Here is a 43,239-nt window from a genome sequence, read left to right on the forward strand (position 1 = left end):
GGATCATCCTGGCCCTCCTGCTGCGCCTGTCCGACGCCGCCCGGCGGCCGGCCACCCACGCGCCGCGGATCATCGACACCGCCGAGCTGCCGCTGTCCCTGCGCCGTCGGGTCCAGGACGCAGGGGCCGAGGAGTCGATGGCCCAGGCCGCCGATGACGCACCCGCTGGAGGCTCACCGGCCGACGCCGGGGGCTACGCCTCCCCGTCGGCCGCACCCGGCTTCGGCAGCCTGGAGGATGACGCTCGGCCCGCCGTCGCCGTCAGTCCGGAGGCGCCGCCTCCGCCGCACACCGCACCGGACGGGGCGACCCTGCGCTCATCGCGGGCCCCGGGCTTCACTGAGGACACTGACAGGAGGCAGCTGCCATGAACCGACAGATCCGTCAGGTCGCCTTCCTGGTGCTGGTCATGTTCGCCACGCTGGCCCTGTCCGTCACCAGCGTCCAGGGCCTGGCCCGCCCCTCCGTGTGGGAGTCGTGGTCGGCCAACGGGGCCCTCAACTCCGACCCGCGCAACCGCCGCACCGTCAGCCGCAACTTTGACACCGAGCGGGGCCCGATCCTCCTGGCCGGCGGCACCACGATCGCCAGCACCCAGAAGTCCGACGACGGCCAGGGCTCTGAGGACTATCAGCGCGTCTACGCCAACGGGCCGCTCTACGCCCCGGTGACCGGGTACTTCTCTCCCGCCTTCGCCTCCATGACCGGCATGGAGAAGGAGGGCAACTCTGTGCTCAACGGGGATGACCCCTCCCTGTTCTCCTCCCGGATCAAGACCCTCATCACCGGTGACTCCCAGCGGGGCGGGGCCGTGGAGCTGACCATCAAGCCCGAGATCCAGCAGGCCGCCTACGACGCCCTGGCCGGGCGCGAGGGCGCCGTCGTCGCCCTGGACCCCAAGACCGGGGCCATCCTGGCGCTGGTCTCCACCCCCTCCTACGACCCCTCGGCCTTCGCGACCCGCAACGGGAACGCCGCCAATGAGGCCGCGACCCTCAGCCAGGACTCCTCCCGTCCCCTGGACAACCGGGCCATCGCCGGCAACCGCTACCCGCCGGGGTCGACCTTCAAGATCATCACCACGGCGGCGGCACTGCGCACCGGCAAGATCAAGCCCGATCAGGAGGTCGACGCCCCCGACACCATCACCCTGCCGGGCACCAGCCACTCCCTGGAGAACTACGGCGGGGAGTCCTGCGGCGGTGGTCGGACCACCTTCTCCAAAGCCTTCGCCGAGTCCTGCAACACTCCCTTCGCGCAGCTGGCCATCAACGTCGGCGAGGAGGAGCTCTCCAAGGAGGCGAAGAACTGGGGCTTCGACTCCGACTTGTCCATCCCGCTGAAGGTCACGCCGTCGACCTACCCGCACAACGACTCCCAGGCGCAGACCGCGATGGCCGGCATCGGTCAGGCCTCGGTGCAGGCGACCCCGCTCATGATGGCGATGGTGGCCGCCACCGTGGCCAACAAGGGCGAGCAGATGACCCCCTACCTGGTCTCGCGCACCCTGGACCCCGACCTCAACGAGGTCAGCTCCACCTCCACGAAGGTGGCCCGCACTCCGATCGACTCGGCCACCGCCTCCTCCCTGTCCTCCCTCATGCAGACCGCCGTCGCCGAGGGCACGGGCACCAGCGCCCAGGTCTCCGGGGTCCAGGTGGCCGGCAAGACCGGTACCGCCGAGACCGGCACGGACAGCGGCCCCACCACCTGGTTCGTCGGCTTCGCCGGCACCGACATCGACAAGCCTGAGATCGCCCTGGCCGTCGTGCTCGACGGCAATGCGGAGACCGAGGACGGCGCCACCGGCGGCAAGATCGCCGGACCCGTCGCCGCCCAGGTCATCGATGCGGCGGTGAACCAGTGAAACCTGTTGCCGGGCTCCAGCTCCAGGGCCGCTACGAGCTGGTCGAGCAGATCGCTCTGGGCGGCATGGGCCAGGTGTGGCGCGCCACCGACCTGCGTTCGGGTCGGGCCGTGGCCGCCAAGATCCTGCGCCCCGAGCTGACCGGTGACGAGATCTTCCTGTCCCGCCTGCGTGCGGAGGCCAAGAACTCCAAGGGGCTGCGCCACCCGAACCTCGCCGTCGTCCTGGACTCCGGGGAGAAGGACGGGACCGGCTGGCTCATCATGGAGCTCGTCCAGGGGCGCGCCCTGTCCGACATCATCGCCGAGAAGGGGACCCTGTCACCCGCCGAGATCCTGCCGGTCCTGGCGCAGGTCGCCCGCGCCCTCCAGGTCGTCCACGACTCCGGCGTCGTCCACCGGGACGTCAAGCCCTCCAACATCCTCATCAACCGCGAGGGCCTGGCCAAGCTCACCGACTTCGGCATCTCCACCGGCATCAACCAGCGCCCACTGACGGCCTCCGGCATGGTGATGGGCACCGCCCAGTACCTCGCCCCCGAGCAGGCCATGGGGAACATGGCCACCCCGGCCGGCGACCTCTACGGGCTGGGCATCATCGCCTACGAGGCCCTGGTGGGGCGGCGCCCCTTCAGCGGAGCCACCCAGGTCGATATCGCCTTCGCCCACGTCAACGAGGAGGTGCCCGCCCTCCCCGACGCCGTCCCGCCCCAGGTCCAGGCCATCATCCTCAAGCTGCTCGCCAAGAAGCCCTCCGACCGGCCGCACTCCGCCCGCGAGGTGGCCCGCGCCCTGGACCGGGCGGTGGTGAACCTGCCCACGGACGCGTGGGATCCCCGTGAGGCGCTCAGCTGGGAGTCCACTGGCCGCCGCGGTCCGCAGACCCGCGAGCTGCCCCGGCCCGCCGCCGTGCGTCCCGGTCGTCACGCGGCCGAGGAGCCGACGCCGTCACGCACCGCCCGGCACGCCTCAGGACGCTCCTTCCTCGGCCTCAACCTGCTGACGCTCAGGGCCCTCATCCCGGCGCTCTCGCTCATCACCCTGCACAGCACGGGTACGCTTGCCCATGCGCATCAGGTCGTGCCAGCCTTGATGCTGAGCATCCCTGTCAAGGAGGTACTGTGACCAGTCAGTTCCCCCAGGTCCTCGCGGGCCGTTACGAGATCCGCGACCTCATCGGACGTGGTGGTATGGCAGAGGTGCACCTCGGCTACGACACTCGCCTGTCGCGGGTCGTGGCCATCAAGCTGCTGCGTTCGGACATCGCCGGCGACCCCACCTTCCAGGCCCGCTTCCGCCGGGAGGCCCAGTCCGCGGCGGCGCTCAACCACCCCGCCGTCGTCGCCGTCTATGACTCCGGTGAGGAGGAGCTCCTCCAGCCCGGTGGCGCCAGCCGCACCGTTCCCTACATCGTCATGGAGTACATCGAGGGGCACACGGTGCGTGAGCTCCTCAGCGAGGGTGAGGCCGTCCCGATCGCGGAGGCCGCGGAGATCGTCTCCGGGGTCCTGGACGCCCTGGAGTACTCCCACCGGGTCGGGATCGTCCACCGTGACATCAAGCCCGGAAACATCATGCTGACCTCCACCGGCGCCGTGAAGGTCATGGACTTCGGCATCGCGCGGGCCATTGAGGACTCCGCCTCCACGGTCACCCAGACCCACACGGTGGTGGGCACCGCCCAGTACCTCTCCCCGGAGCAGGCCCGCGGCGAGTCCGTGGACGCCCGCTCGGACCTGTACTCCACCGGGTGTCTCCTTTACGAGCTGCTCACCGGCCAGCCGCCCTTCCAGGGCGACTCCGCCGTGGCCATCGCCTACCAGCACGTGCGGGAGATTCCCAAGCGTCCCTCCTCGCTGGCGGCCGATGTGCCCGAGTCCCTGGACCGGGTGATTCTCAAGTCCCTGGCCAAGAGCCGTGAGGACCGCTACCAGGACGCCGCCCACATGCGCGCCGACCTGCAGGCGGCCGCCCGAGGCCTGTCTGTGGCCGCGCCGGCCGCTGACTCCTGGTCCCCGGCCACCTCGGTCATGGCCTCACCGGCCGCCGAACCAGTTCAGCCCACCTCCTCCTTCGCCCAGGTGCCCTCCGGGGCCTCTCCGATGCAGGCGGCCAAAGAGGCCGAAGAGCCCGAGGAGAAGCCCAAGAGCCACGCCTGGGTCTGGATCCTCATGTTCCTGCTGTTCATGACCCTAGCCGTCGTCGCCGGGCTGTGGGCCGCCGGGGGCTTCGACAACCAGCCCACCCCGACGCCGAGTCCGACCATCAGCAAGGTGGAAGTCCCCGACACCTCCGGTCAGGACGAGGAATCGGCCAAGAAGACCATTGAGGACGCCGGCCTGAAGTTCGCCAAGGACGAGGTCGCCAACGAGGAGGTCGGTGCAGGACTGGCTGTCTCCTCCGACCCGGGCAAGGGCACGAAGGTCGAGCCGGGCTCCACCGTCACCGTGCACTTCTCCACCGGATCGGCGATGGTCAAGGTTCCCGACCTGTCCGGCAAGACTCAGGAGGACGCCCGCAAGGCCCTCAAGGAGGCCGGGCTCGAGGGCGGAAACACCTCCCAGGAGGACTCCGCCACGGTCGCCAAGGACCGGGTCATCTACACCAACCCGCAGGCGGGGAACTCCGTTGCACGCGGCACCACGGTGGACCTGGTGCTCTCCACCGGGAACACCTCCGTCCCCGACGTCTCCGGCCAGGACGAGGCCACGGCGAAGAAGTCCATCGAGGATGCCGGCCTGCAGTTCAAGAAGGGCGACGACGTGGCCTCTGCTGAGGTCGAGCGCGGCAAGGCCGTCTCCTCCAACCCGGCCGCGGGCACCAGCGTCTCCGCGGGAGACACGATCACCGTGAGCTTCTCCAGCGGCGCGGCCAAAGTGACGATTCCCAGTAACCTCAACGGAAAGACCGTCGAGGAAGCAACTGCCGATCTGCAGAAGCTCGGACTCAACGTCACCGTCATCACCAAGACCTCTGACAAGGTGGACGCAAATAAGGTCATCGGCACGAGCCCGAAGGCCGGCGAACAGGTGAGCGCCGGTTCGACCGTCACCCTCACGGTCTCCTCCGGTAAAGACAGTGACAACAACAACAATAACAACAACAACCAGCAGCAGCCGCAGCCGGGTAATCCCAATCCCGGCGGTGGGAACGCCAATAACGGCGGCTGAGCGCCTGACGGTCCATGGCGCCGCGCGAGGGGTGTCCTCTTCGCTCAGGTGACTGGTGTTCCAGGCTTTCCTGGCCTGGGACACCAGTCACGTCTTTTGATGGGGCCGTGTTGTGACGATCACCGTCAGCCCCGGATGTACGGCCGGTCCTGCTCGCCGGGATGCACCTCGCCGGTCCTCTGGCATTCCGTCTGTGCGGACAGCTGCCCCAGGTTTCCGTCGCGGAAGTACCCTGCCGTCCTCCTGCTCCGTACGCGCGGACAACCGAGCCCGCACGTCGTCGAGAACGCACCTGAGGCCACGAGCATGGCCCCCTGCGGGTACAGACCGCGAGCCTTCAGGTGCGTCCTCCGGCTCTGGGCACCTGCATCCAGCTGGCCATCGCCTACGACGGGGACATTCCACGTGGCCGGGTGCGTGTCCTTCCGGGCGGGGGCATTCGACGCCGTCGGGGACAGCATTCCCGTCCCCGGGCGCGCAGGACGTCCCCGGCCGCACAGAATGTCCCCGCACGCGCAGGATGTCCCCAGCCAAGGCGCCTGAGTGCGGGGCGCCCTTGGCAGCCCGAGTCACTGGTACAGCGAGTGCGCCGGCGCCGACGTCGAACCACGACCTCCGGGCCCCACACAGGCGCCAGAAGCGGCCAAGCAGGGAAGGCGCGACCGGCTCCAGGAGAGGAAGCTCCCAGACCTGAGGTGGAGGCTCCCAGCTGTGGAGTGAGAGTGCCCGGCCCTCACCGGTCGGGGTGGCTCATCCCTATCCCAGCAGCCCGGCGCGTTCGGCGAGGACCGCCAGGTGCACCCGGTTACGGGCACCGACCCGCTCCTGCGCACTGCGCAGGTGGGCCTTGACGGTTGAGACCGAGATGTACAGCCGGTTCGCGATCTCCTCAGTGGTCAGTCCCTCGGCGGCCGCGGCGATGACCTCGAGCTCGCGCCGGCTGAGCCCCGCTGCTGCCTGCTGAGCCTGGGCCACGGCGTGCTGACGCTCCTGAGAGCGAAGGTCATAGGCCGTCATCGTCGGGGCCGTCGGCTGGGAACGCACATATCGCAGCAGCTCGGCAAGCGCCCCCGGCGAGAGCACCGACTCGCCCGCCATGACCCGACGCAGCCCGGCCTGGAGCTCCTCGGAGGCGGAGTACTTGAGCAGGTAGCCCACCGCACCGGCCTCAATGACGCGCACGACGGCGTCGTCGACGTCCCAGGTGGTCAGCGCCACGACGTGGGGGTGGCGCGGTGCGGCACAGATCTGGCGGGTGGCCTCGATCCCGTCCATGACGGGCATGCCCAGGTCCATGAGCACGATATCGGCCTCGATCCGGCCCACCACGTCGATCGCCTCACGGCCGTCACCGGCCTCGGCGACGACGATGTAGTCCTGGCTCGGCCGCAGGAGCGGCTTGATGGCGGCGCGGGTCAGTGGGTCGTCGTCGACGAGGATGACACGGACCGGGCGGACCGGTGCGGGGGACGCGGACCAGGAGGCCGAGGAGGCCGGGGCGGCGGAGGGATCGGGCACGGGACCAGCCTAGGTGCGTGCGCCGACACAATCACCATCCCAACGGCCCAGGCCCCGGATGGTGCCTCCCCGTGAGCTGCGCGCAGACCGGTATCTCCGATCTCGGGCTGTTCAGATACTGGTTGGCGGCCGCTCAGCGATCGGTGCGGGGTGACTCCGCCGAGCGCCAGGGCAGGTGCGCGCTCACGACGAACCTGCCCTGGCCGTCGGGGCCGGCGTGGAACGTGCCGCCGCAGATCGCCGCCCGTTGGGCCATGCCGCGCAGGCCCGAGCCGCCCTGGGGGTCGCCGACGACGACTCCAGGTCCTAACGCTGCGCCTCGGTCAGCGCCCGCGGCCTGAGGCGCCTCACCGGCCTCTGCCTCGGGAGCCTCCGCATTGTGAGCCTCCGGCTCGGTCCGAGAGATCCGGTTGGAGCAGGTGATGTCGATGCCGGTGTCCGGACCGCCCTCGACACGCAGTTGCACATTCGTACCGGGCGAGTGCTTGCGGGCGTTGGTCAGGGACTCCTGGACGATCCGGTAGACGGCTCGCGAGAGCACCTCGTCGGCCTGCGCAGCGCGGTCCAGGTAGATCGAGGAGCTCAGCGGCTGGCGGGCGGCAAGGACCCCGTCCACCACCTCTCTGAGATCCTCCAGGCGCGGGGCGGGCTCGACCGCCCCCACCGGCTCGCGCAGCACGGCGAGCAGGGAACGCAGGTCCCGCATGGCACCCTGGGCCTCCTGTCGCACACGCTGGGCGGCGGCCCGTGGATCATCCTCGCCGACGGCGCCGGCTGAGTCCGGAGCCTGCGAGCCCTCTGGGGCATTCGAGCTCTCCGACGTCTCCAGGACGCCTTGCTCCAGGGCGGCGGCGTGGAGGGCGAGCAGCGACAGGCGGTGGCCGAGTCCGTCATGGACCTCGCGAGCCACCCGCTCACGCTCGGCCTGCAGGCTGACAGTGTCCGCCAACCGGGTGGAGGTCCGGGTCTGCTCCTGGGCGGCGCGCTCGGCCTGGGCTGAGGCATCGGCCGCCTCCTGGGCGCGACGTCGGGCCTTCCTCTCCCCGTCACGCGCGCGCAGCCACAGTCCGACGGCGACCGGCAGGGACATGGCCACGACCGCGAGGAACAGCACCTGCAGCACCGACACATGGGTCACGGCATGAGGGTCGGGGGAGGATGAGTTGAAGGCACCAATCATCGAGCTCCCGGTGGCTCCGTAGCTCGCGTCCCGGAAGAGCGCCGTCAGGGTGCCGACGGCGAGCAGCGCGCCCGTGGCCCACGGGACAGGGTCACGCAGGGACCGGGACCGGCGCACCACGGTGGTGAAAGCGATGAGTCCCACGGTGGTGTCCAGGTAGACCCCGATGCCCGCGAGCGCCGAGGCGACCGTGATGGGCACCGGCCAGCGCCGACGCAGGAAGAACGCAACGAGAAGCCCCAGTCCCGTGAGGATTCCAGCGGCTTCGAGCACTGGGTGATGGCTCTCCTTGAGAACCTGTTCATGGTTGAAACGTGTTCCCAGCGCGATAAGGAACCCCATGGCGCACAGGGCAAACAGGCCCAGGGATCGCAGGATCGTCAGAGTGACGTGCAGGGCACGACGTTGCGACGGGGACAGGGACTCCGTGAACGACCGAGCCGGTCTTACAGGCGTGTACGGCGCAGGGGTGGAGGGAACCGCAGTCATCGGGGGGCGGAGGCGCGGGTCCGACGCCGCAGGAGTACCGGGAGCAGCGGAAGGAGCGGGGTATGAGGGATGCGGGGCGAGTCCCGCGTACCCCTGGTACCCCGGATATCCCGGATAGGCGGGATAGGGGTAGGCCGGTGGGGTCGACGGGTATGGCAGGGCACGCGCCCCGACGGTGGGCGCAGTGGGCTCAGTCCGACCGCCCCCAGGGCTACCGCTCCAGCCCGACACGGGTGGGGTGCCGGGTCCAGGAGTGGGCGGGTAGGTGGGGACTGACATGTGCTCACTGTAGAACCGGGCACTGACACGCATGATCGCCCGATAGGACACGATTCGGGCGCTAGAGCGCGGGAGGCATCGTCCTTTTGGTCAGTCGCGATGAGTGCCCTTTCGGACGGCCGCCTCGGACTCATCGGTCGATGTGCGCGCCGCACGGCCGGGGCCATCGTTGTTCCCGTCAGCTGATCCCGTCAGCTCCGGTGACGACACACCGTGATGGGCACTGCCGCATCCCGCTCAGTGCCTCACCTCCCGCATCTCGAAGGACCCATCATGACCAGCCCCGTCAACCCAGTCCCTTCCTCACCCGCCGGTGTCCCCTCCGGTGTCCCCGCCGCAGGCTTCCCCGCCCCGGCCGCAGGCATGGGTGTGCCCGCTCCCGAGCCGAAGCGCTCCTGGTTCGCCCGCCACAAGATCCTCACCGGTATCGGCGCCTTCATCGCCGTCGGCATGATCGCCTCCGCACTCAACGGTGGTGGGGGCTCGGGGAACTCGAGCACTACCGCCGCCACCCCGCCGTCCATCCAGTCGATGGCCAGCGCGCCCGCTCAAGCAACCGCCGGTCAGGACTCCGCAGCCGCACCCAGCCCTCAGCAGCAGGAGTCGGCAAAGGATGCCGAGACGTCGGACTCCGCACTGAGCTTCCCCGGGAAGCAGAGCGACGACGTCGTCGGAAACGCCGGTGACACGATCGACGACGACGGCATCAAGGTCAGCGCCACGCCTGTGGCCGCGGGCGACGCCACCCTGGGCCCCACCGCCTGCTCGACCATCACGATCACCAACGGCTCCAAGAACACCCTGGACGTCAATGCCCTGGACTTCACGTTGCAGAACCCGGCCGGGGCGATCAGCAACAGCGGCTTCCTGGGGTCGAGCAACCACCTGTCCTCATCCACGCTCATCGCGGGTGGCTCGGTCAGCGGCGATGTCTGCTTCGATGCCGACGTGTCGGCCGGAGGGCAGTACGTGCTCCTCTACAAGCCCACACTCTCGCTGTTCGGGCACCGCCGGGCCTGGATCAACAACCTCTGACATCCCACGGGGTCCGCAGGTGCATGTGGCACGTGCGGACCCCGACGGTCGGGGACGTTCCACGCGGCCGGGTGCGTCTCGTTGCAGTCAGGGACCTCCTGCGCGTCGGGGGACAGGAATCCGGTCCCCGACGGCGTCGAACGCCCCCGGTCGCACAGAAATGTCCCCGCACGCGCGAGACGTCCCCGGCCGCGCGGGCCCCCGGCTCAGCTCAGATGCCGCGCGCGGACAGCACGCCGTCGATCGCGCGCAGCTCCTCAAGGACCTTGGGCTCGATCTCGCCCTCGACGTCGACCAGCGTCACCGCCAGCTCACCGCGCGACTTGTTGAGCAGGTTGGCGATGTTCTGCCCGTGCTGGGCCACAATCGTGGAGACCTGACCGACCATGTTGGGCACGTTGCGGTTGACGATGACGAGCCGGTGCGTGCCCTCCTGGCGCGCCATGACGGCCTCGGGGAAGTTCACCGAGTTGTGGACCTGCCCGTCCTCGAGGAAGCCGCGCAGGGAGTCGGCGGCCATGATGGCGCAGTTGCGCTCGGCCTCCTTGGTGGAGGCGCCCAGGTGGGGCAGGGAGATGCACTTGGGGTGCTTGTGGACCTGCGTTGAGGGGAAGTCGCACACGTAGCCGCGCAGCGTGCCCTCGTCCAGGGCGGCCACGACGGCGTCGGTGTCGACGATCTCGGCGCGCGCGAAGTTGAGCAGCACCGCGGTCTCCTTCATGAGGGCCAGGCGCTGGGTGCTCACCAGTCCGCGGGTGGCGGGGATGAGGGGCACATGGACGGTGAGGATGTCGGCGCGGCGGAAGACCTCCTCCATGGAGTCGGCCCGCTCGACCTCGGCGCTCAGGTGCCAGGCGTGCTCCACGGAGATACCTGGGTCGAAGCCGACGACGTTGAGCCCCAGCCCCAGGGCGGCGTTGGCCACCTGCACGCCGATGGCCCCCAGGCCGATGACGCCGAGTGTGCGGCCGGGCAGCTCGAATCCGACGAACTGCTTCTTGCCGGCCTCGACGGCCTTGGCGATCTCGGCGTCGTCGCCCTCGAGGGTGTGGGCGAAGCGGGCCGCCGGGATGAGGTTGCGCGAGGCGATGAACAGGCCCGCCAGGACCAGCTCCTTGACGGCGTTGGCGTTGGCGCCGGGGGTGTTGAACACGGGCACGCCGCGCTCGGTGAGCGCCTCGACCGGGATGTTGTTCGTGCCGGCGCCGGCGCGGGCCACGGCCAGGACCGACTCCTCGATGGGGGTGTCGTGGAGCTTGGCCGAGCGCACCAGGAGGGCGTCGGGCTCCTCCACGGAGCCGCCGACCTCGTAGAGCTCGTCGGGCAGGCGGGACAGGCCGGCCCCGGAGATGGCGTTGAGGGTGCGGATACGGAACTTGTGGTCAACGCTGCTGGTGGTCACGGAAGTACTTTCTGCAGAGCGGTCCGGGTGGAGGAAGCGGTTGGGACGGGTAGCAGGGCCCGCGGGCCGATGGCTGGCCCGTACACCGGTCGGGCCCGCAGGCCAGGCGAGACGGCCGGGATGGCGAGCCGGCGGGCGCTCAGGCCCGGGCGGCGAAGTCGGTCATGTAGTCGATGAGGGCGCGCACGCCCTCGATCGGCATGGCGTTGTAGATGGAGGCGCGCATGCCGCCCACGGAGCGGTGCCCCTTGAGGTTGGTGAGCCCTGCGGCCTGGGCACCGGCCAGGAAGTCGGCGTCGCGGGCGGGGTCGGCCAGGGTGAAGGGCACGTTCATCCAGGACCGCGAGCGCTCCTGAACCGGGTTGGCGTAGAAGTCGGAGGAGTCGATGTAGCCGTAGAGAAGCTCGGCCTTGGCGCGGTTGCGCTCGGCCATTGCCTCCAGGCCGCCGCCGTCCTCGATCCAGTGGCCGATGAGCCCCAGCAGGTAGATGGCGAAGGTGGGAGGCGTGTTGAGCATGGAGTCGGCGTCGGCCATCTTCTGGTAGTCCAGGACGGTGGGGGTCACCGGGCGGGCCCGCCCCAGCAGGTCCTCGCGCACGATGACGACGGCCAGGCCCGAGGGCCCCATGTTCTTCTGAGCCCCGGCGTAGATGAGGCCGTAGCGGGAGACGTCGATGGGCCGCGAGAGGATCGTGGAGGAGAAGTCGGCCACGAGCGGGACCTCGCCGGCCTCGGGCACGTAGTCGAACTCGACGCCGCCGATGGTCTCGTTGGGCGTGTAGTGCAGGTAGCGGGCGACCTCGGGCACCGTGAAGGAGCCGGGCTCGGGAGTGGTCGTGTAGGAGGAGGCGGCCTCGTCGGCGGGCACGACGACGTCGAGCTCGTAGGCGCCGGCCTGCTTGATGGCCTTGGCGGACCACTGGCCGGTGTTGAGGTAGGCGACCGTGTCACCGGGGGCGGTCAGGTTGAGGGGGATGCCGGCGAACTGGGCGCTGGCCCCGCCCTGGAGGAAGAGCACGCGGTAGTTGTCGGGCACGGACAGGAGGCGGCGCAGGGTGGCCTCGGCGTCGGCCGCGCAGGCCACGAAGTCGGCCCCACGGTGGGAGACCTCCAGGACGGACATTCCCGATCCGCCCCAGCTGGTGAGCTCGGAGGCAGCCTGCTCGAGGACGGGCAGGGGGAGCTGGGCAGGACCGGCGGAGAAATTGAAAACGCGCACGGAGTCATCATGGCCGCTTATGCGCGCGGCGGCAATGTCGTCCCGCATGGCGACGGCGCCTCTCATTCCATCCCGCCCCGGAAGGCCTCGACGACCCCCTCGACGTTCTCCCTGGCCGACGTCACCCACCGACGTCGGAACGCCGTCGGAACGCCGCCGGAACGCCGCCGGAACGCGGCACAGCGCGAAATTCTCATGTCCCCCAAAAGTACGGGTGGCACAGGCCTTCCACCCCGTCAACCGAGCACGTTGTCAGCGATAGCACAGGTGGACCGCTCAACTGGCCGGTAGGGTTTACCCACGCCCAAGTCCCTACCTGACAAGTTTTTATGATCGATTCACAGCACGACGAGACCACTTCTGCAGCAGCTTCCGGCTCCACGTCGGCGGCCGCGCAGCAATCGCACGGCCCAGGTTCCGATCGCACGCCCTCTCTGGGACACCAGGTGCTCGACCGGCTCCGCAGGGGGCGCAAGCCGCGCTTGGGCGCCATCCTCATGGCGCTCGTCGCCGTGGTGTCCCTGGCCACCGGGTTCCGGGCCTGCAACTGCAACCGGGCCTGGATCGAGGTCTCCGCGGCGGCCACGCCGGAGGCCAACCCGCTCAAGGGGATGATGCCCTTCGCGCCAGCGGACGCCTCCCACTCGCCGGTGCTGCAGGAGAACGCACCGCCCCACACGATGGAGTGGCTGACGCTGCCGGTCAGCGACGTCGTCGCCGGGCCCGGCTCGTACTCGTGGGACAGGCTCGATGCGCACCTCAACGCCATCGCCTCGCGCGGGCACCAGGCGGTGCTGCGCTTCTACGTCGACTACCCCGGGCGCCCCAGCGGCATCCCGGCCTACCTGCTGAGCTCCCACGCGGTGCCGACCCACGACTACACGTTCCACGGCAACGCGCCGGGCCAGTCGCTGGCGCCGGACTACAACGACCCCGAGATGATGTCGATGCTCACCAGCTTCATCTCAGCCCTGGGCCAGCAGTACGACGGCGACCCGCGCCTGGCCTTCATCACCCACGGCCTGGTGGGCTTCTGGGGCGAGGGGCACACCTACCCGATGAACGGCAAGGTCTCCGGGGAGAACCCCTCCGGCGAGAACTGGATGCCATCGGCGGCGAACCAGAACACCCTCGTTGACACCTGGGGCAGCGCCTTCCAGGTGACGCCGACACTGGCGCGCTACCCGTCCGCGGAGACGATCAAGCACGGGGTCGGCTACCACGACGACTCCTTCGGCTACGCCACGATGGACACCGCCGACTGGCACTTCCTGCCGAAGCTGAAGGAGGCCAAGGCGGACCAGGCCTGGCAGCAGCACCCGATCGGCGGCGAGATCTACCCGGGCATCCAGGAGTGCTCCGTGCGCAACCCGGGCAGCTGCATGGCCTCGGGCTCCAACGGAGGAACGGTGGACATCGACGCCTCCATCAAGGCCACGCACGCGAGCTGGCTGGTGGACAACTGGGCCTTCACCACGACCCTCAACGGCTCTGAGCGCGAGCGGACCGTGCAGGCCTCCACCGAGACCGGCTACGACCTGGCGGTGGCGCGCTGGCGGATGCGCAACGGCAAGGTCGAGGTGCAGATCGCCAACAACGGGGTGGCGCCCTTCTACTACAACTGGAATGTGGAGGCGGTGGCCATCAACACCTCCAACGGCATGGAGGTCGGGCGCACCACGCTCAGCGGCGACCTGCGCAAGGTCGCGGTCGGCAAGACCCAGACCTTCTCCGGGCAGCTTCCGGCGGACCCGGCCGGACAGAACACGATCCTGGTGCGCGTGGTCAACCCGCTGGACTCGGGCCAGCCGCTGCGCTTCTCCAGCGCCGGCCAGGACCAGACGCTTCCCGGCTACCTCACCCTGGGCCGCACCCCCACCAAGTAGGCGGGGCCCGACGGCGGAGTCCCGACGGAATGCCGGCGGGGCGCGCCCGGGGCCGGGCTCCCCGACCCGGGTCCGGGCAATCGAGGACCTGGCGGTGGGGCCGGGCGCTCTCAACCCAGGAGCCGGCCTCCCCTCCCGCAGTCTGATCGCCTGCCCGGCTCTTCTAGTTCCTGCGCAGCCTCCCGGCGGTGGTTCGACGTCGGCGCTAGCCCGCCCCGCCTCGGGTCGGCCCACTCCACGAGGGTGGAGATCTACTGACCGAGGGTTGTGCGTACTGCACGAACCCCCGACCCCGGTGGAGTATCCCCAACCCTCCTCCAGTAGCACCCGAACCTCGTGCAGTAGGCGCCCTGGCCCAGCCGACCGGGCCCAAGCGCAAAACGACCACCAACCGGTATCTCCTGTGCTGGCATGGAGATGGCTTGCGGAGCCTCACGAGAGCGATGCGCAGGCTCCGAGGCGACCAAACAGATTGTGAAGAGACGACCAAACAGTCGATGAAGCGATCCGCCTAGCTTCAACCGGCTCCAGACAGCCACCCCAGCCCCGGCTCACAGCGGGTAGGCCGACGCCTTGCCCTCGATGGCCTCGGTGAGGTCGATCTCGCGCTCGCCCAGGCTGAAACGGTAGCGGCCCAGGATCTCCAGGGGCTCGTCCTCGGCGGCCAGGAAGGCGCGCACGGCCTCCTTCTCCTCCTCATCGAGCCAGGTCATCTGGTCCGACAGGCACCGGTAGCGGCTGGCCTCGGCCACGTCACGCAGCCACTGCATCTGGGTGTCGTCCAGGAGGTTGCGGCGGTGGCGGAAGAAGACGACGTCGGGGTCGACCCCGATGACCCGCCCCAGCCAGAGCCGGTTGATGCCGGCGTGCAGGGCGTTGTAGGCCTTGGCGTCGGACAGGTCGTCGGAGGCGTAGTTCTCCCACATGGGGGCCACATCCGGCCCCACCCGCACCGCGTCGAGCAGCCCGATGGAGGGCATGATGAGCGCCCCGGAGCCCAGGAGGAAGGTCTCCTCCCCGGCGGTGTCGCGCACGAGGCGCAGCCCGGTGCGGTAGGCCTCCTCCCGGTCGATCTGGCGGTGCCGGTAGCCGGGGATGGCGGCGGCGTTGATGAAGTCGAGCTTGAGGTAGCTGAAGCCCCACCGGTGGACGATCTTGGCGATGAGCTTGCGCACGTAGGTCTGGGCGGTGGGGTGGGTCGTGTCCAGCGCGTAGTAGTCGCCGCCCCAGTTGGAGCCGGCCACGGCCAGTCCGCCGTCGGCGTTGTGGACGAACATCTCCGGGTAGTCGCGCACGGCCCGCGAGCCCGGCAGGGCGATGAAGGGCGCCACCCACAGGCCCGGCTGCATGCCGGCCTCCCGAATCCGGGTCGCGGCGGCCTCCATGCCGTCGCCGAAGCTCTCGCCGGCCTCCCAGTCGCCGACCGCGACCTCCCAGCCGTCGTCGATCTGAAGCGTCTTGAAGCCCAGCTCGGCGACCTGCGGGATCTCCCGCTCAAGGGCCTCCTGCGAGATGCCCTCGTAGTAGGAGTACCAGGAGCACCACACGCTCTGCGGCTCGATCGCCCGGCCCCCCAGGCTCTCGCCGAGCTCGCGGGCGTAGCGGGCCATGACGGCGGTGGCCGGGCCGGGCAGGATCACCCAGCGCGCCGGGTCGCCGGACTCGGTGAAGGCCTCCAGGACCGCGGTGTCAGCGCGCAGCCGCGGCGTGCGCCCGTCCAGGCAGCCCACGAGCAGCGCCCCGGCGGAGTCCTCCAGGACCGCCATCCAGGCCGAGTGGTGACGGGCCGGGTCGTCCCAGGGGGCGTCGTCGGCGGTCCGACGGCGCTGCTCATTGGCGATACGCATGGGCGCCTCGCTCAGGCGGCGCCAGCCCGACGGCGACCAGGAGTTCTGGCCGGTGCGGTAGAACTCGCCGTCGCGCATGTCATGCAGGAGGGTCAGGTGGGAGGCCTCGACGTAGACCGCGCCGGTGGCGCCGCCGGCCCCGTGCTGGGTGGTCACCGTGCCGTCGCAGGCCAGGGCGATGCTCCGCCCGGTCAGGGTGATGTGGTGAATCATGCGCTCTCCTCGGCTCCGGCCTGTCCTGCCCGCGGCTCGGGTCCCCCGCGAGGCACCGGCACCGCCCGGCTCGCACTGTACGTGCTACCGACCGTACAGACCGACATTTTCTTCAAAGATGACGCGGAGCCGCGTCGTTTATGAAGATTCGGTCAGTGTGTGAGGATTGTGCTGCCCACGGTGGAAGTAGTCCGCCAGCTCCGAGTCGAGCTCGGGCACGTCGAAGGGCACGGAGCCCGAGCGCAGAGACCGGGTGGCCAGCACCCCCGCCGCGACGGCGTCGCGCGCGCTGACCGGGGAGACCTCGGTGGCCCCGCCGTCGCGCACGAAGCGCAGGAACTCGTCGATGGCGAGCTGGTCGGCGCTGTCGTGTCCGGTGCCCTCCTCGGCGATGACGTACTCCTGGGTGGCGCGCTCGGCGTAGTGCTCGGTGCGCTCGGTCCACACCTTGACGACGTCGCCGGCCCCGTCACCGAGGTTCTCGGCCCGGCCGCGGGTGCCGATGACCGTATAGCTGCGCCAGTAGTCGGGGGTGAAGTGGCACTGCTGGTAGGAGGTCATGACCCCGTTGCGCATGGTCATCATGAGCATGGAGTGGTCCTCGACGTCGATGACGGGGTTGAGCCCGTCCACCTCGTCGGCCGGCCAGTGCTCGAGGCTGAACCAGTCCTGCATGACGGTGCCGGCGCTCGTCCCCGCCGGGCGCCGCTCGGCCTCCCCGTAGACCATGAGTCCACCCATGCCGACGACGCGGGCCGGCGCGGAGTGAGCCAACCAGCTCATGACGTCGATGTCGTGGGCGGCCTTCTGCAGCAGCAGGCCGGTGACGTGGCGGCGCTCGGCGTGCCAGTCGCGGAAGTAGTAGTCGCCGCCGTTGCCCACGAAGTGGCGGCACCAGATGGCCTTGACCTCGCCGATCCGCCCGGAGTCGATGATCGACTTCAGCAGCCGCACCACCTCCATATGGCGCATGTTGTGGCCCACGTAGAGGCGGGTGCCGGTGCGCCGGGCGGTCTCCAAGATATGGTCGGCGGCCTCGATGGTGATGGCCAGGGGCTTCTCCAGGTAGACCGGGACGCCGGCCTCAAGGAAGAAGCAGGCCAGCTCCTCGTGCGTGTCGTCGGGCGTGGTCAGGACGACGGCGTCGATCCCGAACCCCAGCAGGTCGCGGTGGTCGGCCACGACCGCCACGCCCTCAGGCAGGAGCCGCCGGGCGCGCTCGACGGCGTCGGAGGCGGTGTCGGCCGCGACCACGAGCCGGGCCGGGACCGGCGAGGAGTCCGCGAGCGCGGCCAGGTAGCAGCGGGCCCCGATGCCGACGACACCGACCCGCAGCTCCCTTGAGGCTTCAAGCACTCTGTCTCCCTCAGCTCTTCTGGCGGGCCGCCCACCAGGAGCGCAGTGCCTGGCGGGCCAGGTCCTCGCCGATGGGCCCCTTCTCCATGCGCAGGTCCATGAGGAAGCGGTAGGCCTCGCCGACGACCGGCCCGGGGGCCACGCCGAGCTCGGCCATGATCTGGCCGCCGTCGAGGTCGGGGCGGATGGCGGCCAGCTCCTCGGCGGCGCGCAGGGCCTCGATGCGCTCCTCGAGGTCGTCGTAGGCGCGGTCCAGCATGGCGGCCTTGCGGCGGTTGCGGGTGGTGACGTCGGCCCGGGTGAGCCGGTGGAGGCGCTCCAGCAGGGGGCCGGCGTCGGTGGCGTAGCGGCGCACGGCCGAGTCCGACCAGGCGGCGTCGACGTAGCCGTGGAAGCGCAGGTGGAGCTCGACCAGCCGGGAGACGTCCTTGATGGTCTGCTTGTCGAAGCGCAGGGCCCGCAGCCGCTTGGCCGTCATCCGGGCGCCGACGTGGTCGTGGCCGTGGAAGGTGACGGTGCCGTCGGGCAGGAAGCGGCGGGTGGCGGGCTTGCCGATGTCGTGGAGGATGGCGGCCAGGCGCAGCACCAGGTCGGGGCCGGGGACGGGCCCGTCGGGCCCGGTCTCCAGGTCGATGGCCTGGTCCAGGACGGTCAGGGTGTGCTCGTAGACGTCCTTGTGGCGCTTGTGCTCGTCGACGGTCTCGCGCAGGGCGCTCAGCTCGGGCAGGACGACGTCGGCCACGCCGGTGTGGACCATGAGCTCCAGTCCGCGCCGGGGCCAGGGGCTGATGAGCAGGCGCTCGAGCTCGGCGCGCACGCGCTCGGCGGAGACGATCTCCAAGCGGGGGGCCATCTCCTCCATGGCGGTCATGACGTCCATCTCGACGTCGAAGCCGAGCTGGGCGGCGAAGCGGGCGGCCCGCATGATGCGCAGGGGGTCGTCGTCGAAGGACTGCTCGGCACTGACGGGGGTGCGCAGGACGCCGGCGTTCAGGTCGGCCAGGCCTCCGCAGGGGTCGACGAGCTCGAGGTCGGGCAGGCGCAGCGCCATGGCGTTGACGGTGAAGTCGCGGCGGGTGAGGTCCCCGGTGAGGGTGTCGCCGTAGGTCACCTGGGGCTTGCGCGAGCCGACCTCGTAGGCCTCGGTGCGGTAGGTGGTGACCTCCACGATGGTGGAACCCTTGCGCGCGCCAATGGTGCCGAAGGCCCGGCCCACGTCCCAGGTGGTCTCGCCCCAGGCGGCCAGGATCTTCTCGGTCTGCTCGGGGCGGGCCGAGGTCGTCAGGTCCAGGTCGTGGGGGGCGACGCCGAGGAAGGCGTCCCGCACCGGCCCGCCGACCAGGGCGATCTCATGCCCGGCGCGCACGAAGGCGTGGCCCAGGGCCGCCAGGGCGGGGGGCAGGCCCTCGAGTGCCTGACGGGCCTTGGGCGTCAGGCCCCGGTTCTCGGCGGCTTCCGGGGAGTCGGCGGGGTCAGCGGGAGCGGGGTGCGCAGTCATCGGCCCAAGCCTGCCATGAACCCTCGCCGGTGCGCCGTCGTCCTCGGCCTCAGCCGCCCTGTGGTGAGGACCATCCTGCACCGCGTCCACGGCCGCCACCGACCGCCGTCGCCCCCCATGTCCGTCCGCGGATGGCGCAGTTGTGTGCGACGACGTACTCGGCCAGCGGCGCCCGGCGGCCCGGACGCCCTAGAGTGTCCCCATGCCCTCTCCACGCACTCGCACGCCCCGCGCCGGAAACCCGGCCCACCGGGCGAGTGCACGCGCCCTGCCCATCGTCAATGAGACCAGTGCCGGCGGCCTGGTCGTCGACGTCCAGAACGGGCAGGCCTTCACCGCGGTCATCGCCCGGCGCAACCGGGGCGGGCGCCTGGAGTGGTGCCTGCCCAAGGGGCACCTGGAGGGCGCCGAGACCCCCGAGCAGGCCGCGGTCCGCGAGATCATGGAGGAGACCGGGATCACCGGTCGGGTTCTTCGCCACCTGGCGACCATCGACTACTGGTTCGCCGGCCACGAGCACCGCGTCCACAAGGTGGTGCACCACTTCCTGCTGGAGGCGGTCAGCGGCACCCTGACCACGGAGAATGACCCGGACCATGAGGCCGAGGACGTCGAGTGGGTCGCCCTCGACGACGTCTCCCACCGCCTGGCCTACCCCAACGAGCGCCGTATCGTGGCCGCGGCCTGGGACATCCTGGTGGGGGATGGATGACGGGCACCGCCGCCTCTGTGTACGCGAAGGTGGTCACCACGCTGGGCTCCCGGCTGCGGAGCAGGGCGATGGTGACCATTGCCGCCCTACTGGGGGTGGCCGGCCTGGTGCTGTGGCCGGTGGCCGCCCTGCCCGTGGCCGAGGCGGACCAGGGCTCCGGCACGCTCCCGCTCGCGCAGTCCGCCGGGCTCTCCGCTGAGATCGCCCCGGCCGCCCCGGCGACGCCGTCCGCGACGTCGGCCCCGACGAAGGCCGCCCCATCCGCCCCGGCATCGAAGGAGAAGCCCTCCAACCAGGTGACCGTGAGCATCGACGCCATGGCCCCCGAGGTGCTCCACAGCGACCAGGACCTCAACCTGACCGGCACCATCACCAACGGAACCGCTCAGACCATCACCGGGGCGGACCTGGTGACGCGGGTGCAGCGATCCACGGAGGCCACGAGTCGGGACCTGAGCAAGTGGCTGACCGGGACCGACGAGTCGGGACTGTCGGATCCCTTCACGGTCCCACTGGGTCATGACCTCCAGCCGGGGGGCGTCTCCCAGTTCTCCATCACCATTCCCGCCGACGAGCTGCCGCTGGACAGCACTGACCAGTGGGGGCCGCGCGGCGTCTCCGTCGGCCTGGCGACCCAGGACGTCTCCCTGGCCCAGGACCGCAGCATCCTCGTGTGGGACAGTGGCACCTCCGTCGCACCGGTGCGCATGACCGTCTTCCTGCCGGTGACCGCCTCCGCTCAGGAGATGGCGGTGCTGTCCGCCCCGCATACCCAGGAGCGCACGGAGGCCCTCAGTCGCATCCACAACCGGGTCCTGGGCCTGGTGAGTATGGCCGGCGACGGCGTCGTGGTCGCCGTCGACCCGGCACTGATCGAGGCCCTCGGTGTCACCACGGACAGCCTCGAGCAGGCCGCCCGCAACAGCAACTCCCAGCCCTCCACGCCGGACGCCTCCCCTCAGGCGCCCCAGAGCGCCGACTCCTCCGCGTCGTCGGCCCCGACCACACCGTCGACGCCGGCCCCCTCGGCAAGCGCCACCCCGTCACCGCAGGCGGGGGGCAACGCCACCGCCTCACCGTCCGGCAAGGCCCCGCAGGCCTCCAACGAGGTCATCCAGCTCTCCGCGGCTCTCGCACGGGCCATCCACACCGACAGCCTCGTGGCTCTGCCGTGGGGCGACTCCGACACCGCGGCCCTGGCGCACCTGCAGCAGACGAGCCTCATCGAGACCGCCGCACGGCGCACCCAGGAGTCGGCCATCGTCAAGGTGGGGGCCCCGACGTCGGTGTCCTGGTTGGCTTCCAGCGTCGCGGACGCCACCACGGTCAATGCGCTGGCGCAGCCGGATTCGACCATCATCGCCTCACCGGAGTCCTTGTCGCCGTCCGACGACCTCACCTACACCCCCTCCGGTCTGGGCGCCTCCGGGGACCACGCGGTCCTGATCCCGGAGCAGTCCCTATCGGGGGCGCTCACCGGTGAGGACGCCAAACCCACTGCCTCCGATCAGGGCACCCCGACCACCCAGAGCGCCCAGGCCTCCGCGCTCGACACCCGCCAGCTGCTGCGCAGCGACAGTGCCATCCTGGCCCGCCAGGCGCCGGCGCTGGAACGGGACATCGTCGTGGCGATGCCCCGCCGGGCCGCCTCCGCCGTGCAGTCATCGGTCGTGCGCGAGCGGGTGGCCGCCCTGCGCTCAGTCCCCTGGACCCAGTCCCAGTCTTTCTCCGCCCTCCAGGAGCACGCTCAACAGGAGGTCTCGGCCGTGGCCGAGGGCACCTCGCGGATCGATCGCTCCGAGATGCCGGACACGGTGATCGACACCAACGAGCTGTCCGCCGACACCCTGGCCGCCGCCGGCCGTACCGCCACGACCCTGCAGTCGATCTCCTCAGTGCTCTCCGAGCCGGCCGCCCTGCTGGGCGACTACACCAACCTGGAGGCGGTGGTCTCCTCAGCGTCCTGGCGCTCCGACCCCAAGACCCGCAGCGCCCAGATCCCCAACGCCGAGGCGGCTGGCGCCGACGTCACCTCCTCGCTGGCCGCGGTGCCGTCGTCGACCATCAACGTCATCAGCTCCGAGGCCCAGCTGCCGGTGCGCATCACCTCCTCCCTGAACCAGGACGTGACGGTTCAGGTCTACCTGGTCTCGAACAACAAGCGACTCCAGGTCCCGCGCACCACCACCGTGCGGGTCCCGGCCCACCAGCAGGCCAAGGTCACGGTGCCGATCCAGGCCGTCGGCTCCGGCGACGTCGCCCTGACGGTACAGGTGCTCGCCGCCGACGGCACCACCGTGGGCACCCCCACCACCGTCAACATGCGCGTGCGCGCCGACTGGGAGGGACGCGGCACCGGAGTCATCGTCGGGGTCCTGGTCGCCATCGTGGTGACCGGTACGGTGAGGACAGTACGACGAGGCCGCCGCACCGCAGTGGCCCCGGCTGCACAGGAGACGGCATGAGCATCATCAAGCGTGTACGGATCGGGCGATCCTCCTCCCAGGGGCGCAGCCAGGCGTCCCTGGCGCGCTCCTCGGCCATCATGGCCTCGGGGACCCTGGTCTCCCGCATTCTGGGCATGGTGCGCAACGCCCTGATCGTCATGGCGCTGGGCGCCACCGGGTCGGGGGCCGCCGACGCCTTCAACACGGCCAACAACCTGCCCACCTACCTGTACAACATGATGATCGGCGGGATCCTCAACGCGATCCTGGTGCCGCAGATCGTTCAGGCACTGCGACGACGCAACGGCGAGGAGGTCGTCAACCGCCTCTTGACCGCCGCGGCCACGCTCATGCTGGTGGTCACGTGCATCGCGACCGCGGCCGCGCCCCTCATCTTCACCCTCAACGCCAACTCCTTGGCCCAGGGGCAGTGGCGAGCGCTGTCCTTCGCCTTCGCGTTCTGGTTCATGCCGCAGGTCTTCTTCTACGGCCTGTACGCCCTGTGGGGGCAGGTGCTCAACGCCCGCTCGAGCTTCGGGCCCTACATGTGGTCGCCGGTGCTCAACAACATCATCTCGATCGCCTCGATCCTGTTCTACCTCCATATCTACGGCCGCTACACCGCCGGTGAAGGCGCAGAGGTCTGGGGCTGGGGCCGGATCACCCTCATCGGGGCGACGACGACCCTGGGCATCGCGGTCCAGGCGCTGATCCTCTACATCCCCCTGGTGCGCTCCGGGTTCCGGCCGCGCATCATCTTCGGGGTACGGGGCCTGGGGCTGGGCAAGACCGTCAAGGTGGCCCTGTGGGCGCTGGCCGGGGTGGGCGTGGCCAGTCTGAGCAACTGGATCACCTCCAACCTGGGCTCCTACGCGGTCACGGCCTCCGAGCAGCCCGAGTACGCGAACGTCATCGTGCCCTCCACGACCATGTGGCTCAACGCCTACCTGGTGTACATGCTGCCCCAGTCCCTCGTGGTCACCTCCATCATCACGGCCCTGTTCACCCGGATGAGTGAGAAGGCCGCGGCCGGGGACGCGGCCGGAGTGCGCGAGGACCTCTCCCTGGGACTGCGCTCGGCGGGCGTCTTCACGGTGCTGGCCACCGCGGGCATCTGCGTCCTGGCCGTTCCGGCCCTGCAGCTCTTCACCCCCTCGATCTCCCTGCCCGAGGCCCAGGCCAGCGCCCCCATGCTCATCGCTCTGGCGCTGGGCATCGTCCCGCAGGGGATCTGGTTCGGGACCCAGCGGGTGATGCTGGCCTACTCCGATACCAAGCGGCTGCTGCTGGCCGACGTCGTCGTCGGCGTCATCCCCGTGATCCTGTGCGTCCTGGCCTACTTCGTCGCCCCGGCCAACCACTGGATGACCTGGGCGGGCGCGGCCAACACGATCAGCCAGATCGGGGGCTGCGTGGTAGTCATCCCCATGATGCGCTCCCACCTGCCCAGCCTCGACAGCCGCAAGATCGTCACCACCCACCTGCGTCTCATCATGGCGGTGGCGCCCGCGGTCGTCGTCGGGATCCTGCTCAACGCGCTCCTCGGTGACATCGACGCCGACTCCTCCCTGGCCAACATGACCGCGGCACTCGGACACATCGCCGTCGTCGCCACCGTCATGTCGCTCATCTACCTGCTGATGGGGCGCATTGTCCGGATCGAGGAGATCGCGGTCGCCTTCCGGCCCTTCTCGCGGATCCTGTCCACGCTCGGTCGGCGTCTGCCCGGCGCGCCCGGGCGAGCGGTCCTGGCGGCGGCGGCATGGTTGTCACCGGCGCAGCCGCAGACCCAGGCGACCGCTCAGATGCCTGCCGTCCAGGCGCCTGCGCCCCCACCTCCACCGGCTCAGGCGGCCTCAGGCCCCTCCGGTCTTTCAACGGGGACGACGGCGCATGGTGCTGTTGGCTACACCTCCGGGGGTGCTCAAGCGATTCCGCCCGCACCGCCGCCACCTGCTCAGGCCCAGACCCACCCCTGGGGACAGCCGGGTCAAATGGGGTCCCAGCCCGCGGGCGGCCACCCCTCTCAGGCCGTGGCGGGCCACCCTCACAACGGGCAGCCCTTCCAGCATCTCGCACCGCCGCCACCGGCACCCTCGCAGGCCGCGGCCGCACCGCCGCCCCCGAGCGCCGATGCCGCAGCCGGCTCCTCCCACCACTGGCCCACCCCGGGGCACGTCCCGTCCGACGCACCCGGGAGTATCCCGCCGTCGCTGCCGGCCAGTATTCCCCCGTCGCGGGGAGCCACAGGACGCTCCGCCGCCCACCCATCACACAGCTCTGCCCACACCGGCCACATCACCCCGGTCTGGAGCCCGCAGACAGTTACGATGGGGTCAACTGGTTCAGATGGACAACCATCTCAAGGAAGGAGACGCATGTCGGAGGCGACGCCGATCGGCAGTGGTCGCTACGGGCTCCTGGGAACGCTGTCCACCACCCTGCCGCGCATTGTCAGGCACCGTGGCGTCGACACGATCCTGGATCGAGACGTCACGATCCTGGTTCTCACCGACGCGACGCTTCATCGCGACAACGTCCTGGAGTCGGCCAGCAGGGCGGTGCTGGTCGAGGACCAGCGTCTCCAGCAGGTCTACGACGTCGAGCGCGCCGAACCCTCCGTCATCGTCACCGAGCCTCTGACCGGACGAACCTTCTCCTCCTTGGTCTCCCGGGGCATGCCCCCGGCGCAGGCCCGCGCCATCATCGGTGAGACCGCGCAGGCGCTCGACGCCGGTGCTCGCCGGGGACTGCACCACCTCAACCTGTCGCCGGAGTCCATCCGCGTCCTTCCCGACGGAACGGTGAAGGTCAGCGGCCTGGGCATTGAGGCCGCCGCCCTCGATCTGGAGAGCCGGGTCGCCGGCCATGACCCGTCGGCCGCCGACCGTGCCGACGCCCGCTCCCTGGTGGAGATCCTCTACTACGGCCTGACCGGCCGGTGGCCGGGCAAGCGCCCCGGTATTCCCTCCGCACCTCGACTGGGCGGTGTCCCGGTCAAGCCCTCCACGCTCGTGCCGGGGATCGACCCGGTCCTGGATGAGCTGTGCGAACGCACCTGGAGCAGCCAGCCCCCGATCTCCGCAGCTGAGGTGGCGCGCTCACTGGGCACCTGGGACCAGGTGGCCGGCTACCACGAGTCCGGGCCGGCGCAGCGCCCCTCGTCCCAGCACCCCTCGTCGAGCAGCGGCGCCACTGGTGGCAATGGTGGCGCTGCGGGTGCCTCGGCCGCCGTCAGTGCTGCGGGAGCCGGTGTCGCCAACGCGGCGCGTGGAGTCCTGGACCGGCTGCGGCGCAGCGGTGCGGGCAAGAGCGCCACGGTCAGCGCACCGGCGGGGCAGACAGCACCCGCACCGGTTCAGCCGGAGCCGGCACCGTCCGTGGTGCCTACCGCCTCCGAGACACCTGCCGAGCAGACCTCCGTCATCGAGGCGGCCTCGGCTGCTACAACACCGGCCACACAGGCCCCCGATCCGCAGCTGCCGGAGTCGGCGGCTGCGCAGGAGCAGTCCGCCGACGACGTCTACGTCCAGGTCACCGGGCCGACGAACCCGATCCCGAACGTCCTGTCAACCGCCTCCGAGACCGTTCCCGGGCCGGCGCCGGTCCCGGCCGAGCCCTTCACCGGCAGCTTCCCGGCCTTCGATGACGACGAGGACGAGGAGGTCGACCCCGAGGCCGCTCGCCGCGAGCAGCGCACGACCAGCTCGGTCCTGGTCACCTTCTTCCTCATGGTCATCGTCTTGCTCGTGGTGGCCAGCTACATCGTGTACCAGACGATCGGCATCCCCTTCGCGGACAAGGACCGCGCGGCCGCTGACACCGTCCCCTCGGCCAGTGCCCAGGAGAACGGCGGCGGGGGCGGACAGCAGCCCGCGCCCCAGCCGGCTGAGGCCAAGCCCGAGATCGCCGGCGTGAGCGTTGCCAACAACCTGAGTACTCAGGCGGACAACAACCAAAAGTACCTCAGTGACGGCGACACCAGCCGCCCCTGGTTCTCTCACAACACCGGCAGTCCGGACCTGATCCAGCCGATTGACATCGAGATCAAGCTCAAGAGCCGTGCCAAGGTCTCTGAGATCGACTTGCAGGGAACCAACGAGGGCGGGCGGCTTGAGATCCGCGCCACGGACCTCAGCAACGCGGGCGGCGGTACGGTCCTTGCCGAGGGCGCCTTCACCTCGGGAAGCACCACTTTCAAGGTCGACAACCCTCAGGAAGTCGACACCATCGTCATCAGGGTGACCCAGTTGCCCAAGAACAGTGATCCCACCGAGTTCCCCTACAAGGCAACGGTGACTGAGGTCACAATCAAATAGGACTTTCCCTGGGAACAGTCCGTACTGCTCACCAGTTACCTCAGGTAGTCGCGCACTGCGGCCCCTATCCGCTCGTCAGGAGAGTCATGATTCACGACGTCGTCATCGTCGGCTCCGGTCCCGCCGGCTACACAGCCGCCATCTACGCGGCCCGCGCCCAGCTCAATCCGGTCATCCTGGCCGGTTCGGTGACTGCCGGCGGTGCCCTGATGAACACCACCGAGGTGGAGAACTACCCCGGCTTCGTCGAGGGCATCATGGGCCCTGAGCTCATGACCCAGATGCAGGAGCAGGCCGAGCGCTTCGGTGCCGACATCCGCTACGAGGACGTCACCGCCCTCGAGCTGGAGGGCGACGTCAAGCGCATCACCACTTCTGATGGCGTCTACGAGGCCCGCACCGTCATCATCTCCACCGGCTCGGAGTACCGGCACCTGGGCATCGACGGGGAGGAGCGCCTCTCCGGCCACGGCGTGTCCTACTGCGCCACCTGCGACGGGTTCTTCTTCAAGGACCAGGACATCGTCGTCGTCGGTGGCGGGGACTCGGCCATGGAGGAGGCCACCTTCCTGACCCGCTTCGCCCGCTCCGTGACGGTGGTCCACCGCCGCGACGAGCTGCGCGCCTCGGCCGTCATGGCCAAGCGCGCCCAGGAGGACCCGAAGATCTCCTTCGCCTGGAACTCGCGAGTCGTCGAGCTTGACGGCGAGGACTCGCTGACCGGCGTCACCCTGGAGGACACCGTCACCGGGGACCGCCGCCGGCTCGAGGCCACGGGTCTGTTCGTCGCCATCGGACAGGTGCCGCGCAGCGAGCTCGTCACCGACGTCCTCGAGCTCGACGAGGCCGGCTACATCAAGGTCGAAGCGCCTTCTCAGCGCACCCGCATCCCCGGGGTCTTCGCCTGCGGTGACGTCGCCGACCCCACCTACCAGCAGGCGATCACGGCAGCCGGTTCCGGCTGCCGCGCGGCCCTGGATGCCGAGCACTACCTGACCACTCTGCAGGCCTGAGGGCCGGCTGCCTCCACTCAGCACAGGGTGGGGTCGGCTCCGCCGACGTCGCATCGCCGGCCCCGTCCCATCCTGACTCACCCACCCACAACGTTCGAGGAGAACAATCATGTCCGAGGCTCTCGCCGTCACCGACGCCACCTTCGAGGAGGAGGTCCTCAAGTCCGAGGTGCCCGTCGTCATCGACTTCTGGGCCCAGTGGTGCGGCCCCTGCCGCCAGATGGCGCCGATCGTGGACGAGGTCGCTGCCGACTTCGGTGACAAGGTCAAGTTCGTCAAGGTCGATGTGGACGCCAACCCGGCCACGGCCCGCTCCTACGGCGTGCGTTCCATCCCGACCTTCGCGGTGGTGCGCGACGGCGAGGTCTTCCACCAGTTCGCCGGCTCGCGCCCCAAGGCATCCTTCAAGGCCGAGGTGGAGAAGGTCCTGGCCTGAGGCCGGGGCCTCCGCCCTGTCTTCCGACTCTCACGCATCGGCCCCACCGAGCCGCCCCTCGCGGCGTCCCGGTGGGGCCGATGTCCTGTCCCAGCGGTTATCTGATGTCTGGTTCGTCATTAGGCGGTCCGTCACCTCAGCGAGGCCGTATCTGACACAGCATCTGACACCGCACCTGTCACCTGCCGTCACGGCCCCGTAGAATCGCACCGGATTCGCACGCGGCACCAGGGCATGCGACACGGCAAGAAGGCGGCACATGCAGCACACCCAGTACATCTCGACCCGTGGCCAGATGGCGGCAGCGGGGTTCACGGACGTTCTTGTGGCGGGCCTGGCGCCCGACGGTGGCCTGGCGGTTCCCAGCCGGCTGCCCGCCCTGAGCCTCGAGCAGATTGAGGCCTGGAGGCCCTTGGGCTACGCCGACCTGGCCACGGAGGTCATCGGCCTGTTCGCCACCGACATTCCCCGGGAGGACCTGGCGGAGCTCACCCGAGCCGCCTACGGCCCGCAGCGGTTCCCGCAGCCGGTCGTCCCTGTCACCGAGCTTGACGAGGTCGCCGACGGCCTGACCCTCGTGGGCCTGTCCGAGGGACCAACGATGGCCTTCAAGGACCTGGCCATGCAGTTCCTGGGACAGGCAATTCCCTATGTGCTGGCCAAGCACGGACAGGTGCTCAACATCCTGGGCGCCACCTCCGGCGACACCGGTTCTGCGGCCGAGCACGCCTTCAGGGGGCAGGAGGGCGTCAGCGTCTTCATGCTCTCGCCGGCCGGCCGCATGAGCCCGGTGCAGCGCGCCCAGATGTACACCCTCCAGGACGCCAACATCCACAACATCGCGGTGCGCGGCGTCTTCGACGACTGCCAGGCGCTGGTCAAGGCGCTGAGCAACGACGCGGAGTTCAAGGCCGCTCATCACCTGGGCGCCGTCAACTCCATCAACATCGGCCGGATCGCAGCGCAGGCCGTCTACTACGTGTGGTCCTGGCTGAGGGTCACCGACACCGTGGAGGAGGGGCGCCGCGCCGGCTACCAGGTCGACGTGTGCGTGCCCTCGGGCAACTTCGGCAATATCTACGCCGGCTTCCTAGCCCGGTCCATGGGGGTGCCGATCCGCCGCCTCATGCTGGCCACCAATGAGAACAACGTGCTCGAGGAGTTCTTCACCACCGGCATCTACCGCCCCCGTTCCGCGGAGGACACCCTGGCCACCTCCAGCCCGTCAATGGACATCTCCAAGGCCTCCAACCTGGAGCGCTTCATCTGGGCACTGCTGGGGCCCGAGGTCTTCGTGCAGCGCTGGGCAGAGCTGGAGACAACCGGCACACTCGACCTGCGCGATCAGCTCCCGCGCCTGCGCGAGGAGTTCGGCTTCATGGCCGGCACGTCCACGCACGCCGACCGGCTGGAGGCCATCCGCAGCGTCAAGGAGCGCTCCGGCCGGCTCATCGACCCGCACACGGCCGACGGCGTCACGGTCGCCCTGCGCGTCATGGAGCCCGGTTTCCCCACGCTCGTCATGGAGACCGCCAAGGCCGCGAAGTTCCCGCAGACGGTGGCCGAGGCACTCGGGAGCGAACCGGAGACTCCCGACGTCGTCGCCGACCTACTCGCCCGGCCCCAGAAGGTCGAGACGATCGACAATGAGGAGGCTCCCCTGCGCGCCCTCATCGAGGAGCGGGCCCTGAACCGCTGACCGAGATCGGCCCGCAAGGGTCCAGACTCTCACCGCGCCGCGCATCGTACCCACGATGCGCGGCGCGCACTTGTCCGGCGCGCGCCGTCACGACGATGAGGCGATGAACGTGTTTCACGTGAAACACCGCCGAATACTCCTGCCCACGACGACTGCTGAGCACACCTGGGTCCGTGGCAGACTTAGGTCCACAGACGCATCAGTGGCGACCAAGGAAGGACCGCAGGTGAGTGAGAGCAGTAACCAGGTGAAGGGCAACCGACTCGACCCGTGGCTGGACAGCTATGCGGCACGAGCCCACGGACTGCGTGCCTCGGAGACGCGGTCCCTGTTCGCCGTCGCCTCCCGCCCCGAGGTCGTCTCCCTGGCCGGCGGCATGCCCAACCTCAAGGACCTCCCGCTGGAACGTCTGGCGGAGGCCACGGCACGCATGATCCGCGAGGACGGTGGCCGGGCGCTGCAGTACGGGAACGGGCAGGGACTGCCGCGGCTGCGCGAGCAGATCACCGAGGTCATGGCCCTGGAGGGGATTCGGGCCGATCCGGAGGACGTCATCGTCACCACCGGCTCTCAGCAGGCCGTCGACATCGTCACCGAGCTCTTCGTCGACCCCGGCGACGTCGTGCTGACCGAGGCGCCCACCTACGTCGGCTCACTATCGATCTTCGCGACCTACCAGGCCGATGTGCAGCAGGTGCCCATTGATGCCGGGGGCGTCGACCCGGAGGCGCTGGAGGAGACGATCGCCCGCCTCGAACGAGAAGGCCGCCGTATCAAGTTCTTCTACTGCCTCCCCAACTTCCATAACCCCGCCGGAGTGACGCTCACCGAGGAGCGTCGCCGGCAGGTCGTTGAGATCTGCCGACGCCACCACATCCTCATCGTGGAGGACAATCCCTACGGTCTTCTGGGCTTCGAGGGGCAGACCTACACCGCGCTCAAGACCCTCGCGCCCGACGACGTCGTCTATCTGGGTTCCTTCTCCAAGATCTTCGCTCCGGGTTACCGCGTGGGCTGGGCGGTGGCCCCGCCGGCCGTGCGGGAGAAGATGAAGCTGGCCTCTGAGGCGGCGATCCTGTGCCCGTCGTCGGTGGGTCAGTTCTCAATCTCCATGTACCTGGAGCAGTTCGACTGGAAGCAGCAGATTGTGGACTTCCGGGCCATGTACCAGGAGCGGCGCGACGCCATGGTCGCAGCGCTGGAGGAGTTCCTGCCCATGTGCCACTGGAACGTGCCCGACGGCGGCTTCTACGTGTGGGTCGGGCTTCCTGAGGGACTCGACGCCAAGGACATGCTGCCACGCGCGGTCACGAACCTGGTCGCCTACGTCTCCGGGACCGCCTTCTACGCCGGCGGCAGGGCGGGGCAGGACCACCTGCGACTGTCCTTCTGCTATCCCGAGCCGGCCGAGATCCGTGAAGGGGTGCGCCGGCTGTCCGGTGTCGTGACCCGCGATCTCGAGCTGCTGAGCCTGTTCGGGCCCACCCACAGTCCCCATCCGTCCGAGGGCGTCCACGCGCCCGCACCCGACCAGATCTGAGGTTGACGATGAACCAGTCTCCACTCCGTATCGCTGTCCTCGCCGGCGGATTGAGCCATGAGCGCGACATCTCCTTGCGCTCGGGGCATCGCGTCGCCCAGGTACTCAAGCACCTCGGGCACACCGTCCTCGTCCTGGATATCGACGCACGCACCATTGGATCGCTCAAGACCTTCGGGCCCGACGTCGTGTGGCCCTTGGTTCACGGCGGCCCCGGGGAGGACGGGGGGCTTCAGAACGTCCTCATCTCCCTGGGACTGCCGTATGTCGGCACACACTCCGACGGCTGCCAGCGGGCCTCCTTCAAGCCAACGGCCAAAGCGAGTGTTCGCACCGGAGGAGTGATTACTCCTGATTCATTGACGCTTCCACAGTCCTATTTCAGTCAACTAGGGGCCCAGGACGTTCTCACCGTCGTGGCAGGTCATCTGGGGCTGCCAGTGGTGGTGAAGCCGCATCAGGGAGGCTCCGGCCTTGGTGTCTCTTACGCATCGACCGCCGACGAGCTGCGCTCCGCGATGGTGGCGTGCTTCGCCTACGACGAGCGTGCCCTCATCGAGCGTTACGTCGCCGGGACGGAGCTGGCGGTCTCCGTCGTCGACACAGGAGCGGGCCCGCGTGCTCTTCCCCCTGTTGAGGTCGTCACCGACGGGCAGTATGACTTTGATGCACGGTACAACCCGGGCCGTTCGGAGTACTTCGTGCCTGCTCGGCTGGATGAGGCGGTCATCGAGAAGGTGAAGACGACGGCTATCACGGTTCACACCACTCTCGGGCTGGGCAACCTCTCGCGCACCGACCTCATTCTCGATGGCGAGGGGACTCCCTGGTTCATCGACGTCAACGTCATTCCGGGAATGACGGAGACCTCCCTGCTGCCCATTGCCGCAGAGGCCGAGGGCTCCTTGGACGACCTGTATGACGCGTTGGTGAGGAACCCGCTGGTTCATCCGTAACGCCGGCTCGGTTTCACGTGAAACGGTGGCTCCACTCGACATGAGTGGAGCCACCGTTGTATTCACGTGACGGTCCGCAGGGCGTCGAGCGGATACCACCATCGACGTCTTCTTCTCAACGACGTTCCATTACGAGCAACCGGAGAGCCCGCAGTTTCACGTGAAACCGGATGCAGTGTGCGTGCGTCATTGCCCTAGTGGAACACGTCTGCCGCACAATCGTCGAGGCAGGCTGCTCTCGGAACGGGGTAGGGGTTGGCATCACTCGGACCTGCCTCGATACCTCACCAGAACGACAAGCGCAGGCATCGTAACGGGAGGACAGAGTGTCGGGTCATACGGAATCCTGGCCGTTTCACGTGAAACCTATTTATGAGCCTTCCACATCCCGCGCCGAGGGATGGGCTTCTACAGATCCTTCGTTTGGGGAGCAACGTGCTTTGAACGCAAGGCGCCGCCACCCTCGTTGATGTGCTTCGAGTGCAAAGCACGGTAGACAATGCTGCCCAAAGGGTCACAGGTATGGACGTCATCGCGCAGACAGGGGCGCCGGCAAATCGGGAAACGGAGCACGCAGCTCAACGCAGCACGATCATGTTTCACGTGAAACCAGGCGTCGACTGTGCCCAACGACCAGTTCAGCGTGCCTCAGCCACGTCCGCTGAGGACGCGCCCTTCTCCCATTCACCAGTTCATCGTGTGCCGCTGAGAGAGCCCGGGGAGGATCTGAAGTGCGGTGACGCAGCCGGTCTGCCCAGCGTTGCGATGACGAGGGCCGCGCGGCTGTTACAAGGCGACACAGGATAGCTGGAGTCAGGAGCGCCGGACGCGAATCGGCTTTCATCGTCGGCACGGGGCAATGTCAAGGGCGCGGTCGACGCATGGACTACTCGGATACAACACACCACCACCCACCACCAAGTTCCAATTGCTTCCCTTGGTTTCACGTGAAACTTGCCAGCGGCCGCAGCCTTGCTCGATTCCTGCGCATACGGGCGTCAGCGTCATGACGGAAGAGGGGCGCGGTGCCAACTGAAATGGTGGCCGCTTATCCGGGTACGGCCCGGCTCGGTCTGACACCCGACGGTTCTCATCAGGGGCAGTCATCCCCGGAGTAGGGGTACTCCAAGCCAACAGGTGCCGTCACCATAGATCGGATTCGGATGGATCGCGCTCATTCATTCCAGCCCCGGCCCTGCTCCCCAGCGCTACGCACCATACCGAGCGGCGCGTTGCTAGTGCACGATGGCGATCACCGTCCTCTGTTCCTCCTGCCCCGAGAGCGGGTGGGCAAACCCCGGTGACGACCCCGTTCGGAACAGTTGGGGAAGGGCTCCAAAGGCCCCAGAAGTTCCAGTGCCTGCCTACGAAGCCTGACGAACGAGCTCAACACCCATGGCCTCCGGTATCTGGAGCATCCACTCCGATCTCCCGCGCGTCCGGTCGATCAGCGAGCCCGCGATACCCTTCATGCCCTCTGATCGATCGGCACGCATTCCGGGCTGCCGTGATGAACCAGATCGCTCCGCGCACCGCCTACCCTGTTGATCTCGCGGTTTCACGTGAAACCTGCTCCGAGCCATCACATTAGTAGAGCGTCGGCACAGTCAAGACTCCGCTATGCCCTCCGCGCGGTCAACATCATGCACCGATGCGGAGGCGGTGCAATCACAGTCCAAGTGGAGGAGTCGAGCCACCTGCTGCATGGCTCCGTGCCCAACATTGACTCTCGGCACATGCAATCAGGAGCATGACCGACTTCTGTTCTTCGCGTCGGAGCGTGTGTGGGACCCTCTCGCCGTATTCGGCGCTCGGGGACGAGCGATACCTCCCCCGGGGGACACCTGAGCATCCCGTCATCGCACGCCAGTATGAACTCCCGCATGTACTGCCGTGACGTCCGCCGGCCGAATCCGGACGAAAGCGACTCTTCAGCGAATCGCCGCGGTTTCACGTGAAACATGCCCGGCACAAGCGCAGCACTCATGTACATGCTCGGTTCGGCCGGAGGAGCCCAGCGGCTTGCTCCTGTCCTCAGGACCAACCGGCGATGCTCGGCACAACCCCCGCGCCTCACACTGAGCTCCTGAACTTCACGCCACTAAGAATGGCGAGTAACGCGTCATCCTCGTCTCTGGCGAGAGACCGGCGTTATCCCCCCGGTAAAAGGCTGGTAGGCCGGCTGTCACTCGCGCGCTGCAAACCACATGTGTACTGACATCATGCGGACAAGGAAGATGATGAACGAGAGCAGACCTCAGCCGGTTCTCTTCCGGTTTCACGTGAAACCGGCCCCAGCCCCCGGGGAACGCCGCCATACCGTCCACGTCAGTCCGGAGGCACACATTGTCGCTGTCAGATTCGCCGTGTATCTCCAACGCGCAGCACTCGGTCCGCCCCGACCAAAGCCGATGCATCTACCACGTTCTTCCACGGCAGCAGGACGTCTTCCACCCCACCGGGCACGACCTACTCAACGGAAGACCGCTACCGGGCACAGAGAATCGGCATCAGGTTGGTCCTCACGTGCTACGGCATATGCCCTACCTGCCTCCGAGAAGGGAGAGGCCATCACGTCTCAGCCAGCAGCTTGGAATCATGCCTTCTGCGTCTCGGAGACGTCTGCAGACGTCTCACGAAACATTGCCGTCGGACGCTTCACTATTGGTTTCACGTGAAACCGACTCACGAGCATGGTGTGGGCGTCATGGCGGAGCGCCGACGTCACCCCCGCGGCCCGCACTCCCAGGATAGGTAGGCACGGTGCCGCTCTTGTCGCTGAGTGGCACGCCCAGCAGGCCTGTGAGTAGCAAGGAGCCCCATCCACGCCTCAGCACTGCCCACCATGCAGAACTCCACCCTCGACGCCCCGCCTGGTGCACCAACCGATGCACTACAGGGGACGTAGGAGACACAAGCAATCCCCACCGTTGGAAAGCGAACCAACGCCTCCCCCGGGGAAGGGGCTGAGATGCCATGACCGACACCTCATCGGCTACGTGCGCGCACCACGTCGATTAGAGGAACCTCGACGAGAACTATCCTCCATCATCTCCCGGCCGGTTTCACGTGAAACCGGCGATCCCGAGTAATCCGTATGAGTTCCCTTGTGCGCCCTCATCTGCCGTCCATGGCTGACGAATCGAGGGCACTATCGCCCCGCGGTTGTGAGTCCCACTGAGAAGCGGCAATCTTCTGCCGCCAGTATGTCGGGCCACGATGAGGCTGCGATGCCCCGCAGAGCACCACCCCTACCCCACGGGGAGGGGAAGAACTTCGACCCGCGGTTTCACGTGAAACCAAGGGAATCCGTGCACTCCCCATGACCGTCGGATCCGACGTGTCGGAGCAATCAACGATGCATAGGCTCATGACGACGTGCCCGGCACTTCAGGACCCAACGACCCCGTTCTTGAGCCGTTGACGAGGCCGACATTGACCGTGCCTGTGAATCCGTGTGAGCGACCCACGCCGGTTCCGAGCGGACCTGGCAACGACTCTAAAGAGCGCACACGCGTATAGCCTCATCCGAGCCATCGCCTGTACAACGCCGCGCGGGAGGCGTCGTGACTCTGCTCCTTGTCATACGCACTCCTCTAGTGACGCCTGAGAACCGCGTCGACCGACACCGCTACACCTCGATGCGGACGCGCAACACAGCCTCCGCGACGTCACGACAACCTCTTCCCGTGTTTCACGTGAAACCTTGAGAGTACTAGGACCCGTCCATTCCTGGTCTCCTCACTTCTCAGACTCTGCTCGGATAGGAGTGTGGGGGCGGTTGTTCATCATCTGGGGCTGAACCAACAACAGCTTCTGGCGAAGCATTGACTTTAACGGAGCTCACATCAACACCGCTTCCACGCCGCGAACCAGTGGCCAACGCTGGTTTCACGTGAAACAGAGGTAGTATTCCAGCGACGCTCCCTTCTCACTATGACGGCAGAACCGTTGTGGTCAGCGCTGCGGTCACCGCACTTCGGGCTTGATCGACCCCGCGGGGTCATGGTGGCCTGGCCCGGCGTTCTCAGCTGGGGGCCGGCCGGACCTTCCCTTACTTGCCCCTAGACTCCAGCACAGAGGCGCGAGGCGGAGCGTAAAGGCCGGTTCCGCCCCCTCCCCAGGTCGGCCCACTGCACGAGCGTTGGGACGCTTTGGGGAGGGCTCATGTGCGCTTTGCCTAAGCGGCAAGCACCATTCCCACCAGCGTCTCAGATGCGATGACCTCCCAAGCTCTCAGACGTCATGAGAGGACGCATCACTCCCACCTCGGCCAGTCAACCGTTCGCGGGTGTCCATGTGTCTCAGCAATGACGTATCACTCGGTGTCCACATGTTTCACGTGAAACCCTGGACCGACGAAATCAACGTTCAGCACCGTGGGTGACGCCCTGAGTTCACCCCACATTATTGGATCACCGATGAGTACCGCTGTGTTTCACGTGAAACACAGCCGTCGTCCATCCATGTCTCCCCATCATGGTGATTCAGCGAAGACGGCAGTGGGGCCGAGACACTCAGTGTCTCGGCCCCACCGTGCTCGAAGGATCAGCGCAGACTACTCCTCGTCAAGAGACGTTCCCGGAGCCAGCGCGTCGACCAGACGAGCGAGGTCCTCATCGCCTGCGAACTCAATGGTGATGCGCCCCTTCTTCGCTCCACGGGTCACCTTGACGCGAGTATCGAAGGCATCGGACAGCCGGGTCGAAAGCGCCGGGAGAGGGGTGCTCCGAGCACGCAAGACCCTCGGCTGGTCCGTTCCCGGCTCGGGCTCCTCATGCAGCGCAACCAGCTCCTCCGTGGCGCGCACTGACAGTCCCTCGGCAACCACGCGCTGAGCGAGTCGTTCCATCTCCGCCGCATTGGGAAGACCCAGAAGCGCACGAGCATGTCCGGCTGAAATGACATTCGCAGCGAGCCGACGCTGCACCAGCGGCGGCAGCTTCATGAGGCGCAGGGTATTGGAGATCTGAGACCGAGAACGGGCAATCCGCTCGGAAAGCTCCGCGTGGGTGCACTGGAAGTCCTCCAGCAGCTGCTGGTAAGCCGCGGCCTCTTCCAGGGGATTGAGCTGAACACGGTGCAAGTTCTCCAGCAGCGCGTCACGCAGCAGGTCGACGTCGTCCGTATCCCGAACGACCGCCGGAATCGTCTCCAATCCGGCTTCCTTGGAAGCGCGAAGACGCCGCTCACCCATAATGAGCTCATACCGAAGCTCCTCTCCCGGAGCAGTCGGCACCTGGCGCACCACGATCGGCTGCAGCAGACCCACTTCAGCGATCGAGGCCGCCAGCTCGGCGATGTCCTCTTCGTCGAAGACCTGACGGGGCTGACGGGGATTCGGGTGGATCAGCCCCACCGGGATCTCAGCGAAGCGGGCACCGGGGACAGGAACGAGATCATCGGCGCCTGTATCCGCCGTCTCCTCCTCGGCATCGGTCCCTTCGGACGCCTCAGTTCCAGCGTCAGCCGAGGCCGCCGTCAGATCCTCCTTGGTCCTCTCCTTCTCAGCATCGGAGTTCCCGTGATCGGCAGCCTCAGGCTGCTCCTCCTCCGTTTCACGTGAAACCTCGGGGACCACAGGCGTAGATTCCGGTTGAGAAACCGACGTCGAAGCGCTCTCCTCCTGGACATCTTCAACCGTCGAGGCCTCATGCGAAGGCTCCTCCACCACAGCGGGGACTGCCTTCGTTGCCTTCTTGGTTACTCGCTTCGGCGCGGCCGATGCACTCCGCTTCGCTGAGCCGGCAGATGACGACTTCTTCGCGGTCTTCTTCTCCGTCACCTCCGCAACAGTCGTCGAATCCGGCGTGGTTTCACGTGAAACCGGCTTCTTCTGCTTGTTCTGAGCACCGGTCTTGGATGCGGTCGTGGATCGAGTCGAGCGACTCTTGGATCCACGCTTCCGCTGAGACGGAGCCAGGAGAGTAGCGGCCAGATCGCGAGTACTGCGCGCCTCGGCGGCCGGCTCAGGCTCCGGAGCGTCATGCGTGGCCTGGGAAGCCACATCCTCATCACGCGACTCGTCCTTCCGGGAGTCGGGGAAGAACACATCGGAAGGACGAGACGCAGCAGGTACCTTCTCCTTCTGCGCCTCGGGAATCAGCGCCTGCAGACCTCGTCCCAGTCCGCGCCGTTTCTGAGCCATCAGGCTTCCTCGCCTTCAATTCGGGGAGCGCCCCGCAGAGCGACCTCACGAGCCATTTTCTTATACGCAATTGCGCCGGTGGACCGGGGATCCCAGAACACCACAGGAGCACCGAAGGAGGGGGCCTCGGCAACACGGATGGAACGCGGCACCTTGGTGTCCAGCGTCGCATCAGGGAAATAGGAACGAACTTCGGACTCCACCTCACGGGCCAGGGTGGTGCGTCCGTCAAACATGGTGAGCACAATCATGGAGACTCCCAGTCCCGGATTGTGAATACGCGCGATCCTGTCAATGGAGCGCGTCAGCAGGGCGAGGCCTTCGAGAGCGTAGTACTCGGCCTGCATCGGAATAAGCACCTCGTCAGCAGCGACGAAGGCGTTGATCGTCATAATGCCGAGGCTCGGCGGGCAGTCGATGATGACGTAGTCGAGGGGCTCCAGACCATCCGTTTCACGTGAAACCAGGTAGTCCACCAGCGCACGCCGCAGTCGTGACTCACGCTCAGCAGTGGAGATGAGCTCTATCTCAACCGCAGCCACGTCAATAGTCGCAGGCACACACCACAGGGACTCGCAGAATCGCGTCTTGGCGACGACATCCTTGATCGGCATGGCGTCAACGAGGACGTCGTAGATGGAGGCGCTGTCCTCATCATGCTCCACCCCCAGTGCAGTGGAGGCATTACCTTGAGAGTCGGCATCGATGAGCAGAACGTGCAGCCCACCTTCAGCTAAAGCCGCCGCAAGATTCACCGCGGTCGACGTCTTTCCGACGCCGCCTTTCTGATTGGCGACTGCGATGACACGAGTCCGCTCGGGATGTGGGAACTCTCCACCCGCTACCTCGTCTAACGCGAGGTGCTCGGCCTGGAGCTGATCGAAGATAGACGATCCGGACAAACCTGCTTCTCCTCGGACGGCGACCCAACAGCCCGAGCCAGTCGGGCAGTTACGAGTCTACGCGAGCAGGTCGATCCTTACGCGTTACACCGAACGCGCGCCGTATCTCAACGGCTCTTCGGGCGGCGAATCTCAACCACAGCCGTTGTTTCGTCACCGGCGGTGACAACCTCATGAACGACAGCCACTGATAACTTAGCCTTCTTAATAACATATTTGGCGTCGTCGACCTCATCCTGCGCCCGCATCCCCTTGAGGGCGAGCAGGGCACCCCCCGGTCGAAGCAAGGGCGCCGTCAGCCGCACGAGCTTGGACAGGTTCGCCACTGCGCGAGCCGTCACCACGTCATAACGGTCCTTGACCTCCTCGGCCCGGGCCCGCCGGATGGTCACATTGTCCAGGTCCAGCTCCTCGACGACGTCGGAGAGCCACTGTGTGCGCCGCTCCATCGTCTCAATGAGCGTGACGTCGAGGTCGGGGCGCAGCAGCGCGACGACGATGCCGGGGAAGCCGGCCCCGGATCCCACGTCGGCCACGCTTCCCCGGGCCGGCAGGAAGGGGACCACGGCCGCCGAGTTGACGATGTGCCGGGTCCACAGGCGGGGAAGCTCGCGCGGCCCCACGAGACCGCGCAGCTCACCCTCCTCAGCGAGCATCTGCGCGAAGTGCTCCGCCGCGGAGAAGGAGACCCCGAAGATCTCCCGCATCTCCGCCGTCGGCTCCTCCACCTGGGCCCGCTGCTCCTCACTCATGCTCAGGCCTGCTCCGAAGCGGAGTCGTCAACCGCGTCCTCGGCGTCGTCGTCCACACCCTCCTCATCGGCGGGCAGGACCACGACGTAGCGGTGCGGCTCGGCGCCCTCGGACTCGGAGACCAGTCCGGCGGCAGCGACGACGTCGTGGCACACCTTGCGCTCGAAGGGGTTCATCGGCTCGAGGCTGACGGCCTCTCCCGAGGTGAGGACCTTGGTGACCGCCTCCTGGGCGACCTTGGTCAGCTCGGTACGTCGATCGGCGCGGTAGCCGTTGATGTCGAGCATGAGCCGGGAGCGGTTGCCGGTGCGCGCCTGGACCGCGAGGCGGGTCAGCTCCTGAACGGCCTCGAGAACCTCCCCGTCGCGTCCAACGAGGTCAGCGAGCTCGCGCTCGTCACCCTCCTCGGAGGCGACCACGGCAATCGAGGCGCGCCCGTGATCGATGTCGATGTCAATGTCACCGCCCAGGTCGGCGATGTCGAGGAGCTCCTCGAGGTAGTCGGCACCGATTTCGCCCTCCTCCTCGAGGCGCGAGACAGTGTTGCTCACGGGGCTGCTCACTGCCTCATCCGCAGCCTGGTGGGAGGAGTCGTTACTGTGCTGCTCACTCATCATGTCATCCGTATCTGTGATGGGAACCGGGTTATCTGGCCGCTGAACACGTATCAGCGGTTGCGCTTCTTCTTGGCCTGGGCCTTGCGTCGGGCCGCCGCCTCGCGCCGCTGACGGGCACGGCGCTCATAACGACGTCGAGCGATCTCCTCATCGCTGAGGCCACCACTCTTGGACGAGGTCGAGTCCTTGTCCTCATCAGCGTCCTCGAGCTGCTCGACATCGGAGTCATCGGCGAAGGCCTCACTGCGGGACTCGCCCTGACCGCCGGACTTCTTCTGCCGGTTCTTGCGCACCGGCTGCACCCGCTGACCTCCGGTGCGTCCCTCGGCCTCGGCCTTGGCGATCGCCTCGGCTCGCTCCTCCTCCTCCAGGGAGGGCAGTCCCTTGCGGGCCCGCTTGGCGTTGATGCGGGCGCGGTACTTCTTCTCGGCCTCGCTGCCGGGGGCGGGCATGTTGCGGATGGTGAAGAACTGCTGGCCCATGGTCCACAGGTTGGAGACCACCCAGTAGACGAGCACACCGATCTGGAAGTGGACGCCGGAGACGGCGAAGATCACCGGCATCACGTACAGCATCATCCGCTGGGAACGGATCATGGGGTTGTCGGAGTTGAGGGAGTCCGTCGACATGTTCTTCATCGACAGCTGCGCCATGGTGTACCACTGCGTCACCGACATGAGGACGATCATGGCGACCGTGACGATCTTGACCCGCGTGTCGGTGCTGCCCAGGAAGGCGGAGGACAGGCTGGCACCGAAGACGCTGGAGGCCTGAACCTGCTTGGCCAGCTCCATCGTGAGCGGGCCGATCGAGGAGCGACCGTAGTGGCCGGTGGCAACCGGGCCCAGGGAGGCCAGCACCCGGAACAGGGCGAAGAAGATGGGCATCTGCACCAGGATCGGCAGGCAGGAGGCCATGGGGTTGGTCCCGTGCTTGCGATAGAGCGCCATCATCTCTTCGTTCATGCGCTGGCGCGACTCGGGATCCTTCTTGCCCTTGTACTTGGCCTGAAGGGCCTGCATCTCGGGCTGGAGGAGCTGCATCCCGCGGGAGGCTCGGATCTGCTTGACGAACAGCGGCATGATGAGCAGCCGCACCACGATCGTCAGACCGATGATGGACAGCACCCAGGCAACACCCGGTCCGTCGGGGAAGCCGATGAGGACCAGGGCCTTGTGGATCGTGACCATGACCCAGGCCACGGCCACCTTGAGCGGCCACAGCAACGTGTCCATCCGTACTCCTTGTATGAGGGTTCTCGTGCGAGAGGTATCAGTGTGGGCTCAGGGCTTGAGCCGGCGTCGTGTCCGCCGGTTCAGCGGCTTCGGTCAGGGGTCCTCGACCGTGAACCTCGGAACGTCACGGGGATGGTGGTATCGCCACTGCCCCTTGTCCGGAACATGGTCGACTCCACCGCGGGTCAACGGGTTGCATCGCAGCAGACGCCACAGGGCCAGCAGCAGGCCTTTGATCGGACCATGCACCTTGAGCGCCGTGACGGCGTAGGCCGAGCACGTGGGGTAGTAGCGACAGGAGGCCGGCAGGGCGGGCGAGATGAAGCGCTGGTAGAAACGCACCGGAGCCACGAGGACTCGCGTCAGCCATCCGCTCATCGCTACGCCCGCAACCGGCCGGCTCACCGCCGGTGCCCTTCAGCTTGACGCTCCCGGCACCGGCTCAGAAGCCGATCCAGGTCCCGTCCCAGGGTGCTGCTGTCGGCGCCGTCGGCACCTGCCAATCCGCGCACGACGACGCGAGCTCCCGGTTCCAGGGAACCGACCCGCTGCGCCATGAGGGCTCTGACCCGGCGCTTGACGCGGTTGCGGCGAGTGGCCAGCGGGACCTGCTTCTTGGGCACGACGACGCCGACGAGAGCCGGGGAGTCATCCCCTCTCCCGCCGGCGTGGTAGTGCACGACCAGCCTGCGGTTCCCGCAGCGCGTACCCCGACGAATCGCGGTAGTGAAGTCCTCACCCCGCGCTAATCGGTGCGCCGCGCCGAGCACCTCAGGCGGCGAGGCGAACGCGGCCCTTGCGGCGCCGCGAAGCGAGGACGGCGCGGCCTGCGCGGGTGGACATGCGCTTACGGAAGCCGTGCACCTTGGCACGACGACGGTTGTTCGGCTGGTAGGTCCGCTTGCTCACGGGCTTAACTCCTGCTTGAGGTGATCGGAACAGTGCATCGCGAGGTTCGCGGCACTGTCGCTCGTGCGGCTGCCCCATGGTTCGGGACCTGACTCCGCGCGAACGTCTGCAACAGCCTACGTTTGGCCCTCTTGCCGGTCAAACGAATGTGGCCGACTGTGACCACTGTGACCGGTGGCGTCATCCACATCCTCTCCACACTCCGTCCACAAGCGGGGTCGTCCGTGTCCACGGTTGTGGGAAGGACTCCGTCCACACCCTTGCGGATATGTGGATAACTCCTGGATCTGTGCGTACCGACTCGAAAGCCCCGTCAATGACGACACTTCTGTCATTCCGCGGGCTCGCAGCAGATCATCCGGGCCATCCATACCTACTGTTTTCAGAGTTTATTCTGAACGTTATCTGTGAGCCGTCGCTCGGTGTGTCCCCAGGTGTGGACAAGGCTGTGGAGAACCAGCATGATGGGACGCCTGGCCGAGACCTTCCGGTTCGCCAGTTCCACACAACCCTGTCATCATCGACGCAGGGCCCCGGCCGGCGTAGGTCGGGTTGCAGTTACCGGGTTCACCAACCATGCCGATCAGGAGTCCGTC

At 67.9% G+C, this 43,239-nt stretch carries 29 protein-coding genes (1 of these 29 running past the window's edge); 14 read left to right on the forward strand and 15 right to left on the reverse strand.

What is annotated here, in order from left to right; all coding sequences use genetic code 11:
• The 4 genes in view from HW274_RS12520 to pknB are tightly spaced (each overlapping or abutting the next) and all read left to right on the forward strand, a layout consistent with a single transcriptional unit that may run on beyond the window.
• Positions 1–371 carry the final stretch of an FtsW/RodA/SpoVE family cell cycle protein gene (locus HW274_RS12520; RefSeq protein WP_075253677.1) on the forward strand. The gene continues 1,327 nt to the left of window position 1, outside the view, so 371 of the gene's 1,698 nt are visible here — the last part of the coding sequence; the start codon falls outside the window, past its left edge; its stop codon occupies positions 369–371.
• The gene (locus HW274_RS12525) at positions 368–1,867 is read left to right on the forward strand and encodes a penicillin-binding protein 2 (protein WP_075253676.1); all 1,500 of its coding nucleotides are present in this window, start codon (positions 368–370) and stop codon (positions 1,865–1,867) included. Before HW274_RS12520 ends, HW274_RS12525 begins: the two co-directional genes overlap by 4 nt.
• The gene (locus tag HW274_RS12530; RefSeq protein WP_075253675.1) at positions 1,864–2,991 is read left to right on the forward strand and encodes a serine/threonine-protein kinase; all 1,128 of its coding nucleotides are present in this window, start codon (positions 1,864–1,866) and stop codon (positions 2,989–2,991) included. The genes HW274_RS12525 and HW274_RS12530 overlap by 4 nt, the downstream gene beginning before the upstream one ends.
• The gene (gene pknB / locus HW274_RS12535; RefSeq protein WP_075253674.1) at positions 2,988–5,036 is read left to right on the forward strand and encodes a Stk1 family PASTA domain-containing Ser/Thr kinase; all 2,049 of its coding nucleotides are present in this window, start codon (positions 2,988–2,990) and stop codon (positions 5,034–5,036) included. The genes HW274_RS12530 and pknB overlap by 4 nt, the downstream gene beginning before the upstream one ends.
• Before the next feature lie 756 nt (positions 5,037–5,792).
• Here the strand turns inward: pknB and HW274_RS12540 are convergent.
• Together HW274_RS12540 and HW274_RS12545 are read right to left on the reverse strand one after the other, a co-directional pair.
• Positions 5,793–6,554, reverse strand: coding sequence for a response regulator transcription factor (locus HW274_RS12540; RefSeq protein WP_081376178.1), 762 nt, complete (start codon positions 6,552–6,554; stop codon positions 5,793–5,795).
• A 133-nt stretch (positions 6,555–6,687) separates the two neighbouring features.
• On the reverse strand, positions 6,688–8,076 hold the full coding sequence (locus tag HW274_RS12545) for a sensor histidine kinase (protein WP_260679108.1): 1,389 nt from the start codon (positions 8,074–8,076) through the stop codon (positions 6,688–6,690).
• A 699-nt stretch (positions 8,077–8,775) separates the two neighbouring features.
• Between HW274_RS12545 and HW274_RS12550 the strand changes: the two genes are divergently transcribed.
• A complete protein-coding gene (locus HW274_RS12550) occupies positions 8,776–9,537 on the forward strand; it encodes a DUF4352 domain-containing protein (protein WP_185988925.1) in 762 nt (253 codons plus the stop codon).
• 211 nt (positions 9,538–9,748) lie between these two features.
• Here HW274_RS12550 and HW274_RS12555 read toward each other — a convergent pair whose 3' ends face one another.
• Together HW274_RS12555 and serC are read right to left on the reverse strand one after the other, a co-directional pair.
• Complete coding sequence (locus tag HW274_RS12555; protein WP_009406788.1) at positions 9,749–10,939, reverse strand: phosphoglycerate dehydrogenase; 1,191 nt, start codon at positions 10,937–10,939, stop codon at positions 9,749–9,751.
• A 139-nt stretch (positions 10,940–11,078) separates the two neighbouring features.
• Complete coding sequence (gene serC, locus HW274_RS12560) at positions 11,079–12,158, reverse strand: 3-phosphoserine/phosphohydroxythreonine transaminase (RefSeq protein WP_185988926.1); 1,080 nt, start codon at positions 12,156–12,158, stop codon at positions 11,079–11,081.
• 329 nt (positions 12,159–12,487) lie between these two features.
• Between serC and HW274_RS12565 the strand changes: the two genes are divergently transcribed.
• A complete protein-coding gene (locus HW274_RS12565; protein WP_185988927.1) occupies positions 12,488–14,044 on the forward strand; it encodes a DUF4832 domain-containing protein in 1,557 nt (518 codons plus the stop codon).
• Between the two features lie 551 nt (positions 14,045–14,595).
• Here HW274_RS12565 and HW274_RS12570 read toward each other — a convergent pair.
• The 3 genes from HW274_RS12570 to HW274_RS12580 form a co-directional block, all read right to left on the reverse strand.
• A complete protein-coding gene (locus tag HW274_RS12570; RefSeq protein WP_185988928.1) occupies positions 14,596–16,104 on the reverse strand; it encodes a glycoside hydrolase family 36 protein in 1,509 nt (502 codons plus the stop codon).
• A gap of 138 nt (positions 16,105–16,242) precedes the next feature.
• The gene (locus tag HW274_RS12575; protein WP_185988929.1) at positions 16,243–17,460 is read right to left on the reverse strand and encodes a Gfo/Idh/MocA family protein; all 1,218 of its coding nucleotides are present in this window, start codon (positions 17,458–17,460) and stop codon (positions 16,243–16,245) included.
• A gap of 10 nt (positions 17,461–17,470) precedes the next feature.
• On the reverse strand, positions 17,471–18,958 hold the full coding sequence (locus HW274_RS12580) for a CCA tRNA nucleotidyltransferase (protein WP_020992096.1): 1,488 nt from the start codon (positions 18,956–18,958) through the stop codon (positions 17,471–17,473).
• A 202-nt stretch (positions 18,959–19,160) separates the two neighbouring features.
• On the opposite strand from HW274_RS12580, the gene HW274_RS12585 reads away from it, so the two are divergent.
• From HW274_RS12585 to HW274_RS12620, 8 genes are all read left to right on the forward strand, one after another.
• A complete protein-coding gene (locus HW274_RS12585; RefSeq protein ID WP_003788538.1) occupies positions 19,161–19,670 on the forward strand; it encodes an NUDIX hydrolase in 510 nt (169 codons plus the stop codon).
• A complete protein-coding gene (locus HW274_RS12590) occupies positions 19,667–22,135 on the forward strand; it encodes a DUF6049 family protein (RefSeq protein ID WP_185988930.1) in 2,469 nt (822 codons plus the stop codon). Before HW274_RS12585 ends, HW274_RS12590 begins: the two co-directional genes overlap by 4 nt.
• The gene (locus HW274_RS12595; RefSeq protein WP_075253663.1) at positions 22,132–26,436 is read left to right on the forward strand and encodes a murein biosynthesis integral membrane protein MurJ; all 4,305 of its coding nucleotides are present in this window, start codon (positions 22,132–22,134) and stop codon (positions 26,434–26,436) included. Before HW274_RS12590 ends, HW274_RS12595 begins: the two co-directional genes overlap by 4 nt.
• A gap of 86 nt (positions 26,437–26,522) precedes the next feature.
• A complete protein-coding gene (gene trxB / locus HW274_RS12600) occupies positions 26,523–27,449 on the forward strand; it encodes a thioredoxin-disulfide reductase (protein ID WP_075253662.1) in 927 nt (308 codons plus the stop codon).
• Positions 27,450–27,558: 109 nt separating this feature from the next.
• Positions 27,559–27,885 carry a thioredoxin gene (gene trxA, locus HW274_RS12605; RefSeq protein ID WP_003788529.1) on the forward strand — a complete coding sequence of 109 codons (327 nt, stop codon included), beginning with the start codon at positions 27,559–27,561 and terminating at the stop codon, positions 27,883–27,885.
• Between the two features lie 259 nt (positions 27,886–28,144).
• Positions 28,145–29,584: a threonine synthase gene (gene thrC / locus HW274_RS12610; RefSeq protein ID WP_075253661.1), complete on the forward strand. Its 1,440-nt coding sequence runs from the start codon at positions 28,145–28,147 to the stop codon at positions 29,582–29,584.
• A gap of 226 nt (positions 29,585–29,810) precedes the next feature.
• A complete protein-coding gene (locus HW274_RS12615; RefSeq protein WP_075253660.1) occupies positions 29,811–31,124 on the forward strand; it encodes a PLP-dependent aminotransferase family protein in 1,314 nt (437 codons plus the stop codon).
• A gap of 8 nt (positions 31,125–31,132) precedes the next feature.
• Positions 31,133–32,080: an ATP-grasp domain-containing protein gene (locus HW274_RS12620; protein ID WP_075253659.1), complete on the forward strand. Its 948-nt coding sequence runs from the start codon at positions 31,133–31,135 to the stop codon at positions 32,078–32,080.
• A gap of 4,558 nt (positions 32,081–36,638) precedes the next feature.
• Here the strand turns inward: HW274_RS12620 and HW274_RS12625 are convergent.
• The 8 genes from HW274_RS12625 to rpmH all read right to left on the reverse strand — a co-directional run bounded on the left by HW274_RS12625 (position 36,639) and on the right by rpmH (position 42,643).
• Positions 36,639–38,228: a ParB/RepB/Spo0J family partition protein gene (locus tag HW274_RS12625; RefSeq protein WP_075253658.1), complete on the reverse strand. Its 1,590-nt coding sequence runs from the start codon at positions 38,226–38,228 to the stop codon at positions 36,639–36,641.
• Entirely contained in the window at positions 38,228–39,130 is a 903-nt protein-coding gene (locus tag HW274_RS12630; protein ID WP_003788519.1) for a ParA family protein, read from the reverse strand. Before HW274_RS12630 ends, HW274_RS12625 begins: the two co-directional genes overlap by 1 nt.
• 107 nt (positions 39,131–39,237) lie before the next feature.
• Positions 39,238–39,882: a 16S rRNA (guanine(527)-N(7))-methyltransferase RsmG gene (rsmG, locus tag HW274_RS12635; protein ID WP_020992091.1), complete on the reverse strand. Its 645-nt coding sequence runs from the start codon at positions 39,880–39,882 to the stop codon at positions 39,238–39,240.
• 2 nt (positions 39,883–39,884) lie between these two features.
• Positions 39,885–40,499, reverse strand: a complete 615-nt coding sequence (locus tag HW274_RS12640; protein ID WP_075253657.1) for a R3H domain-containing nucleic acid-binding protein — start codon at positions 40,497–40,499, stop codon at positions 39,885–39,887.
• Between the two features lie 50 nt (positions 40,500–40,549).
• Complete coding sequence (gene yidC / locus HW274_RS12645) at positions 40,550–41,734, reverse strand: membrane protein insertase YidC (protein WP_075253656.1); 1,185 nt, start codon at positions 41,732–41,734, stop codon at positions 40,550–40,552.
• Between the two features lie 93 nt (positions 41,735–41,827).
• Positions 41,828–42,112 (reverse strand): membrane protein insertion efficiency factor YidD, encoded by a 285-nt coding sequence (yidD, locus tag HW274_RS12650; protein ID WP_070510270.1) that lies wholly within the window; start codon positions 42,110–42,112, stop codon positions 41,828–41,830.
• A 23-nt stretch (positions 42,113–42,135) separates the two neighbouring features.
• Positions 42,136–42,504, reverse strand: coding sequence for a ribonuclease P protein component (gene rnpA / locus HW274_RS12655; RefSeq protein WP_003788509.1), 369 nt, complete (start codon positions 42,502–42,504; stop codon positions 42,136–42,138).
• Position 42,505: 1 nt separating this feature from the next.
• Positions 42,506–42,643, reverse strand: a complete 138-nt coding sequence (gene rpmH / locus HW274_RS12660; RefSeq protein WP_003788507.1) for a 50S ribosomal protein L34 — start codon at positions 42,641–42,643, stop codon at positions 42,506–42,508.
• Between the last annotated feature and the right edge of the window lie 596 nt (positions 42,644–43,239).

The sequence above is a fragment of the Actinomyces sp. oral taxon 169 genome, assembly GCF_013394715.1.
In the GTDB taxonomy this organism is placed as follows: domain Bacteria; phylum Actinomycetota; class Actinomycetes; order Actinomycetales; family Actinomycetaceae; genus Actinomyces.

Bases quoted from the DNA above. Each gene is read 5' to 3' on its own strand.
- HW274_RS12525 (WP_075253676.1), top strand. From the start codon at position 368: ATGAACCGACAGATCCGTCAGGTCGCCTTCCTGGTGCTGGTCATGTTC.
- HW274_RS12545 (WP_260679108.1), bottom strand. From the start codon at position 8,076: ATGGGGTTCCTTATCGCGCTGGGAACACGTTTCAACCATGAACAGGTT.
- HW274_RS12550 (WP_185988925.1), top strand. From the start codon at position 8,776: ATGACCAGCCCCGTCAACCCAGTCCCTTCCTCACCCGCCGGTGTCCCC.
- HW274_RS12565 (WP_185988927.1), top strand. From the start codon at position 12,488: ATGATCGATTCACAGCACGACGAGACCACTTCTGCAGCAGCTTCCGGC.
- HW274_RS12570 (WP_185988928.1), bottom strand. From the start codon at position 16,104: ATGATTCACCACATCACCCTGACCGGGCGGAGCATCGCCCTGGCCTGC.
- HW274_RS12580 (WP_020992096.1), bottom strand. From the start codon at position 18,958: ATGACTGCGCACCCCGCTCCCGCTGACCCCGCCGACTCCCCGGAAGCC.
- HW274_RS12585 (WP_003788538.1), top strand. From the start codon at position 19,161: ATGCCCTCTCCACGCACTCGCACGCCCCGCGCCGGAAACCCGGCCCAC.
- HW274_RS12590 (WP_185988930.1), top strand. From the start codon at position 19,667: ATGACGGGCACCGCCGCCTCTGTGTACGCGAAGGTGGTCACCACGCTG.
- HW274_RS12595 (WP_075253663.1), top strand. From the start codon at position 22,132: ATGAGCATCATCAAGCGTGTACGGATCGGGCGATCCTCCTCCCAGGGG.
- trxB (WP_075253662.1), top strand. From the start codon at position 26,523: ATGATTCACGACGTCGTCATCGTCGGCTCCGGTCCCGCCGGCTACACA.
- trxA (WP_003788529.1), top strand. From the start codon at position 27,559: ATGTCCGAGGCTCTCGCCGTCACCGACGCCACCTTCGAGGAGGAGGTC.
- thrC (WP_075253661.1), top strand. From the start codon at position 28,145: ATGCAGCACACCCAGTACATCTCGACCCGTGGCCAGATGGCGGCAGCG.
- HW274_RS12620 (WP_075253659.1), top strand. From the start codon at position 31,133: ATGAACCAGTCTCCACTCCGTATCGCTGTCCTCGCCGGCGGATTGAGC.
- HW274_RS12625 (WP_075253658.1), bottom strand. From the start codon at position 38,228: ATGGCTCAGAAACGGCGCGGACTGGGACGAGGTCTGCAGGCGCTGATT.
- rsmG (WP_020992091.1), bottom strand. From the start codon at position 39,882: ATGAGTGAGGAGCAGCGGGCCCAGGTGGAGGAGCCGACGGCGGAGATG.
- HW274_RS12640 (WP_075253657.1), bottom strand. From the start codon at position 40,499: ATGATGAGTGAGCAGCACAGTAACGACTCCTCCCACCAGGCTGCGGAT.
- yidC (WP_075253656.1), bottom strand. From the start codon at position 41,734: ATGGACACGTTGCTGTGGCCGCTCAAGGTGGCCGTGGCCTGGGTCATG.
- yidD (WP_070510270.1), bottom strand. From the start codon at position 42,112: ATGAGCGGATGGCTGACGCGAGTCCTCGTGGCTCCGGTGCGTTTCTAC.